The organism is Chitinophaga sp. (assembly GCF_035538455.1).
GTDB lineage: Bacteria > Bacteroidota > Bacteroidia > Chitinophagales > Chitinophagaceae > Chitinophaga.
In genome coordinates this window covers 57672-100323 of the sequence record NZ_DATLKJ010000088.1, presented here as the reverse complement: position 1 = coordinate 100323, position 42652 = coordinate 57672, and the positions used below count along the sequence as shown (strand labels likewise).

Annotated in this window: 31 protein-coding genes and 1 riboswitch (1 of these 32 running past the window's edge); of the genes, 8 read left to right on the top strand and 23 right to left on the bottom strand. The window is 50.0% G+C overall.

From position 1 onward, the window contains the following. The 16 genes from VM802_RS10495 to VM802_RS10420 all read right to left on the bottom strand — a co-directional run. The coding region (locus tag VM802_RS10495) for a HupE/UreJ family protein (protein ID WP_325530092.1) at positions 1–535 on the bottom strand (535 nt) is incomplete at its 3' end. Positions 536–565: 30 nt separating this feature from the next. After that, entirely contained in the window at positions 566–1273 is a 708-nt protein-coding gene (locus VM802_RS10490; RefSeq protein ID WP_325530090.1) for a HoxN/HupN/NixA family nickel/cobalt transporter, read from the bottom strand. 11 nt (positions 1274–1284) lie between these two features. Then, on the bottom strand, positions 1285–2373 hold the full coding sequence (locus tag VM802_RS10485; RefSeq protein ID WP_325530088.1) for a cobalt-precorrin-5B (C(1))-methyltransferase: 1089 nt from the start codon (positions 2371–2373) through the stop codon (positions 1285–1287). Next, positions 2370–3128 (bottom strand): precorrin-6A reductase, encoded by a 759-nt coding sequence (cobK, locus tag VM802_RS10480; protein ID WP_325530086.1) that lies wholly within the window; start codon positions 3126–3128, stop codon positions 2370–2372. The genes VM802_RS10485 and cobK overlap by 4 nt, the downstream gene beginning before the upstream one ends. A 39-nt stretch (positions 3129–3167) precedes the next feature. Continuing rightward, positions 3168–5012, bottom strand: coding sequence for a precorrin-4 C(11)-methyltransferase (cobM, locus tag VM802_RS10475; protein WP_325530084.1), 1845 nt, complete (start codon positions 5010–5012; stop codon positions 3168–3170). Beyond that, positions 5009–6208 (bottom strand): precorrin-6y C5,15-methyltransferase (decarboxylating) subunit CbiE, encoded by a 1200-nt coding sequence (cbiE, locus tag VM802_RS10470; RefSeq protein ID WP_325530082.1) that lies wholly within the window; start codon positions 6206–6208, stop codon positions 5009–5011. Before cbiE ends, cobM begins: the two co-directional genes overlap by 4 nt. Next, complete coding sequence (gene cobJ / locus VM802_RS10465) at positions 6205–7578, bottom strand: precorrin-3B C(17)-methyltransferase (protein ID WP_325530080.1); 1374 nt, start codon at positions 7576–7578, stop codon at positions 6205–6207. Before cobJ ends, cbiE begins: the two co-directional genes overlap by 4 nt. Continuing rightward, positions 7569–8282 (bottom strand): precorrin-2 C(20)-methyltransferase, encoded by a 714-nt coding sequence (cobI, locus tag VM802_RS10460; RefSeq protein ID WP_325530078.1) that lies wholly within the window; start codon positions 8280–8282, stop codon positions 7569–7571. Before cobI ends, cobJ begins: the two co-directional genes overlap by 10 nt. After that, positions 8279–9211, bottom strand: coding sequence for a sirohydrochlorin chelatase (locus VM802_RS10455; RefSeq protein ID WP_325530076.1), 933 nt, complete (start codon positions 9209–9211; stop codon positions 8279–8281). Before VM802_RS10455 ends, cobI begins: the two co-directional genes overlap by 4 nt. A 42-nt stretch (positions 9212–9253) precedes the next feature. Next, positions 9254–9985 (bottom strand): uroporphyrinogen-III C-methyltransferase, encoded by a 732-nt coding sequence (cobA, locus tag VM802_RS10450; RefSeq protein WP_325530074.1) that lies wholly within the window; start codon positions 9983–9985, stop codon positions 9254–9256. A 4-nt stretch (positions 9986–9989) separates the two neighbouring features. Continuing rightward, positions 9990–10829 (bottom strand): NAD(P)H-binding protein, encoded by an 840-nt coding sequence (locus VM802_RS10445; protein WP_325530072.1) that lies wholly within the window; start codon positions 10827–10829, stop codon positions 9990–9992. A gap of 1 nt (position 10830) precedes the next feature. Then, a complete protein-coding gene (locus VM802_RS10440; RefSeq protein WP_325530069.1) occupies positions 10831–12870 on the bottom strand; it encodes a TonB-dependent receptor in 2040 nt (679 codons plus the stop codon). Positions 12871–12936: 66 nt separating this feature from the next. Then, complete coding sequence (locus VM802_RS10435) at positions 12937–13242, bottom strand: (2Fe-2S) ferredoxin domain-containing protein (RefSeq protein WP_325530067.1); 306 nt, start codon at positions 13240–13242, stop codon at positions 12937–12939. A 129-nt stretch (positions 13243–13371) separates the two neighbouring features. Next, positions 13372–13563, bottom strand: a riboswitch (cobalamin riboswitch). Positions 13564–13737: 174 nt separating this feature from the next. After that, the gene (gene cbiB, locus VM802_RS10430) at positions 13738–14679 is read right to left on the bottom strand and encodes an adenosylcobinamide-phosphate synthase CbiB (RefSeq protein ID WP_325530065.1); all 942 of its coding nucleotides are present in this window, start codon (positions 14677–14679) and stop codon (positions 13738–13740) included. Further along, a complete protein-coding gene (locus VM802_RS10425) occupies positions 14664–15686 on the bottom strand; it encodes a pyridoxal phosphate-dependent aminotransferase (protein WP_325530063.1) in 1023 nt (340 codons plus the stop codon). Before VM802_RS10425 ends, cbiB begins: the two co-directional genes overlap by 16 nt. 18 nt (positions 15687–15704) lie before the next feature. Then, the gene (locus VM802_RS10420; RefSeq protein WP_325530061.1) at positions 15705–17174 is read right to left on the bottom strand and encodes a cobyric acid synthase; all 1470 of its coding nucleotides are present in this window, start codon (positions 17172–17174) and stop codon (positions 15705–15707) included. Positions 17175–17249: 75 nt separating this feature from the next. On the opposite strand from VM802_RS10420, the gene VM802_RS10415 reads away from it, so the two are divergent. Next, positions 17250–18542, top strand: a complete 1293-nt coding sequence (locus tag VM802_RS10415) for a cobyrinic acid a,c-diamide synthase CobB (protein WP_325530059.1) — start codon at positions 17250–17252, stop codon at positions 18540–18542. Positions 18543–18549: 7 nt separating this feature from the next. On the opposite strand, the gene VM802_RS10410 is transcribed toward VM802_RS10415, so the two are convergent. Continuing rightward, positions 18550–19419 (bottom strand): alpha/beta fold hydrolase, encoded by an 870-nt coding sequence (locus VM802_RS10410; RefSeq protein WP_325530057.1) that lies wholly within the window; start codon positions 19417–19419, stop codon positions 18550–18552. Positions 19420–19828: 409 nt separating this feature from the next. Between VM802_RS10410 and VM802_RS10405 the strand changes: the two genes are divergently transcribed. From VM802_RS10405 to VM802_RS10390, 4 genes are read left to right on the top strand one after another with little or no spacing between them, the layout of a single operon-like run. Continuing rightward, the gene (locus VM802_RS10405; RefSeq protein WP_325530055.1) at positions 19829–22642 is read left to right on the top strand and encodes a SusC/RagA family TonB-linked outer membrane protein; all 2814 of its coding nucleotides are present in this window, start codon (positions 19829–19831) and stop codon (positions 22640–22642) included. A gap of 30 nt (positions 22643–22672) precedes the next feature. Next, a complete protein-coding gene (locus VM802_RS10400) occupies positions 22673–24310 on the top strand; it encodes a RagB/SusD family nutrient uptake outer membrane protein (protein ID WP_325530053.1) in 1638 nt (545 codons plus the stop codon). Positions 24311–24334: 24 nt separating this feature from the next. Then, positions 24335–27406: a SusC/RagA family TonB-linked outer membrane protein gene (locus VM802_RS10395; protein WP_325530051.1), complete on the top strand. Its 3072-nt coding sequence runs from the start codon at positions 24335–24337 to the stop codon at positions 27404–27406. A gap of 15 nt (positions 27407–27421) precedes the next feature. Beyond that, complete coding sequence (locus VM802_RS10390) at positions 27422–29161, top strand: RagB/SusD family nutrient uptake outer membrane protein (protein WP_325530049.1); 1740 nt, start codon at positions 27422–27424, stop codon at positions 29159–29161. A gap of 147 nt (positions 29162–29308) precedes the next feature. On the opposite strand, the gene VM802_RS10385 is transcribed toward VM802_RS10390, so the two are convergent. From VM802_RS10385 to VM802_RS10370, 4 genes are all read right to left on the bottom strand, one after another. Next, positions 29309–31888, bottom strand: coding sequence for a M1 family metallopeptidase (locus VM802_RS10385; protein WP_325530047.1), 2580 nt, complete (start codon positions 31886–31888; stop codon positions 29309–29311). A 258-nt stretch (positions 31889–32146) separates the two neighbouring features. Continuing rightward, complete coding sequence (locus VM802_RS10380) at positions 32147–33598, bottom strand: SusD/RagB family nutrient-binding outer membrane lipoprotein (protein ID WP_325530045.1); 1452 nt, start codon at positions 33596–33598, stop codon at positions 32147–32149. An 18-nt stretch (positions 33599–33616) separates the two neighbouring features. Continuing rightward, positions 33617–37060, bottom strand: coding sequence for a SusC/RagA family TonB-linked outer membrane protein (locus tag VM802_RS10375; protein WP_325530042.1), 3444 nt, complete (start codon positions 37058–37060; stop codon positions 33617–33619). A gap of 86 nt (positions 37061–37146) precedes the next feature. Beyond that, the gene (locus tag VM802_RS10370) at positions 37147–38085 is read right to left on the bottom strand and encodes a FecR family protein (RefSeq protein ID WP_325530040.1); all 939 of its coding nucleotides are present in this window, start codon (positions 38083–38085) and stop codon (positions 37147–37149) included. Between the two features lie 151 nt (positions 38086–38236). On the opposite strand from VM802_RS10370, the gene VM802_RS10365 reads away from it, so the two are divergent. Next, positions 38237–38734 (top strand): RNA polymerase sigma factor, encoded by a 498-nt coding sequence (locus VM802_RS10365; protein WP_325530038.1) that lies wholly within the window; start codon positions 38237–38239, stop codon positions 38732–38734. On the opposite strand, the gene VM802_RS10360 is transcribed toward VM802_RS10365, so the two are convergent. After that, positions 38723–39310 (bottom strand): HdeD family acid-resistance protein, encoded by a 588-nt coding sequence (locus VM802_RS10360; protein ID WP_325530037.1) that lies wholly within the window; start codon positions 39308–39310, stop codon positions 38723–38725. The genes VM802_RS10365 and VM802_RS10360 overlap by 12 nt on opposite strands. A gap of 216 nt (positions 39311–39526) precedes the next feature. Here VM802_RS10360 and VM802_RS10355 point away from each other — a divergent pair, with 216 nt between their 5' ends. Beyond that, the gene (locus tag VM802_RS10355) at positions 39527–40438 is read left to right on the top strand and encodes an acyl-CoA desaturase (protein ID WP_325530035.1); all 912 of its coding nucleotides are present in this window, start codon (positions 39527–39529) and stop codon (positions 40436–40438) included. A 109-nt stretch (positions 40439–40547) separates the two neighbouring features. Continuing rightward, entirely contained in the window at positions 40548–41540 is a 993-nt protein-coding gene (mgrA, locus tag VM802_RS10350; protein ID WP_325530033.1) for an L-glyceraldehyde 3-phosphate reductase, read from the top strand. A 59-nt stretch (positions 41541–41599) separates the two neighbouring features. Here the strand turns inward: mgrA and VM802_RS10345 are convergent, their stop codons facing one another. Beyond that, positions 41600–42652, bottom strand: the 3' portion of a protein-coding gene (locus VM802_RS10345) for an NADH:flavin oxidoreductase/NADH oxidase (protein ID WP_325530031.1). Its footprint extends 18 nt past the window's final position; 1053 of the gene's 1071 nt are visible here — the last part of the coding sequence; its start codon lies beyond the right edge, outside the window; it ends in the stop codon at positions 41600–41602.

The following is a 42652-nucleotide window of genomic DNA, read 5'->3' as shown; positions in this document are numbered from 1 at the left end:
AGCGGCGTACCGATAATGCGAACAGGCAGCTGTAGCCTGTCATGGCGATGATGATACCCACGCTTTGCAGCACCAGGATGCCCACGGCAGTATAGGCATCCCGTGAAGCCAGCATCAGTGCAGCAGCGCAGGCGCCGCCTGTACCGGCAAGGCCATGGATCATTCCGATCCAGAAAGAACGGGAGAGCATATTACCGGAGGGGGTATGTACATGAGTATGGGAAGCTCCGTCCCGCGGGAAATTGCGCATGATGGCAGTGACGCCCAGCCATATCATAATCGGACCTATCAGGAACTCTACGTAGCCGGCCACATTCTCCGAAAGCGCAGACTTAACGATCAATATCAGGATTCCGAACAAGATCAATGTCAGCGAATGCCCCAGTGCCCATTGGGAAGAGCGCCATACGAGCCTGCGCAGGCGGTATTTTTTGTTTTCTTCCGTAGCCAGTACGGACACTGCGGCTACATGATCCGGCTCAAATGAGTGCTGGATACCCAGCAAGAAAGAATCCAAAAATAAAGGAACGATCATAATAAGGGGATTACAAGTGAATGTTTAATGTCAGCCAGCTATTGTATCCATCACTGCGTTATAAATCCAGACGATGCCGATGATAATAGAGAACACACCTACAGTGGCGTTGATCACTTTAAAGGCGACCTGGTTATGCTCGATGAAACGTGATACAGAAAAAGCGAGCACGCAGCTGTAGGTGGTCATTGCCAGGATAATACCCAGGCTCTGCACCACGATGATCCACACAGCAGTGCGCGTATCTGTGGAAGCCAGTATCAGTGCGGCCGCACAGGCGCCGCCTGTACCCGCGAGGCCATGCAGCATGCCTACCCAGAAGGAGCGGGACAACGGATTCATGGCAATCTCTTCGCCTTGTTTTCCATGCAGATGTAATGCATTGGTGAGGTGTTCATGTTCTGCAAACTGTTTATGTTCGTCCATCATTTCTTTCAGCTGATGGTTTCTGCGGATGGCGGACCATCCCAGCCAGATCATGATGGGGCCCACTGCTATCTCCGCCCAGGCAGAGAGGTTGAATGGTACGGCTGATTTAAGCAGCAATGCGAGCGCGCTGAATAATATCAGTGTAACTGAGTGTCCCAATGCCCATTGCGAGGAGCGCCATACCAGTTTTCCTATGCCGGTATTATTCTTCTTTCTTTCAGAAGCCAGCACGGATACAGCGGCCATATGGTCCGGTTCAAACGAGTGTTGTACACCAAGCAGTAATGAATCTAACAGTAACGGATACATGAATATTTCTTTTAGTTCACAAACAACAGGCGATGATCTGTTGCGTCTATCAATACGATTTCGAATGTTACGGGTTTGAGCGCGGCCTGTATCACTTGTCTGCACCGAGCTGCCAGTGCGATGTAGAAAGGTTCCGTTTCTCTGAAAGGGAACAGTTCTGTGAGGCCACGTGCCATGTTAAGTACGCGGATGCTATCGCATTGTTCCGGCGGATATCCTGCCTTTGCCGCCAGCGAGGCTACAAATTCCTTATCCCACGACGACTGGTTACTGTGCGTGTTCAGTGCGCCGCCGGCGAGCTTCACCGCTTTGCCCAGCATCATGCCGATAGTGAATGACTGTAACGGGGAACTGTTGATTTTTGCCAGTGTTTCCCCGATCCAGTTGCCATACTGCACAAAGGCAAGGGCCGGCAGTAGCGGGTACAGGTTGCGTAACAGCTTTTCGCTGCGGCCGCCGGAGTTGACGACGATGTGTGATTGTCCATTTGCCAATGCTACATCAATGCCTTGTTCGATGCTGGCGATGTAGGCCGCTGCAGAAAAGGGTTTCACTTTGCCTGTGGTGCCCAGTATGGAAATGCCATTGACGATTCCCAGCCTGGCATTGAGCGTTTTCGCTGCCAGTGTGGCGCCATTGGCCACGCTGACGCTGACGCATACACGCCTGTCTATATTATGCGCTGACAGCATTTCCCGCACTACATCCGTCATCATCTGTCTGGGAACAGGATTGATGGCGGGCTCTCCTACCGGTACAGGCAATCCGGGTAGCGTCACCATTCCTACGCCTTCACCGGGGAGAAATGTGATAGCCTGTTCTCCGCCGAAGGTGATGGTGCTGGTTATTTCTGCGCCATTGGTAACGTCCGGGTCATCGCCGCTGTCTTTGTAAGTAGCGCAGGTGGCGCTGTCTGCCGAGAAGTGGCAATGATGTATTTTAAAGAGCACCTCTTCGCCGCCGGGCAGTGTGATTGTAACGGTTGCCACTTCCTCCTGCTCCAGCAGCGCCAGCAGGGCAGCTTTGGTGCAGGCAGTGGCACATGCGCCTGTACTGTATCCCCAGCGGAGATCTCCTGTGGGTACCGGTTGCAGGCTCATGACAGCAGTTTATCCAGGTGAGCTAATAATCCGTTCTTATTATCCGTCCGGATGAAATGCGGTGGCAGAGCAGGCCGCCGGATAATATACAGCGGTACACCACTTGTTATAGCAGCATCTGCTTTTACAGAGAGGAAACCACTTTCACCGCTTTCCTTCGTCACGATGGCCTGAGCACCTGTTTGCCGGATGACATCTATTTCTTCTTCCACTGTTTTTCCGGGGAAGGACAACAGCAGGTTTTGTTCGGGGAATCCGGCAGCAGCGGCTACTACCAGTGATGTGTCACGCGGCAGGATGCGGCAGTACATTTTCCGGTGTTGCCAGAATGGTTTCCACTTTTCGATGGTCTGCACACCGGTGAGAGAAAGCACGGGTTCAAAGCCTTGCGCTATCAGCTCCGGTAACAGTGTCTCATAGCTATCGGCATAACGTATCAACGGGTGTTCCGGTAATGCAGGATACTGTCTTTCATACCGGATAACCGGAATACCCAAACGCTCACTTACTTCCCTTACGGTTTCATGTAATACCACTGCGAAGGGGTGGCTTGCATGAACGATCGCCCTGATTTCTTCCTGGCGGCAGAATGCTTCCAGCGACTGCGGCGTAAAGGCGCCGTAGCGGTAACGTGCATTGGCAGGCAACTCCACCTCAATCTTTATTTTGGAGGAATACCAGCAGGGCAGCATCTTTTCTGCCAATGCCGATAAAACCAGTTTGCCTTCTGTTGTGCCGCCAAATACGAGAACCATGTTATTTTTTTATGTTGCTATTTTTTTATGTTGTTATTTTTATTTGTGCGATGTTTTTTGATTTCTGAAGATGTGCTTCCATTCGGGATTATACAGATGTGATCTGTTTTTCCTTGCACCGATGGCAGTGCCTACGATGATGAGCACTGTGCGGGTAAGTTTGTTACTGCGTATGATGGCTGCCAGCTCGTGTAACTGGCCGGTGAAGATTTTTTCATCTTTCCAGGTAACGCGGTACAGTACCGCTACAGGGGTATCTTCCGGATAATGTTCCAGCAGCTGCGCCTGCACATTTCTGGCGATGGTGGCGCTGAGGAAAATACACATGGTGGCACGGTGTTTAGCCATCTCGTTGAGCTTCTCCCGTTCCGGCAAGGGTGTATTTCCTTCGCCCCTGGTGAGAATGATGGACTGTACTACTTCCGGAATGGTAAATTCAGATCTGAGCACCGCAGCTGCAGCCTGAAACGAAGAGATGCCCGGTACGATGAAGTAATCCATCCCTTTCTCATCGAAGATGGTCATCTGCTCCTGGATAGCGCCGTAGATGGATGGATCGCCGGACTGCAGACGCACGATCAAATGACCTTTCGCATAATGTTGTTCCATCAGTGTGATTTGTTCCTCCAACGTCATGCCGGCGGAATTCTGCACCACTGCACCTTCTTTAGCATAATGCGTCAGCTCTTCCGGCACGAGGCTGCCTGCATATAGTATCAGGTCTGCTGTTTCCAGCAGCTCCTTCCCTTTCACCGCCACCAGGGACCCATCTCCGGGACCGGCGCCAACAATGGCTATCTGTGCACGTCTTTCCAATGCGGCATCCAGGGATACAGCTATCGTATGTTTCTTGCCGGAGCTTACACTGATCTTTATTTTTTCGATGAGCAGGCTGTTATTGCGGGATGACAGCAACGCGCCCGCCTCCGAAACACTGTATACATCCAGCTTGCTCTTCACCACATCAGAAGGGTTGGGTACTTTACAGGCATTCAGTTCATCGGCTGTATAGGTATGAAACGGGATCTTCCATTTTTCCGACAGGGCGATAAATGCCTGCTCATCCTGTTTTATATCGATAGAAACGATACACTTCAGTGACTCCGTTGCCAATCCATTTTCATTGAAATGCTCGGTTACGGAGGCTTCCAACAGTTCTGGCTCAATATCACGGCTACAGCCCATACCCAGGTGCAGTGCGGCGGGATGGTAGTAGATAACGGGAACGGCTGTATGATATTTCCGGTAGGTGACTGCAATCAATAGCTCGTATTGTTCCTGTGGTATATCATCGAAGCGATAGTATACGTCCACGAAATCAGGTTTTGTTTGCAGCAGTCTTTCCGTTCCTTCATCCTTCACATCGAGTAACAATGCTGTTGGCCGGTTGTTGACAAATAAAGCAATGATAGTGTTCATGGATGCGGTGGAAGCGGTTTTCCAGCTATACCTGCGGGCAAGTGTATCCAGCGCCCATATGTCCTGCAGATCACTGGAAGTGGTGATAACTGCCTGTGCCCCTAATATCCGTGCGATGTTGCGGGCCAGCTCATTAGCGCCACCCTGGTGACCGGAAAGCACGGGCTGCACAAAATGTCCATGATCATCCAGGTTGATCACAGCAGGGTCGGTAGTCTTATCACCGATATGAGTGGCGATGCTGCGTACGCAAATACCCAATGCGCCAATGAACACAAATGCGTTATAGTGATGAAAATGCGTTGAGAGGAAATCAGCGATAGATATGATCTGTTCTGTATTGCCGTTATCTTCTGTGCGCGTAGTAAATATCTTTGTTTCCGCCAGGTTCCTGCTGATAGTGGCAGCCAGCGCCAGCGCGCGATCTGTACTTGCAATGATGGCGATATGATGTTGTTGTTTCATGATGTTTTGATAGCGGTTAAAACGGTGATGGGGTTATGCTGGCCCACCTGCAATACTTCGGGTGTCAGCAGTTCCCAGCCAAGGCTTGCGGCGGTGTCGCAGAACTGCGTGATGCTGCTTTCCAGCACAGCGTTCATCACTATGCGGCCACGGGGACGCATATATGTATCTGTCAGCTGCATCAGCTCCGGCAACCTGTTGCCGTGGCCACCGATGAAAACGGCGTCGGGAGCGGGCAAAGCGGCGAGGTTCTGTTCAAAGAAATCACCCGACAGGTATTCAATGCCGGGCGCCGACAAGTGCCGCATATTCCTTTCGATGATACCGGCACATTCCGGTCGCTTCTCAAAGCCAACAACCTGCAAATGCGGATACAACCGTCTTGCTTCAATGGCCACTGCGCCGGTACAGAAACCGATGTCCCAGCATACCTGCGCACGATGTAAATCCAGCTGCGACAAGCTATAGAGCCGCACGGCCTTTTTGGTAATCATATTGGGCCGGCCCGGCAATCCTTCAAACAGGTGATCGGCTATTCCTATTCCCGGTTGTTCCGGAGCTACCACCTGCCTGAGCAGTGCACAGTTGAGCGGATGAAAATAACGTATAGACATCTCCGTTAGCTCTCCGCGGGAAATGTGTTCCTGTATACCATCCAGGTCTTCTCCCACCAGCATTTCATAGTGTGTGAAGCCATAATCGAGCATTCGTTGTGCGATGGCGCGCGGAGAACGGGTAGCATCTGTCAGCACAGCAATCAGCGGTTCACCTTGGATCAGGGCAGCATCCAGCTCCTGCCAGCCGCGGCCGTGTACGGATGTGTGCTTCACACTTTCATAAGGCTGGCCTACCCTGGTACAGAGACGTTGTATGCTGTTGAACTGCGGATATACTTTTATGTCAGCCGCCGGATCGTACTTAAGAATTGTTTGTACCATTCCGTAAAAGAGCGGGTCACCACTGGCGAATACAGCGATGGCGCCTTCCGTGGCAGCGTATTTTTCAAATAAGGCACTCATACCTCCTTTGATTGGTATCCAGGTATGTGCTTCCGGCAGCAGGTGTTTTACCAGCTGGTAATGCCGGTCGCCGCCGGAGAAAGCTGCGCACGTGTACAGCAACGGCAGCGCTTCTGCTGCGCAGCAATCGGCGGTGGTGTTAGCCACGCCTATTACTATGTATTCCTTTGCCTTCATCGTATACCCACCGCTGTTATAGTGTCCAGCGTGAAGGCCGCATTGACGATAGCTGCCGCGACATTGCTACCTCCCTTACGTCCTTCTATGATGACCACAGGCGAAGTAGCCCCATAACGCAGCTTCAGTTTGGATTCCAATACATTCACAAAACCCACCGGCGCGGCTATGATACCGGCGGGTGTACAGGCGCCCTGTCTGCATTGATCGCATAGCTCCAGTAAAGCGGTGGGCGCATTGCCCACCACGAAGAGCGCATCAGGGTGTTCTTCCACAGCCAGCCGTATACCGGCCTGACTGCGGGTAATATTTTCAGCGGCGGCCAGGGCAGGCACGCGTTCATCATTCAGATAACATTTCACATCTACACCATAGCGCTGCGTAAAGGCCCTGGTGATACCGGATTGCACCATCGTTACGTCTGTGATTACCGTACCGCCATTTATGAGATAATGATGCCATTGCTCCAAAGCATTGTCTGTACTATAATACAGCTGTTCGTATTCAACGTCTGCCGTACTGTGGATACAGCGTATAACAGCCCATTGATCAGCCGGCGACAGTTCATCACGCTTCAGCAGCGTCCTGATCTGGCGGAAGCTCTCTTCCTGGATTTCCTCACCGGTGACGGGTTTGCGGGCGAGGTAACCGCGGGGGGTGATCAGGAAATTGCGGAAGCGGAAGGTCTGGGAATTGCCGATCATCACCAGGCTGAACATGTCTACCAGTGAAACGTCCAGTTCCTTCAGCGTAGTAAGATGAATGGATTCTTCCTCACGTGTTACTTGCCGTACAATGGCTACCGGCGTATCACCACTGCGATATTGCAGGTAGATATCTTTCAATCTTGACAACTGCCAGCTGCGTTGTTTGCTGCGCGGGTTATAGAGGGAGGTTACAAAGTCTCCCATAGCGGCGCCGGTGATACGCTGTTCGATGGTACTCCAGGGTGTCATCAGATCTGACAGGGAAATGCAGCAGAAGTCGTGTCCGATAGGCGCTCCCAGCCGCGCGGCCGCAGCCTGAAATGCACTGATGCCGGGAATGGTTTGCAGGTGAATATCGTCGCGTTGATGTTTTGCAGCATATTCATATACCAGCGAAGCCATTGCATATACGCCTGCATCGCCGGAACTGATGACCGCTACGTGTATCCCCGGCGCACAGCTCTCCACTGCCAGCTGTGCCCTCGCCTCTTCTTCTGACAGTTCCCTACCCAGACACTCGCAACCGGGCTTCAGCAGGTGAGATACGAACTGAAAATAGTAATGATAACCTATTACCACATCTGCACCGGCCAGCGCCTGTTGCGCCGCGGGCAGCAGCCAGGCTGCATCACCGGGACCAATACCTATCACACTCAGTTGCATATATTACTTTTAAGGATGATCAATGAAAAATAGGGCAGCGTGCGCGCGCCCACAGCAACCGGATCGGCACTGATATACTGATCTGTTGTTCCCAATTTTTCGCTGTACAGCATTGCCGCATCGCCCGCATCCAGAGCAGGTGTAATGAACTCCCAGGCGCCATGTACTTTTATCAATACCACTGTTTCAAAATGAGTCAGATAATGGCGTAGCGCACCGGCGCTTTCCAGGAATGGTATAATTGCTATCTTATCCCGCAGCAGTGCCAGCGGCTCCTGATGCATGGCTGTTGCCAGCAGGAAAGAAGGTACGCCGGCAATGATTTCCAGCGGCAGATCATATTCCCGTATATGTTTCAGGAGATAGATGAAAGTGCTGTAGAAGGAAATATCGCCTTCACTTACAAAGGCCACCTGCAAGCCGTTCTCTACATCAGCTTTCATCCGGCGGGAGATTTCCGCATAAGCGCTGAGATTATGCGTCCTGTTATGGGACATCTCCAATATCAGCGGCTGCCATATCTTTCCGGAGAGGTTGTACTGCTTCATAATGGTTTGTGCAAAGCTCCGCACACCGCCATCCTTTCGGGATGCGGGATAATATATCTTATCCGCACATTGCAATGCTTTCCAGCCTTTCAGTGTTATCAGCTCCGGGTCTCCCGGCCCAAGTGATACCGCATAAATTTTTCCTTTCTTACTCAAATGCCCAGTACTTTCTTAACTGTTGATAATATATTTTTCTTTCGCCCCGGCTTCTCTTCTTCTTCAAATAAAATTCCTTTTACCTGTAAATGATGCCCGATCTGGTCCTGCCCCTGGTCTGCCTCAAAGCCCACGATCTGCTTACGGTATTTGCATAGCTGGCAATTCATATTGCCGCTGCCTTCCAGCGCTTCCTGTATGCGTTCATCGAAGGCCTGTAACAGCCATTCATGGCTTCCATACGACTGGGTGCAGCGATATTGTTTTGATGATAGTTGCTGATGTGCAGCCACATTTTCGTATATCCGTTTCAGCAATACGCCTGTGAAGAGGAATACGGGCAGGACTACAATCCTTTTATAGGGAAGGTGTTCCAGTACCGGTAAAGCGTCTGTCAGCAAAGGCCTGGCAACACCGATATAAGCGGTGGTGGCAAAGGCGAAGCCCATGCCTTCCCAGAGCATGCGTGTGAGCTTGGCTACGTCGGAGTTGGCATCAGGATCATTGGTACCTCTCCCGATGAGCAGTAGGCAGGCTTCTTCGCGTGGCAGCGGAGTGGCCTGGCTTTCCGCTTCTTCTATGAGCAGCTTCGATAGTTGCAGCAGCGATGCTGTAATGCCCAGGTGCCTCGCCATGGTGATGGTGAGATCGGGATATTGCTGCTGCAGTGAGTTCATCTCATAGGGAATATCGTTCTTGGCATGTCCGCCGGCAAACAGGATGGCGGGCAAAGCGATGATGTGCCGCACGCCGGCCTGGTACATTCTTTCTACTGCCGCGGCATATACCGGATGTGCGAATTCCAGGAAACCGTAATCCACGATATAATCCGGGTAGCGCTGTTGCAGCTTTTCCACCAGCACCCTGAAATGTGCCACTCCCTCTTTGTCACGGCTGCCGTGGCCGCATATCAGAATACCTTGTTTCATTTTCCAGTATGGTTTCCTCTAACAGCTAATAGCTGTCAGCCGTTATAAAACATCCGCATGCCGGCCGATGATAAATACTACCGGCATGGGTAGCGGTGTTGCCGCCAGTCTGTTTTCAATTTCATTCAGTGTAGCCGTTACCGTTTGCTGGGTGGCGCCTGATACCTGTGAGACGGCTGTCACATATACCGTTTCCTCTCCTGCTGCCAGCTTCAGTTTTTCCAACACGCCGGGCAGGTTACTGAGTCCCATGTACATCACAAGGGATGTGCCTGTGCGCAGCATATTCGCCAGCGCATCCAGCTGTTCGTGATCATAGTTGGCGGTATGTCCCGTACAGAACAGCACCGCATTGCTGCGGTTACGTTCTGTGAGCGGTATATGGCAAAGACTGGCAGCTGCAATGCCGGCAGTCAGTCCTGGTATTACTTCGAAGGGAATGTTTTGTTCCCGGAGGTAGCGTACTTCCTCAGCGGCGCGACCGTATATAAAAGGGTCGCCTGATTTCAGGCGCACTACTTTTTTTCCTTCGCGGGCATATAGTTCCATCTGGCGGTTGATATGCACCTGGCGGGCGACAGGATCGCCCTGGTCGCCGTACTTCTTACCGGCATAGATCATCTCTGTTCCGGGGCGGCAAAGCGCCAGTATTTCAGCTGATACTAGGTTGTCGTATAACACCACGTCCGCGTGCTCAATGCTGCGCAGGGCCCTTACCGTCAGCAAATCCGCTGCGCCTGGTCCGGCTCCTGTAATACAGACAGGGTGCAGCATTTGATTATTTTTCTCCTGCATGATCTTTGAATATCAATAACGGATCGTCGTAAATAAATTCGTATTCCAGCATCTTCTTCAGTCTGGAAGAGCTTACTATTTTGTAAGGCAGTTCCCTTGGCTGCAGTTTTTTCGGCATCACGAGATTAAGCGCTGCGGCGGCGGCTTTATAGTAGTGGTACCGAATGGGATGCGCGCTGGCACAGGCGTTGAATATTTCATTCCACACATCTTTCTCAATTACACGGGCGATGACGCCGATACAATCATCCCGGTGGATGGAGTTCATTGGCACATCATTCACGCGTCTGCCGGTAGCCAGTGTTTCAGCAGTGGGTACCCGGTCATAGCCAATCAACCCGCCGAAGCGCAGGACGGTGGTCTTAAACTCCGGCGATTGCAACAGCAGTTGTTCGGCCTCCCGTAATGCTTGTCCGTTAGATGTTTCCGGCTTCTCCATATTGGCTTCCGTCACCAGGTCGTTGATATCGGCATACACTGAAGTGGAGCTGACGAATATCACTTTCCCGATGCGGGATGTTTTTAGCTTATCACGGAGCAGCGTGACTTCTTTCACGTGTGCATCCGGTTCCCGGTCTTTGCTGCGGGGCGGGATATTGATGATCAGTATATCCGCGTCCCAGAAAGCGTCTGGCGCTTCCAGTGTTTCCGGTGTCAGTGTTACGGCGTAGCCATCGATACCGGCGGCGCACAATTCCTTTGCGCCGTTTTCTGTTGTCCTGGCGCCTTTGACCTGATAGCCTGCATTGGCCAGGTGGTGTGCCAGCGGCCTACCTAACCAGCCACAAGCCAGGATACTGATAGTTGTGACGTTTTGATCCATATTAAAATTTAACCGTTATACTTCCTCTCAGGCAGAAAGGAGTACCTGGCGTAATATGAAAATCCATGACGGGCGCTTTTTCTTCTTTCAGTTGTGTTTCATCATAGAACTGCGCTTCCGCCCATTTCACATTAGAGATGTTTTCCGCAGACAGCCCAAACTCATAGCGTTTCAGCCGGTATTTTACTACGGCGTCTGTCAGGAAATAGGATGCTGATTGTACTGAGTTATCTTCCAACGCTGGTCTTTTACCCATATAACGGTAACGGATATTCGCATTCCAGCCATTTCTGGTCTGGTAAGTGAGTCCGCCGGTGCTGGTGAATACGGGGGCAAAGGGCACGTAGTTTTCCTTCGGAGCCGCGTCCATCAGCCGTGGACGGGCGTAGTTGAGGTTAACGTCTGCCCAAAGCGGAGTGAATACATGATAACGCAGGGCAACATCTACGCCGGTGCGTGTAGCGCGGCCTATGTTTTCATAGCTCCCATCATCAGCGATAAAGCGGTATTCCGCATCACTCTGCAGCCACCACCAGGTTGCGGTAATCAACATTCTGCCTGTGAGCTTAAAGTTAACACCAATATCTGAACCATAAGAACGTGGCACTGCATTATCCTGTCCGTTGCGTACTGCAATGTTGGCATAGTTGGAATGGAAACCCATACCGGCCTTTGCAAAGAGGGCCAGGGCGGGCGATACGTCGTAGTATACATTGAGTTTCGGGCTGAGGCGGTAAGCAGTAGCATGACCATTGTTACCTGGCTGCATTCTGTCGCGCAGACCGAAGGTGAAGAGATCGTTGCGCAGGCCCAGGTTAAAGCTCCACCCGTTATTCAGCCGTAATGTTTCGCTGAGGTAGAGCGAATAATTGGCTACGGTGGCCTTGCTGGAATCTTCGTTGGATAAGAGTTCCCGTTCCTTTACATGATCACGGCCCAGGTTTACCACATCCACGCGGGCGCCCAATCCGATTTCTGATTCGAGGGTAGCTGTTCCGAGGTGGCTTCTGTTGCGGAAAGTATTGCGATATCCGAAGAGATGGCGGCGCTCCCACTGCCGTATTTCATCGCCATTGTCGTGATCATCTTTATAAAAGGTAAAGTTGGACCAGAGGTCGAAAATATTGCGCACGTAGTAGAACTGCTGCTGCATGGAAGAGCGTTCGCTGATCGTAGTATTCCATTGCAGATTGGTATTGATGCGGGTGGTCTTACCTCCTTCTGTTGGATCGACAGAACCGAAACGGCGTAGAGAACCGTCATCTATGGCACGCAGCGGCACCTGCCCTGAAGCATTCCAGCTGCTGGTAAAGCCCGATGCAATAAATGACAGGGTGTTCCTGCTGTTAAGGGTGACATTATATCTACCGAAAAGATTAAAACGATTGAAGTGTTGCAGATTGTCGAAATAGCTATCGGTATAAGTATAATCAGCGGCTACATAAGCGTTCTGATCACGGCCATTCCCATTCACGGGCTGACGATCGAACAGTTTCACGAGTCCTGCGGCCCTGGCGGTGTTGAACTGACCATATTCCAGTTTCACAAACTGGTCCTGCGGGCGGAAGAGCGAGCTGTATACAGCAGCGCCGGCATTGGTGAAGTCGCCCTGTGAAGCTTCATAAGGGCCTTTGTAATAAGCAGCATCGCCAATCACTTCGGGGATGAGAAAATGCATATCGGCATATCCTTGTCCGTGTGCATGATTAGGCAAGTTTACCGGGATACCGTCAACGAATATACCGAAGTCGGTACCGTGATCATTATCGATGCCACGCACGAGGATCTGTTCGGCTTTACCGCCGCCGGCATGCTGCGCAATGAAAAGCCCCGGCACTGTGCGAAGCAGGTCCTGCGCCGATTTCAACGGTTGTAATTGTATGTCTATCCTTGATAGCATATGGGCGCTTTTGTCGGTACTTCCTGCAACATCTACTGCTTTCAGGTTTAAGGTTTTCAGTCGCAGCGAGTCGTTATTTTTCTGCTGTGCTGCGGCAGTCATCGTATAGCAACAAATGAGTGATATGTAAAACGTTCGCATGGGTTCTGGCGGGCAATAGTTATCAGCTTTTAGCGGTATGCTAAAAGTCCAATGCCTATAATTTTATTAAGGATGAAAGAAGATGTTATCCTCTACTGGATTGTTTTCCAACAGATGGTTCTTAACGAGGCCGGCTGTTAATTCCGGCAGCATGCCTTTGTACCAGGTACCATCGGGGTGAATAAAAACGACAGGGCCATGTTCGCACTGGCCGGTGCAACGTGTGCGGATGGTATGCACTTCATCATGCAGTTCGTTGGCCGCGATGGCCGCTCTTAGTTGTACGGTGGTGTCTTCCGCTCCCTTGTTCAGGCAGGAGTTTCCATTGCAGATAAACGCGATGCGTTTAACTTTTTGCAGATCTTTACCCATGAAGTAATCCAGTTAATAAGCCCGTTAACGGTTTTAAAAAATGCGGAAAGCGGTAAGGGGGAAGATATGAGGAAGGGATACCACGGCGGGCGTGGTACAACCGACCATGCTTCTATCCCGGAAGCTGTCCGTGTATCGTGTTGTCTGGCAGGTCTTCTGGCTCGTTCCGTCAGCTGACGTCTTCCCATTTCATGCGAAACAGTGACTATATATCAGCAGCGCTTTTATGAACTTACAGCAGCGGGTACTGCTCCGGATTTGCACCGGATTCCCTATTAAGTCTTTGTTTGAAACAAAAACACCAGTTAACGCGGGCGAAGATACAACAATGATTAATATGATTGTTATGATTTTCCTGATGAGCGAAGAATGTCTGAACTGTGATTAATGATGATTTATTTGATTTTCCTGATGAGCGAAGATTATGTAGAAGATTATTAAGTTTAACAGATGATAAACTTCGCTCATCAGGAAAATCAAAAAAATCATCATTAATCACAGTTCAGACAGTAATAATAAAGTCAAAGAAACTAAACCTATCATCACCGCGGTGACGGCGTGGTTTACGTACTTTGCCTTGTTGAATTCCTGATGTTGAATATCGCGGTCATGCTCACCGATGTAGGGCTTTTCCACCACTTTACCGTGGTAGGTATTGGGTCCGCCGAACCGGCAGTTAAGGATACCAGCCATAGCGGCTTCGGGGTATCCTGAATTGGGGCTGGCATGTGCGCGGCCGTATTTCAGTATGTACTGCCATGCCCTGCCGCTACCTGTTACCAATACCATCAGCAGAGCCGTGAGGCGTGCGGGAATAAAGTTGGCGACATCATCGAGGCGTGCTGCAAATCTACCGAAGTACAGATACTGTTCATTCTTATAGCCTATCATGGAATCCAGTGTATTGATCATTTTGTAAAGCATCATACCTGGCAATCCCAGTACTGCGTAAAAGAAGAGCGGTGCAATAACACCATCACTGAGGTTTTCAGACATTGACTCCATCACTGCGATACGGATCCGGGAGGGCGACAACTGCGAGGTATCACGCCCCACGATCCACGACAGGCGGCTGCGTCCTGCTTCCAGTCCGCCGTGCTCCAATGCATCGAACACTTCTTTTCCTTCCTGGAGCAGGCTTCTATTGGCCAGGCCGAAAAACACGAAGACAGCCGTAAAGAGTACCCAGGCCACAGGCCATTGCCAGAGCCATTGCTGTATGCAGAAGAAAAAAGCAAATGCAGCAGCGCATAGTGTTATTGTGAGCGCCGTTCCTCTCATGAAACGGGCTTTCCCGCGGTTCATCCACTGCGTACCATATTGTATAAGGCGGCCGAAAAGCTTAACCGGGTGTGGCCATGAGCGGGGATCTCCCAGCAGGAGGTCTGCCAGGTATCCCAACAGTAACGGGAGTACGAATTTTACAGTAACCTCCATTTTTCCAGCGCAGTGATGAGCAATTGATTGTCTGTTTGATTACGGCAGGCTACCCGGCAATGCCCGGAGCCAAGGCCATAGAAGTTGGAGGCGTCGCGGATCAGTATACCGTATTCCTCCACCAGCCGGGATTTGAGCGCAGCAGCCGTGCTGGTGAGGGTTTCTAACAGCAAGTAATGCGTATGGGTAGGATATACTTTGAACTCCGGCAGTTGCCTGATCTGGTCGTACAGCTGGAAAGTGTCTGCCAGCAGGTTATCGAGCGGGATGGTAAATTCTTTCGGATGCGACAATATATAATACCCGGCTTCCAGCGCCAGTGAATTTACGGACCAGGGCATCCGGTACGACCGGACTCTATCCAGCAACGGTTTCCGGGCGGCGAGGTATCCCAGTCGCAAGCCAGGGATACAGCAGGTTTTAGTCAGTGAGCGCAGCACCAATACATTCGGCAACCGGTGTAAATGCGGCAGCAGGCTGGTAGTGGCGCGGGTGAATTGTATATAGGCTTCATCGATTACAAACAGCGTATGCTTATTGTGCTGTACCAGTTGTAACAATGCCTGTTCTTCCAGTGCCTGACCGGTTGGATTGTTGGGATTACATAGAAAAACCAGATCTGAGCTGAAACTTGTTTCTGGTGTAAGTTTCTCCCAAAGCAGGTATTGTACCTGATGACGATACAGTTTACTGGCATCGGCGTATTCCGCGAATGTGGGTGCTATCACTGTTGTAGTAGCTGCTGCAAATGCCTGCGCCACCATATATATTGCTTCTGTGCCGCCATTAGTAACCACCACCGTTCCGGGTTGCAGCCCGTGATGTGCTTCCAGCGTAGCTTGCAACTTAGCGGCGGCAGCATCGGGGTAATGATCGATACTGCTGATAGCGGCAACAAGGTGTTGTTTCAATCCTTCCTGTAAACCACCGTACCATACATTTGAGCTGAAGTTGGCCGTAACCGGCCGGTTGTAGAGGTATGCATCATCTCCATGACCTATAAGCATATGAACAGGGTTTTTCGGTTAGCTGTTGAGTGCATTGTATATTGCCGTCATATCCAGGTGCCGGCGGATGTGCTCTGCCAGTTTATCGTATTGCTGTTCCCGGAAACCGCGGTAGTCAAAGTCTTTCACGATGGCATCCTTTCCACAGTTTGCCAGCAGATCGTTGATAACAGTATCGTTGTCGAGTATGCCGTGCAGATAGGTGCCCCAGCATTTTTCATTCAGGAAGTAACCGTCCGGCAGGCCGTTATCCAGCTGATTAAGCGGCGAGGGCTGCTCACTAGCGGTAACGCCCATATGAATTTCATATCCTTCACAGGGCTTGCTGCTATTACGATAGCGAAAGCTCCGCTGCTCGGTTACTTTCTCTTTGGTCAGTTCGGTGGCCACCGGTAATATGCCCAGGCCTGGCATGCTGGCCAGCTCCCCTTCTACCCCATGCGGGTCAGTGATCACGGCGCCCATCATCTGAAAGCCGCCACAGATACCTATTACCGTTTTATTGCGCTTATGCGCCTCTGTTACTGCGCGGGCCGTACCGTTGTTACGGATTGCAATGAGATCAGCCATAGTATTTTTACTACCGGGGAGGATCACAATGTCTGCCGTAACAATATCTGCGGGATTATCGGTATAGAAAATATTCACCCGTTCGTCTTTCTCCAGCGCATTGAAGTCGGTGAAGTTAGACATGTGCCGCAGCAGCACTACGGCCATATTGATTCTTCCTGTTGTATGTTTTTTATGTTTGAGTGATAATGCCACTGAGTCTTCCTCTTCGATATAAATATCGTGATAATAAGGCAGCACGCCGGTTACGGGCACACCGGTAAGGGATTCCAGCTGTTTCTTCCCATCTTCAAACAATCGTATGTCTCCTCTGAACTTATTAATGATAACACCTTTCAATAATGCCCGTTCTTCCGGTGGCAGCAATGCCACTGTACCATACACGCTGCCGAAAATACCACCACGATCGATGTCGCCCACGAGATAGACGGCGGCGCCGGCATGCAATGCGATGCGCATATTGGTGATATCCCGATGGCGCAGGTTGATTTCGGAAATACTGCCGGCCCCTTCCATGACTACCGGGTTGTGCTTTGCAGAAAGTCTGTCGAACGCCTGCTTTACTTCTTCAAAGAGTGCATGCTTGTCGTTCTGCATAAAGTATTCCCAGGCTGATTGATTACCGGCGGGCTTTCCATGTAATACGAGCTGGGAGGTTTTGTCGTTGGTAGGTTTCAGTAGTACCGGGTTCATATCTGTACTGCAGGCCACTCCCGCGGCCTCTGCCTGTACCGCCTGCGCGCGGCCGATCTCAAGTCCGTCCGGCGTTGCATAGCTGTTGAGCGACATATTCTGCGCTTTGAATGGCGCAGGCGAATAACCATCCTGTTTGAAGATTCTGCAAAACCCGGCGGTGATGACACTCTTGCCCACATCGGAAGCGGTGCCTACAAACATAACCGGCCGGAGTTGTTTCATATATTTCAGCTTTAGGTGAGGCGAAGATATTAACTTTCTTAAAAGAAAAGCCCGCACCCTTATCTTTGTCGTAGTATGAAGCCACAATTCCTCATAGCGGCGCCACACAGTGGCGCAGGCAAGACAACGGTTACGCTGGGGTTGCTGAGATCCTTGCAGCGCAAGGGTTTGAAGGTACAGCCTTTTAAATGCGGGCCGGATTATATCGATCCTATGCATCACACTATAGCGGCGGGTAGGCCCGGTATCAACCTGGACCGCTTCATGATGAGTGATGCACATGTACAGGAATTGTACAAGCGGAATATAGCGGATGCAGGCGCCGGTATTATTGAAGGCGTCATGGGATTATTTGATGGGTCGGTAAAGATGGAGGGCAGCAGCGCTGCGCTGGCAGCCTTTCTTGACGTACCTGTGATACTGGTGGTAAACGCGAAGGCGATGGCTTATTCTGCCGCCGCCCTGTTGTATGGATATAAGCATTTTTTTAAGGAGATAACGATTGCCGGTGTTATATTCAATTTTGTGAACACCCCATCTCATTACCGCATTCTCCGGGAAGCCGCTGCGGATATAGGTATTACAGCACTCGGATACCTGCCGGTGCAGGATGATATACATATTCCCTCCCGTCACCTTGGCCTTCATATGCCGGAAGACAGCGGGTATGAAGCTGTTATCGACCGTGCAGCCGATCACCTGGAGAAGCATATTGACCTTGATCTGTTATTGCAACTAACGTTGCGGCCTGTTCGTGAAGTATCGACATCGTTACCCCAAACACATCGTGGAAAACTTCGTGTAGGCGTGGCTTATGATGCTGCTTTCAATTTTATTTATCCGGAGAATGTCCGTGCGATTGCATCAGAAGTAAAGTATTTTAGTCCGCTGAAAGATACGGTGCTGCCGGATGTGGATCTTCTTTATTTTCCCGGAGGTTATCCGGAACTCCATCTGCCTGCCCTATCGGCTAATACGGCTATGCTACAGCAACTACAACAGTACAGCGGTAAGATACTTGCCGAATGTGGCGGTATGATGTACCTCGGCGAAGCGATCACAGATGAAAGCGGACAAACATTTACGATGGCAGGCTTATTGCCGGTGCGTACCAGCATGCAACACAAAAAGCTTTCACTTGGTTACCGGCAGGTGTATATCGATAATATTTTACTGAAGGGCCATGAATTTCATTATTCGCGTTATGAAAAGGCCCCGGTTATAGCGTCAGCGGATATACGGGTGTTGAATGCGCGTGGAGAAACGCTGGATAGTCCTGTGTTCAGAACAAACAACATACTTGCAGGATACATGCATTTTTACTTTGGTGATAATGCGGATAGCCTGTTAGATTGTCTGTTTGTCTGATGACGGATCAATACAGGGTATTGATGTCGTTGTGGGTGAGGAAGTCTTCCAGGATGGGTAGCAGTGCATTCAATTTGAACATTACCCCCATGTGTGTGGTGCCGGGCAATACAGCCAGTCGTTTGTTAGGTAATGGTCCCAGGTCGCCCATTTCTCCACCGCCGAGGAGGCGTAGCATTTCCACTGCATGTTCCAGTGTAATGGCGTCTGCATCACCGAAGATCAGCATGGTTTGTGAGCGGATACCTTTAACAGCTGATGCGGGCCAGTTCTGCGGCGCTTCATCGAGTGCTTTCAGTTTGTCTACCAATACCGGGAAATTCCCGGGCTGTGGTGCGAGGCTGTCGTACATTGTTTTGAAAGGAGAACCGTCAAACATCTCCGGTTTGATAGTTGGCACCAGCTTCAGCAATGCTGGCTGGATGCCTGCGCTTTTGTAGGAGGCGGAAGCCACCATGAGTTTCTTCACCAATTCGGGATGACGTATGGCCAGTTGCAGCGCAGTGCCGCCTCCCATGCTGTAACCGAATACATCGGCGCTGTCTATTTTCAGGTACTTCAGGAGGGCGGCAGCATCATCGGCCATGTTTTCATAGGTGATGGGCCGGTTGACATCGCCGGTGCGGCCATGCCCTTGTGATTCCATTACAATTACTTTCCTGTTGCGTGAGAGCTGGTTCATCATATCACGCATGGGACCCTCAATAACCATATAGGCGCCGTGTAGCAGTAATATGGGTGCACCCTCTCCTTGTACTTCATAATAGATCTTTAACCCGTTTACCGGTGCGTACCCTTTGGGCGCAGGTTGTTGTGCATAAGTGGTCTGCAATAACAGTGCAGCGAACATCAGGATAAGAATTGCTGTTTTTTTCATCGTGTTTTGTTTTTGTTGTTTGTTGACACAAAGCTATTTTCTGTGGCGTTAAAAAGATGGGGGAAGATCGGACTATATAGGGGGGCATTTACGTCTTTCCAAATAATATACATTTCTATCATCAGCAATTATTATCATAGCTTCTATCAAATAAATCGTTGTCATTTTTTGGATCGGAATAATTTATTCTTATTTTTATGCAAACGATTACATATTTCCGTGTAATTTTTGGGATGCAAATAGGATGGGATCAGTATACCTATAATATCAACCAGTGAACACAGCGCATAGTTATGAAATTCAACACTTTTTAATTCACCACTACTAAACAGTAGCATTTTTTTAGTCGATTGCTGCAAACGTTTGCAGCAATTCAATCTTTTTTGTCTGGCTCAATCAAAATCAGATTATGGCAAATCACGTCAATCGTGTCGCGGGGATGCTATGCTCCGTGATGATGCCCTTGCTATTACCTTATACGGGTCTTGCACAGGGCAGCTCCACACCTTCCAAACCGGCGAAAGACAGTACCAGGCAACAGGAACGGCCATACGGAGAGGAAATTCTGTACCGTAAAAACTATAACCTGTTGTATGGCCAGCAACCCGTAGCGAAAACTTTGCAATCCGTGGCGCAGATAGGTACCAGCGACCTCGTAAAATCGCCGGTGGCCACTATTTCCAACGCGCTCACCGGCAGACTGCCGGGGTTGTATTCTATACAGGGCAATGGCTTACCCGGACAAGACGGCGTTAATATGTACCTGCGGGGCGTTGCTCCGGTGATTATTGTAGATGGTGTAGTACGGCCGGTACTCTCCATCGCGCCGGAGGAAGTAGCTTCTGTAACCGTACTGAAAGATGCGCTGGCTACTGCAATGCTCGGACAACGCGCCTCTAACGGCGCAGTCCTCATCACCACACGCAAGGGTGACCGTGGTACACACCGCATTTCTTTTACGGCGCAGACAGGCATCCAAAAACTGGCGTCCTTGCCAAAACCACTGGGAGCATATGATTATGCGAGGTTGTACAATGAAGCGCTTGCCAACGACGGTAAAGCACCCGTTTATACACCAACAGACCTTGATCTTTATAAAAGCGGCAAAGACCCTTATGGTCATCCTGACGTTCGCTGGTACGATGAAATATTGCGCAAGCAATCTACTTTCAGTCGCTACAACCTCAACGCATCCGGCGGCGGTGAACTGGCACGTTACTTTGTTTCGCTGGATTACCTTAACCAGCAGGGGCCTTTCAATACGGCATCCTTCAACACTTATAATACTAACTCAGATTACAAGCGTTATATCATCCGCTCTAACATTGACGTGAATGTATCGCCCAGGTTGAATGTATCCCTTAACCTGTCTGGCCGCATACAGAACACCAATGATCCGGGTGGATATACGATGAACTTGTATACGGGTATGCTTATGACTCCTTCCAACGCCTATCCGAAATTAAATCCTAACGGCTCGCTGGGAGGTAACCAGGACTTCCAGAGCAACCTATACGGGCAAAGCGTGAAATCGGGCTACCGCCCCGGTTATAGCAGGGATGTAATGGCCGATGTGGCTATCAAGCGTCAATTGGATGATGTCGTGAAAGGGTTATATATAAAAGGGCTGGTATCCTTCAACACCTCTTATACGGAAAGTACCAACCGCTCTAAATCCTTTGCTGTATATAAAATGAACATAGGCCCTGCGGGCGACACCACCTACCAGCAGTTCGGCACCGACGGCGATCAGGCCAACAGCGTTGGGGTGACGGAGCAGGCTAAAAATTTCTACACAGAAGTATCGCTCGGCTTCGACCGCAAAACAGGCAACAACAATATCAGTGCGCTGGTTATGGCCAATCGTCAGAACATGGTGTATGGTTCTGAGCTGCCGATGAATTTCACCAATCTCTCTGCGCATGTATCTTATGATTACAAAGGCAAGTACCTGCTTGAAGCGGCAGCTTCTTACAGCGGTCTTAACAGATATGTGCCAGGTAAACGAAATGGCTTCTTTCCTTCCATAGGTATTGGCTGGAACATGACCGATGAACCGTTTGTACGCAGCGCCCTTCCCTGGATTACGCTGCTGAAACTACGTGCCACTTATGGTGCAGGTGGCAATGCACGGGCAGGATACTTCGTGTATAACCAGTATTATGGCGACAGCGACGGTTATTATCTGGGGTCCGCCGCCACTTTCTTTTATACAACTACAGAAAGAGTATTGGCTAATCCGGGTATCACGTGGGAGAAATCCAGGAAGTTCAATATCGGGCTGGATGCCGCCATGCTGGCCGACAAGCTGGGATTCAGCATTGAATATTACAACAACCGTTATTCAGATCTGATACAACAACGCGGCCGCAACTCCACTATCATCGGTAATACGTACCCCGATGAAAATATTGGTATCAACCGATATACGGGCGTTGACCTGCAACTGAGATACAACGGGCGTGTGCGCCAGTTCAACTGGTTTGCTTCCGCCAATGTGTCTTTCAACAAAGGCACTGTTATTTACCAGGATGAGGTGTACCGGAAGTATCCATGGATGCAGCGCACGGGTCAGAATACTGACCAGGTATTCGGTTATGTAGCTGAGGGGCTTTTCCAGAGCAAGGAAGAAATAGCAGGACATGCTACCATCGACGGCTATACGCCGGTACCAGGCGATATCAAATACAAAGACCTCAACGGCGATGGCGTGATCAACCAGTTTGATCAACAGGCATTGGCACCTAACAAGCCGCTGTTGTTCTATGGTCTCAACTTCGGCTTCAACTGGCGTGGCTTTGATTTCAGTGCACTATTGCAGGGCGTGCAGAACAGGCGCTTCTATCTCACGGGGCCAATCGAATGGGAGTTCCAGAACAATGGAAAAGGGCAGGCGTTTGAGCATCACCTGGACCGCTGGACACCGGCAACTGCCGCTACAGCCACCTATCCGCGCCTCAGCATTGGCACTAATCCCAATAATCATGTCATCTCTTCCTTCTGGATACAGAACGGCGATTATTTCAGGCTGAAGAATGTGGAACTGGGATATTCTCTGCCTTCCTCGCTGGTAAAGAGAGCGCACATCAACGGCGTGCGCGTATTCGTAAACGGTATGAACCTGCTGACCTCCAAACGTGCGGAGCGCACCGATCCTGAAACGGTGGGCGGCGTATTTCCGTTGCAGAAAGTGTACAACGCGGGCATCAATATCAAACTATAATATTCCTGTCAAACAAAAATAACAATGAACATGAAACGCACTGTATACCTCGGTTTGCTGGCAGGATGCCTGTTGCTGTTATCCTGCAGGAAGAACAGTATCGAGGATGAGCCGCTGAACCAGTGGCAGGAAGACCAGATATTTGACGTAACGGATTCACTGGGCTTATATGCCCGCAACTATTCGCTGGACATCTATGCACGCCTGCCTAATGGCTATAACAGGATAGCCAGCAATCTGCTGGATGCCGCTACGGATGATGCGGTGTCATCGCAGATCACGTCCACCATCGAAAACTTTACCAATGGCCGCATAACCGCCTTCAACCTGCCGGACGACTTCTGGGGCAATGCATATACGGCTATACGAAAATGCAACATCTTTATGTCGAGCATCGACCGTGTGCCGATGATCGCTAAAGACGAAAAGAAATACTGGAAAGCAGAAGTAAGGCTGCTGCGCTCCTTCTTTTACTTTGAACTGATGAAGCGCCATGGCGGTATACCATTGGTAGGCAACAAGATCTTCACCCTGGAAGATGACCTCAATATACCACGCAGTTCCTGGGATGCCTGTGTACAATATGTTGCCAGCGAATGCGACGCCGTGAAAGACAGTCTGCGTACAGACCCTGTGGCGGATCAGGACATCGGCCGTGTAAGCCGTGCTGTGGCGATGTCGCTGAAAGCGCGTGTGCTGCTGTATGCAGCCAGCCCGCTGAACAATTCCGGCAATGACCTTTCCAAATGGCAGGCTGCCGCTGCGGCAGCCAAAGCTGTCATGGACCTCAACGCCTTCTCGCTGGCAGCCTCCTTCCCTACAGTGTTTACCACCAGGAAGAATACAGAAGTGATATTCGCCAGGCAACGTGCCAACACAACCGATGTTGAGAAAAACAACGGTCCTGTAGGGTATACCGGCAACGGTATTGGCAGCGGCTTTACCAGTCCTACGCAGGAACTGGCAGACGCCTTTGAGATGAAGAATGGCCTTCCAATCACTGATCCGGCTTCTGGTTACAATCCTGCCAAACCTTATGACAACAGAGATCCTCGCTTTGCCTGGACCATTATGTATAATGGTATGAAGTGGCTTGGCAGACCGGTGGAGACCTACGAAGGCGGGCGCGACAAACCCGGCGGTGTAGTTACACAAACCCGTACCGGTTACTACATGCGTAAGTTCATGGCTGATTATACCAATAGCACCGCCTACGCCAACCAGACGCACAACTTCGTCATCTTCCGGTATGCAGAGACCCTGCTCAACTTCGCGGAAGCGCAGAACGAAGCCAGTGGACCCGATGCACAGGTATATGCGGCGGTGGAGAGTATCCGTAAGCGCGCCGGCCTGGCGCCCTTTACCTTGAAGCCCGGTCTTACGAAGGAGCAGATGCGGGAAGTGATACGCCACGAAAGGCGTGTGGAACTTGCCTTTGAAGAGCATCGCTTCTGGGATATGCGGCGATGGAAAATTGCCGGGAAGGTTATGAACGGTATGCTGCACGGCATGCGCATCACGCTGAATCCCGACAACAGCTTCTCCTACCAGGTAACCGAAGTGAACAAAGTGGCGTTCCCATCGAAGCTGTACCTCTATCCGATCCCTTATGCGGAGATCATCAAAAATGATAAACTGGAACAGAATGACGGCTGGGAATCCCGCTGATTATTAACATCTAATATAACTGAGATGCGTATACGTTTTTTACGGCTGCTACTGACAGTACTCCTGCTACCTGCATTGTTGCAGGCGCAAGTACGTGCAGTGAAAGGAACTGTTATGGAGGGCAGCAACCCTTTACCCGGCGCTACTATCATGGAAAAAGGGTTGCCCTCCAATGGCGCCATCGCTAATGAGGCCGGCGTTTTTGAAGTGAAGCTGAAAGGCCACTCCAATGTACTTATCATCAATATGATGGGCTTTTTGTCGCAAGAGATCAATGTAGCCGGTAAGTCAGAAATAAAGGTATCCCTGAAAGCTGATGCGAAAGGGCTGGAAGATGTGGTGGTAGTAGGTTTTGGTAAACAGAAGAAGATCACCAACACTGGTTCCGTGAGTGTGGTAAGCGGCAAAGAAGTGAGACAAAGCCCTACCGCCAGTGTACAGAACACCCTGATGGGGAGGCTGCCTGGCTTCTTTTCCCAGCAACGTGGTGGTCAGCCTGGCGCAGACGCCGCCACCTTCTTTATCCGCGGGCAAAGTTCCTTTGCTTCTTCCAACAAACCGTTGGTGATCATGGATGATATTGAGGTAAGCTACGACGATGTGGCCGCACTCGATCCCAACGAAATAGAGAGCATCTCGATCCTGAAGGATGCTTCTACTACGGCGATCTACGGTATCAAAGGTGCCAATGGCGTATTGGTAGTGACCACCCGCCGCGGTAAGAACGGCCCGCCGTCCATCAACGTGAAATCGGAGTTAGGCCGTCAGAGCTGGGCATACAAGCCGAAGTTCCTCAATGCCTATGAATCCGCATTGCTCACCAATGAGGCGCTGGTGAATGGTAAACAGGCTCCCCGCTTTACGCAGGAAGACCTCGACCTCTTCAAAAGCGGCGCCGATCCCTATGGTCATCCGGATGTGAGCTGGTTTGAAACACTCACCAATAACTATTCCCTGCAATCCCGCAACAACCTTGACATTTCAGGCGGTACGGAAAAAGTAAAGTACTTCGTTTCCATGGGGTATCTCTGGCAGAATGGCTTTATCAAAAACTTCTCGCAGAAAGCGGATGTCAACAACAACTATTATTATAAACGCTACAACTTCCGCTCCAACCTGGATATCGAAGCCACTAAAACGCTAAGTATACGTACAGACATCACCGGCCGTTTCGGGGAGCAGAACTCACCGATCACCAACAGCCCCAATAGTAACGGGCTTATCGGGGAGATCTACAGTTATAACTTCCTGCCGCCGTTTGCCTATCCTGTGTACAATCCGGATGACTCTTATGGTCATAATATCAGTATGCCCGGCACGATGAATATTGTAGGAAGACTGGCGCTGCTCGGCTATTCCCGCAAATTCGAAAACGACCTCAATGTGGCTGTTGGCGCTACGCAGAAGCTGGATGTTATTACAGAGGGCTTATCCGTAAAAGGTACTATTGCCTATGCTAACTCCAACTCCTATTCAAGAGGTCTGTCGAGGACAACGGCCGCTTTCCCCGCCTATTACTACAATCCTAAAGACGGTTCTTACACACCACGTGATCCCACACTATACCGTGTTCCGGGCTGGAAGCTGGATTACAGTAACAGTCCGGGCGACAAGGTGCTGACCATTCAGGGAATGGTGAACTACGACCATACCTTCAACAAGGATCACCGCTTCTACGGGCTGGTGTTATTCAACCGGAATACCGCCACCAGAGATAACCCAGAGCTGGTGCCCAACTTTATCCCGTCTAACTTCCTGGGATATTCATCGAGGCTGGGTTACGACTATAAACAGAAATATCTCATAGAGTTGAATGCCGGATATAACGGAACAGACAGGTTCGTTTCCAGTAAGCGCTTCGGGCTTTTCCCGGCTGTTTCCGTCGGATGGAATATTGCGGAAGAAAATTTTGTCAGGAAGAATTTCCCGGCTATTGATCTGCTGAAGTTGCGCGGCTCATACGGCCTGGTAGGTTCTGATGATGTGGGCGGCTACCGTTACCTATATGAGCAGGTATATAACCGTGAAGGCAGTTATTCTTTCGGGGAACTGCACACTCCCACCACCGGCATCCGGGAAGGCACGTTGGGTAACGACGAAGTGACCTGGGAGAAAGAAAAGAAGTTTGACGTAGGTATAGACCTCGCCTTGTTTGACGGGAAACTATCTGCGACTATCGACTATTTCAACAACTACCGTTATGATATCCTGGCGCCGCGTGCCAGCATCCCGCAGATGATTGGTGTTGGCCTCCCTCCTGTGAATCTCGGCCGTGTGCGTAACAAAGGTTTTGACGGAGAAATCACTTACCGCAACAACATCGGTAAGTTCCAGTATTCTGTGAGGGGAACTTTCTCCTTTGCCAAGAACACCATTGTATTCCAGGACGAGCCGGCACAGCGCTATCCATGGCTGGCGCTTACGGGTAGTTCCATCGGCCAGATCAGAGGCTACAAATTCATTGGCTTCTACCAGGACCAGCGTGACATAGACACCAGCGCAGTACCACCTACACCGGTGATCCCCGGAGATCTGAAATACGCGGATCTCAATGGAGATAAAGTGATCAATAAACTGGACCAGCGCGTAATGGGCTATCCGAACCTGCCGAACACAGTACTGGGGCTCACACTGGGCTTCAACTGGAGAGGCATCAGTTTCAGTGCATTGATTCAATCCGCGTTCAACTATAGTCTGCGCCTCACTTCAGAAAGCATCGACGTATTCTTCACCAACTTCCAGCCCATACACCAGGAACGCTGGACGCCAGAGAATAAAGAAAATGCCAGGTTCCCGGTATTACAGACACCATCGTCAGAGATCAGCCGTGGCTTCATCAATCCATCTGATTTCTGGTTCATTAACGCCAAATACATCAGGCTGAAGAATGTGGAGCTGGGTTATGAGTTACCGGCGTCATGGCTGAAGCCTACCAGGTTACGTGGCGTCCGCGTATATGCCAATGCATATAACATTCTCACCTGGACCAATGTCACCAAGATGTACCAGGCAGACCCTGAAGTCAGCTCTGGCGGCGTATTATCGACTTATCCCAATCAGAAGATCATGAACTTCGGTGTTAATGTCACCTTTTAAGCAAATACGATGCACATGAAAAAACTAACGATACCAACCGGTTTGCTACTGGCTTTTGTATGGCTGGGCGCCTGTAAAAAATCCGGCGACTTCCTTGATAAAAAAACATCCACCAACCTGAATGAGGCCAGCACTTTTTCAGACAGTGCCAAAACCATGGACTTCCTTACGGGTATCTATGCGGATATAGGGTTTTCATTTAACCCTGACCGTTGGGAAGCCGGTGGTCATGCCGTGGTGAGTAATGAGTCGGAGCCGCTGCGCTATGTTGGTCCGCAGAATGACGTAGTAATCATGGTAGGCGGCGCTATCTCACCGCAGACAACGGATGCATCCAAGAACGTGCAGATCCTCAACAACTGGCTGACACCTTACCGTAATATCCGCAGGGTGAACCTGTTTCTCAGCAAAGTAGATGCGTCACCGTTATCTCCTGCCCTGCGCTCGCGTGTAAAGGGAGAAGCGCGCTTCCTGCGTGCCTGGTATTATTCCATCCTGCTGAAATACTATGGCGGCGTGCCTTTGATCGGCGACAAGGTATATGAGCCTGCCGATAACATTGTTCTCTCCAGGGCCACTTATGCAGATTGTGTGAACTATGTTACCAAAGAATGTGACGAAGCGGCTGCACTACTACCTGGCAAAGGAGAATACCCTCCCGGCGATTACGGCCGTATTACCAGTGGGGCTTGTCTTGCACTCAAAGCCAGGGTACTGCTGTACGCTGCCAGTCCGCTATTCAACGGCGGACGTCCTGGTGTAGAAGGCGATCTGAAAAGTATAGTCAGCTATCCGGACTATTCACCCGAACGATGGAACAAAGCTGCTGAAGCGGCACAGCGTATTATCTCCCTGGGGTGGTACAATCTTTTTGAAGATAATACTACCCGCGCTGGCTACGGTTTCTACAAAGTATTCCATATGCGTGCGGGCAATGATGAATACATTCTCCCTGCCATGCGTGCACCTGGCCGTGATATGGAAGGATACTGGCTACCTCCCACGAGAGGCGGCAACTACTCCAGCGTGCCAACACAAGCCACGGTGGATATGTTTGACATGAAGAACGGGCTGCCGATCACAGATCCTGCATCCGGTTATAGTCCGGCCCAGCCTTATAAGAACCGTGATCCCCGCTTCGACAACTCTATCTTATACAATGGCGCTCCCTGGTTCTTTTCTTCCACCAACAAAAAAGATCCTATCAATGCGACGGTGAATGCCACTGATGGATGGAGTACGAGCCGCCCGGCCACTACCAGCTATTACATCCGTAAAATGCTGTACGAAGATGGTGGCGGCAACACAGAGCGCTGCTGGCCGCTGATCCGCTACGTTGAAATACTCCTCGGCTATGCCGAAGCCAGGAATGAGTACAGCGGCCCTTCGGCGGAGGTATATGGTATGCTCACCACCGTCCGCAAACGTGCTGGTATCACGCCTGGCGCCGATAATCTTTATGGATTAAAAGCTAGTATGTCTAAGGAAGAAATGCGCAAAGCCATCCATCACGAGAGGATGATAGAGCTGATGTTTGAAGAGCACAAACTCTGGGATGCCCGCCGCTGGCTCAGAGGCGAAGAACTGTTGCAGGGCATGGCACAGGGCGTAAAGGTAACTGCCAAAACAGGCGGCTTCAACTATGAACTGTTTGATATACGCATGCATGTATTCCGCCCTAATTTCTATTTATTCCCTATACCTGAAGGAGAGATTGCCAGATCTCCGACACTGAAGCAGAACCCAGGCTGGTGACTGTGGTTCGTGTGATTATTTTGATTTTCCTGATGAGCGAATTAAAATTTAACCTAAAAGAAAGAACCCGATCCAGGTACCTGGATCGGGTTCTTTAGTAATTATAAAATTCAATCTCCCTTCATCAAAAGAATCACAAAAATCAAATCATTCACAGTCAACTTTGGTGACCTTCAGTGACGTATTATATCCGTCTGCTGCGGTTTTCAGCTTGAAGGGAATCTTTATGCCTTTTACATCTGTATAGTCGCTGTAGTCAACAGCTATGTTACTGCCGGGAGCGCCCTCTTGTCCGGTAAGACTGATAACGCGGGTTTTGAGGCCGGTCTTCACATCATAATAATTTTTGAAGACGGAGCCGTTGGGAGTTGCCAGCGTAACTACGTATTGTTCGGCATCGTTGACAAGCTCTGTGAGTGGCGCCAATTCCAGTTTGACATTGTTACCGGTCAGCCAGGATTCAGGGAAGGGGATGCTTCTTTCTCTTATGATAATCTTGTCGGCAGCCGTCAGCGGGTCTGGTCTGCCCATACGTACAGATTGCACAGAGTCGCCGTTAATATTCAGCTTGATAGCGTATGCGTTGATGGCAGGAACAAAAACCTCCTGCGATACCTCTGCGGGAGCTTTGTATTTAAACTTCAGGAGCACCTGTGTACCTCGTGTATCTCCTTCTGCTTCGTAAGCATACTCCTTTATTTTCTTAATCTTATCCGCACCTCCAATCGCATCGAGGTAACGGCTGATAACAGTGGCAGCTGTAACACCTGCCGGTACCGGTTTTCCGCTCTCCGCTCTCCATACGTTGTTGGATTGTTTAATGTCAGGATAAGCGCCGTTCGGGTCTATCTCTACCTTTGCCAGTTTTGATGTGGAAGGGTAACGCACTGTCCAGGTGTTGCTGCGTTGCCATATTTCTACCGGCAGATGCAGCGTATCGGTATGACCATTCTCTTCTTTAATAGCCAGCGTTACCGGCATAGGCAATTTTTCGAGATTCTCTAACCGGATCAGTGAGCCCTTTGCAGGGTCGCTGTTAATATAGTCTACACTTTTAATACCCTGATCCAGTTTCCAGTCGGTAATAAACCAACCGCGCCAGAACCAGCTCAGGTCCTCTCCTGCAGCATTTTCTATTGTACGGAAGAAATCCCAGGGCGTAGGATGTTTGAATGCCCAGCGTTTGATATACTCACGGAAAGCATAATCGAAACGTTGCTGACCCAGAATTTCATCACGCAGTAGCTTCAGCCCCATAGCAGGTTTGAAGTAAGCTGCCACTCCGTTGTAACCGAGCTGGATTACATCCGGCGTATTCATGATAGGCTCCGAGATAGCGGAGAATAACATGGGTGCAGCATTCTTCGACTGCTGGGAAGAAGCGAATTCGCCTTTATTGAAATCGCTGCTGGAGATTGCATTGATGAAAGTATTGAAGCCTTCATCCATCCAGGCGTATTTGCGTTCATTGGAACCAACGATCATCGGGAACCAGTTGTGTCCGAACTCGTGGTTGGTAACGCCCCAAAGTCCGCCCCTGGTAGATTTCCAGGAACAGAAAACGATACCAGGATATTCCATACCCGTAACAATACCGGCTACATTGGTAGCGACGGGATAAGTATACGGGAACCACTGTTTTGAATAGTGCTCGATACAGCCCTTTACAAATTCAGTAGACCTTGCCCATGCGTAATCGGCAGATGACTCAACAGGATACACTGACTGCGCCAGTGATTTCTTTCCATCGGGCAGATTAATCCGGGCAGCATCCCAGATGAAAGCACGGGAAGCAGCCCAGGCTATATCGCGGCTGTTTTTGCAGACGAAGTGCCAGGTACGGTTGCCTTTTGCCGTAATATTATCTACCTCAGATTTATCGCGGATCATAACGGTCTTGTCGCTGTTGCGCGCTTTGGCGAGCCTAGCAGCTTCTGTTGGAGAGAGCGCCTGCGCTTCATTGACCAGCTCTCCGGAGCCTACTACAACCATATTCGCCGGTGCGGTGATGTTGTAATCGAAGTTACCGTACTCCAGGTAAAATTCGGAAGCGCCGAGATAAGGAATGTTATTCCATCCCAGTACATCATCATATACAGCCATGCGTGGATACCACTGTGCTATTTCGTATATCCATCCCTTTTGTGTGAGTTGACGTCCAGTTCTGTCTGTTCCGTATTCGGGAATGGTGTAGGCGTAGTCAATTTTAAGCTGTAAGGTACCGCCAGCTTTTGCCGCAGTAGCCAGCCGTATCTGCATGCGGGTATCATTCACCAGGTAATCAGCGGGTGCGGATTTGCCATTGGTAACAACACTCACTGATTTCAGTTCGAATCCTTTGGTATAGTTGCGATTGGCAAAGCGGTCGCCGGTAATAGCCACTGTAGTTGTTCCGCGGGAGTCTTCACGAAAAACGTTCTGATCCATCTGCAACCAGAGGAACGGTAATTGATCAGGGCTGTTGTTTTTATAAGTGATTACTACTGATCCGCTCAGCCGGTGCTGCATGGTGTCCAGCGTTACATCAATTTTGTAATCGGCGGTATTCTGCCAGTATTTAGGTCCGGGTGCACCGCCAGCACTGCGGTATTCATTTCCATTAGACGGATAGAACAACGGAGAAAACGCCTCATGTTGATCATATTTGGATACAGACTGAGACATCCCATGCTGTACCATACCGCATAACAAAAGAGCGGCAAGGGAGTAGACTTTACTAAATTTCATCTGGATGCGATATTAGATTTTGATGCCCCCCAATATACTGTGATTTCTTTGATTTAGACTGTGATTTTATGTGATTGGTTTGATTTTCCTGATGAGCGAAGATTGAACTGTGATTTGTGTGAATGTGCTGGTTTTCCCGATGAACGAATTAAAATTTAACCTAAAAGAAAGAACCCGGTCCATTTACCTGGATCGGGTTCTTTGGTAATTATAAAATTCAATCTTCCTTCATCAAAAGAATCGCAAAAATCACAGGAATCATTGTCTCTGCCACCATACTTTCGTACTGATCTCGTCTCCACCCATCGCTCTCACTGCATCCTGGTAATTGGCTGCATTCACCGTTTGCAACATGATCGGGAATTTCAGGCGGGCGGGCATTTCCACACCGGAAACAACACCTTCTCCTCTCGGTATAACGGGGAAGCCGGTACGGCGATATTCAAACCACTGCTGCATATCATTAAAGAACAACGCAAAATATTTCTGGGTAAGCACCTGCTCGAGGCTGGCGTTGTAGGCAATGCCCGGACGGCTGAGGAAGTCAGCAGGCACCTGGCCCCCCCAGAACGCGATGGAGGCTTTCACGCCATTCTCATAAGATGTTTGCGCGTTACCGGGAGCATAACCGCGGAGTGCCGCTTCAGCCTTGATGAACTCTACTTCCGCCCATGTCATGATCGTACCGGTCAGGTTTGATTTCTTCAAGGTGATAGACAAAGTTGCAGCAGGAATAGCCGCGATGCTATCGAACTTCTCCGGTTTGTAACCGCTGGGGATGCCGGTGTAAGTGCCATCAGATGCTTTCTGGCACCAGATAGGCAACCGCGGATCATTCCATGATAACAACTTACCGGTGAAGAACTTCGACATCGCCCTATCTCCGTTGAAGTCGTAGTCACGTGCGCTGAAGAACGGATTCTGGAAAGGCTTCACGTTGGTATACTTCAACACGGCAGATTCGTCATTGCTGATCATCACAGGATATTTATCAGGCGCTGACAGCATCTTACCGATTTCCTGCTTCGCCGCGGAGGATCTGTGCGCAATGCGCATCAGCAAACGGAGGCGAAGGGAGTTGCACAGCTTCTTCCATTTAATCATATTGGCAGGGGTTGCAGCCGTGTTGAACAGCAAATCATCGCCCTGTTCCAGGCCTTTCTTGCCGTCAGTTACAAACAGGGCATTGGCAGTGTCCAGTTTGCTGATCAGATCTTCGTATATGGATTGCTGTGAGTCGAAACGGTTCTGCAGCTGGTTATCGGGAAATCCCCTGAGTGCATCCCGATAGGGGATATCGCCGAAGATGTCTGTCTGATTCTGATACAGCCATGCCCAGAGCGTAAGCGCGATCGCTTCACTGTTCACTTCTCCGGCCAGTTTGGCGGAGGCGCGCATGTCTTTTACGTTGTTGAGGGTGAGGTAATATTCCTCCCAGGGATAGTCCGATTCGGTGGTACGGATAATATACCTGCTGAAGTCGGTGGTGGCGATCTCACTCACGGTCACCTGCATCAGCTCATTGTTGATGCGGTGTGATTCCCGCAGGCCGATGTTCACGCCGTCGAAGAGGATAGCATTCAGGAAATTTCCTGCCGGCACTACTTTGAGTGTTTCCGGGTTATGCCGCATGTCCTCAAAGTTTTTGGTACATGCGGAAGTTGCAGCTATACCAAGTGCAACACTTATATAAACAAAATACTTTTTCATATATGCCTTCCTGTTAGATTAGAAATTGAGTTTTACATTCGCGCCGATGGTGCGGGTAGACGGGAACTGACCTGTTTCGAAACCCGGAACAATGGAGTTGCTGTTGAGTGTAGCAGTTTCCGGATCGAAGGCCGGGAAGTCGGACCACACAAACAGATCACGGCCATACAGACTCACGGCAGCGCCTTTGATGAAGGAGCGGCCAAACAGGCTGGCAGGTATTTTATAGCTCAGTACCACTTCACGCAGTTTCACGTAGGAGGCATCGAATGTATTGGCTTCTACGTTGCTACGGTCGAACATTGCGTTGTAGTAAAGGTCCATGTTGGTTACCAGCACATCATTCGGCACGTATTTACCATTTTCATCCAACTTCACGCCCTGACCAATCAGGCCATTGTCGCGGCCCGGCAGTGTTTCCTTAATCTTGCCCTGTTCAGCCAGGATAGCATGTGTGAGTGAATAGATCTTGCCGCCTTTGCGCATGTCCAGCAGTATGGAGAGCGAGAGATTCTTATACGTGAACTGGTTGTTCAGACCTCCCCTCCAGTCAGGGTTGGCGTTGCCGCGGTAAGTGGCGTCAGACGCCATCTGTGCAAGACCATTCTTGAAAACGATCTGTCCATCAGGGCTGCGCAGGAAACCGATACCATACAGTTCTCCCAGCGGGTGGCCTTCACGCGCTTCGAGTGTACCACGGGGGCCTTCAGCCAGGATGATGGAGCTGCCTACTTTGGGGTCGAGCCGGATCACCTTGTTACGGTTCAGCGCCCAGTTAACGGAGGTCTTCCATTCAAAGTTCTTCTGCTGCACCGGTGTTACATTCAGCACCACTTCTACCCCATTGTTCTCAACTATACCCACGTTGGCGAGCTGGTAGTCGTAACCAGTAGAACGATCAATAGGAATAGACGCAATCTGGTTAATGGTACGCTGCGTATAGTAAGTAACGTCTATGCCTGCACGATTTTTAAACAGGCGCCATTCTGTACCAAATTCAAGCGCATTATTACGTCTGGGTTTCAGATCAGGATTAGGCAATACGTTGCCGTTGGACATACTGCCGGTGATAGAACCGGATACATAATCCTTCTCCAGAGAATAAGTGCCTAAGGCAGCATCATATCCCACGCTGGCATAGGATGCCCGCAGCTTGGCAAACGATACTAATGAAGGCATATTTACCATATCGCTGAGGATGGCGCTGGCCACTACAGACGGATAATAGAAAGTATTGTTATGCTCTGGCAGCGTGCTGGACTGATCTCTGCGGATGGTAAGATCCAGGAAGATCTTGTTTCTCCAGGAGGTGTTCAGGAAAGCATAAAGGCTGTTCACCTGTGCAGCAGGACGCTCAGAGCTGGACTGTACGGGGTCTTTACTGTTGGTCAGGTTATATACGCCTACCGCAGCAAGTTTATCTGCGCGCTGGTTGGTGTAATACCTGCGCTGGTTCCGTACGTTACCACCCAGGCTGGCAATAATGTTGAAGTCGGCATTAATCTGTTTGTTGTATCGCAGCAGGAAGTCGTTGTTGTTCTCATAATTCATCACAGTCTGCTGGCGGTACATACCATCCTGGAACTTCTGTGTGTTCTTCGGACGGCGCTGGTTCCTGAACTCGTAGCCGAAGTCGAGGCCGCTGCGCAGCGACAGTTCCAGGTTGTCAAGTATTTTATATTTAGCCATCACATTACCGGTAAGGTTATGGCGCATGGAGGCGTTGATCATTTCATTTACGATCAGGTAAGGATTGTCGATGAGAGAGCTGAAGGGGTGGTTCTGCTCAATGCCTTCCCTGCCTGGTTTCCAATAGGGTTTGTACCAGTCGAGGTTGACGTTGGGATTCTGGAAGTTGATGAAATAAGCGATAGACTGGTTGTTATACCCTGAGTTGGGCAGGTTACCGGCGTCCTTATTCGTATAGTCGATCTTGGTAGAGAGGGATATTTTTTTGCTCACCTGCGTGTTACCGGCAAATGAGATGGTATAGCGCTTGTAGCCGGTGTTGGGCATGATCCAGTCGTTCTTCATGTGGGTGAAGCTGAGGCGCATATCTCCTTTATCGTTGCTACCGGCGATCGATACTGTGTTAGTAAACGTCATGCCCGTACGGAAAAAGTCTTTCCTGTTATTTTTGTAGGGCACCCACGGTGTACGTTCAGTTCTCACGCCGTTGGCATCTTTGGGCGAGTTATACTGGAAATAAGACTGCCCGTCGAACTTAGGTCCCCAGGAAGAGCTGGTAGAGGATGTATTAGGGCCATCTGCCGTCTGACCGTAGGAATAATATTTGGCATTGTTGGTGCCCTGTCCGTATTCATACTGGTAATCGGGCCAGTGATTAACATTATCAAAGGCGATATTGGAACTAACGGTTACGCCTAAACCCTTTACGTTACGGGAACCGCTTTTAGTGGTGATGATGATGGCACCACCTGCGCCGCGCGAGCCGTAGAGGGCAGCTGCACCGGGGCCTTTCAGCACGTTGATGGTTTCAATATCTTCCGGGTTGATATCTGTTAACGCAGAACCAAAATCGATGGGGCTGTCGTTACCAAGATAGCCCTGGTGGCCTGTTCCGTTGAAGGAGTTGTTAACGATCACCCCGTCTACTACAATGATGGCTTCACCGCCACCGGAGCCAAGGATGCTTTCGCCGCGCAGTACAATACGGCTGCTACCCATCGGACCACCAGCTTTGGTGATATTCAGACCAGCCACTTTACCGGAGAGTGCATTGGCGAAGCCGTTGGTGGGCGCATTGCTCACCGCGCCACCGTCCAGTTTCTGGGTGGCATAACCCAGGCTTTTCTGTTCGCGGGAAATGCCCAACGCTGTTACCACTACACCGTTCAACTCTTTGCTGTTCTGCTTCATGACGATGCTGATTACATTCTCTGCGCCGGCAACGGTATATCTGGATGCAGCAAAACCGAGGTAGGTAAACGTCAGCGTGACACCGCGTTCTGTTTTCACGGCAAATACGCCGGATGCATCAGTGGTACCCAGCATCTTTCCATGCTGATCCATAATGCTCACGCCGGGTAATGCCGCATTGCTTTCGTCTGTTACTTTACCATGAAACAGTTGTTTCTCCTGTGCGCCTGTGGCAGGGGCGTATTTCACAGACACCATGTTGCCTTCCATCAGGAATTGCACGCCATAGTTCTTTTGCAGGTATTCCAGTGCTGCTTTCACACTGGGCTGGTGCAGGTTCATTTTATCGACCTTCACTTTTTCCAGTACCTGCTGCTGGAAGGAAAACTGATATCCGGGCGCCTGCTTTTGCAGGTTAGCCACTACAGCGGCCAGGTTGGAACCGGTGATGTCCATCTTGATGGATTGCGCATTGGCCCGTCCGTTCATGGCAGCTACGATTACCAGCGCTCTTAAACCGGTTTTAAGGCGGTATTTCCATGCTGATGAAGGTTGCAGCCATCGTTGCGGATTCTTTTTCATATTGCTGATTTGAAATTTTCGGTATAAAGATCTCCTGCACACCGCCATAGTGGCGATGCGATACGGTAATGAATGATGTGGTGATTTTATTTTATGTAGATGCTGTCACCCTGCTGCCGGAACTGAAGGTCCCAGATGAAAGCCAGGTGCTGCAATACTTTCGGCAGATCCGCCGCCGGGAATACAGCCGTCACTGTCTGCTGCTGCCGGATGTTGTTATCGTGAACAAAGTGTACACCATAAGTATTTTCGAGTTGTAACAGTACGTCGTGCATAGGCGTGTTCACAAAATTGAGTTGCCCTTTCCGCCAGCTGTCAGCTGTTTCAGGCGCTATTGGCAGGATGTCGGTTTTGTGAGATTGCCTGTTGTACACCAGCAATTGTCCCGGCGTCATCATTTTTTCCCCGGAGAGACTGTCGCAGGTAACGCTGATCTTTCCCTGCTGCAGCGCTACTCTTATTTCACCGGCGCCGGTAACAGCGTTCACGTTGAAAGCGGTGCCGTATACCCGGGTAATGGCATTGCCTGCCTGTACCAGGAATGGCCTGTTGGCGTCAGGTGCAATTTCGAAGAAGGCTTCTCCTTCGAGCAGCACTCTTCTTTCTTTTTTGTTATAGGCAGAAGAATAACGGATCGTGGTATTGCGGTTGAGCGTTACTACCGAAGCATCGGGCAGTTGTATTTTCTTCAGGTCTTTACCGGTGTTGCTGACCAGTTCCCAACGCACCGGTTCCTGCAGGGAAGGGATGAGCAGCCAGCATGCTGCAGCAGCTATAACAGCTACACAGGCGGCAGTGGCTATACGCAGGAAAAACATTCTTTTACGTTTGACCGTGGCCGTTATGATTTGATCAGCCAGCTGTTGCCGTACTTCAGGCGTACTGTGCTGCGGCTGTTGATCCCAGTGCTCCTCCATGAACTTTTCCATCCACTCCTCTCCCTGGTCCTTCAGCCATTGTTTCACCTGCTCCACTTCTGCGGGAGTACATTTTCCTGATAAATATTTCGCTAACAGTTCTTCCATCAATTTTTAAACCCGTGATCGTTTTCCCTAAATCACAATTACTACACGACAGCCATAAAAAAAACCTGTACCTTGAAACCGGGCTTAACAATTTCTTAATCTTGGGGGCCGGAAGCCGCGCTTAATTTTGCATGAAAAAAAACAACAGTCATTGGCACATCAACAGGAAGAAAGGCTGAGAAGGATAATAGACCAGACCTATGACAAGCTTTATGGGGTATTAAATATGTTGTGCAAAGACCATGATCTTTGCGCAGACCTGGTACAGCAGACTTATATCAAGGTATGGAAAAACCTTGATGCAATTGATGACGATGAAAGTATCATGGCGCTGCTGAAAACATATGGCAGGCACCTTTTCCTGGATGAGATCCGTAAACAGACCCGCGAAGAAGCCGCGATGGCAGATTATAAACCGGATGAAGCAACGCCCTCACCTGAAGACATGTTCCTGCAGCGGGAACTGGGCAGACAGATACAGTCCACTATCAGCAAGCTGCCTACCCAGCAGCAAAAAATATTCCGTTTGCATAAGGAACAATCCCTCAGCTACCGGCAGATCTCCTCACAGCTGGACATTTCCACCGGCACTATTGAGAAACAGATGAACAGGGCGCTGAAATTTCTGCGCAAAGAGTTAGGTCGTTAAGTGCTGCTCAATATTTTTGATATCTCCCTTGATGTGCCTCAGCCTGAATGCAAAAATAATGCTGAGTACACCAGTCACCCAAAATGCAGCAGCCAGAAATCCCAATATAGCAGCTACTCCCATAGCAGGATTGTCGAGAATGATCACCGATATAATAATCAGCAGTATGCCACCGAACATGATCCAGCCCCAGTTAGGCACCCGGTAGCTATTGAGCTGTATGGAGAAAACGATCAGGCTGATGCCCTTGAACATAAACCAGAAAGCCAGGAATAACGGGATCACCGTCATAGTGATGGCTGGATGTATCATCAGGATAAAGCCGATCACAACATCGATGATGCCGGAAGCCAGGGACCATCCCCAACCGTGCATATTGCGGTTCCCCACCGCAAAGGCTATCTCAAAGATTCCCGTCACAAAAAGGGTAACGCTGAAGAATATACTAAGTAAGAGGTAACTGCTGAATGGGTTACTGAAAACAATGAAGCCCGCAATCAGAAAAATGATACCGTTGAGCAGGTATAGCCACCAATTTTTTACGGAATCGCGGATAGCGCTGATTAACTGAGACATAATTTTTATTTTAATGTTATAAAAGAATGACAATCTGTATCTTCTTAACATCCTCTCGCTAAAAAAGTTCGGGGAAACCACCTCATCAAATATATGTTGCCAGTTTAATGAAATAGGGTGAACAAAGTAACCCTCAAAAAAAGGGGAAAAGCCATTACCTTTGCCTAAATGATATAAATCATAGATTTAACAATTGAGTGAAATTATCTTTGTGTGATGAATAAGGCGATAAAGCAAGACAGAAAGCCACCTAACTGGTGGCATCAGGTGGACTTCCTGGGAATACATGCTATTCCGTTACTGGCCATCCTTACTGGCACAACAGCGTTTGACTGGATATTATGCGGCGTACTTTATGTTATCCGTATGTTTTTTGTGACGGCCGGGTATCATCGTTACTTCTCGCATCGCGCGTTCAAAACGTCGCGTTTCTTCCAGTTCATCCTGGCGGGCGGCGCACAGAGCAGCCTGCAGAAAGGAGCGCTGTGGTGGTCTGCTAATCACCGTATTCATCACAAGCACAGCGATACGCCTGAAGATCCGCACTCTGCTAATGTTTATGGCTTCTGGTATGCGCACATCGGCTGGATTATGGGCCCTGAATACAAGCCTACCCGCTATGAGCTGATCAAAGACCACAAAGCCAAAGAACTTTTCTGGCTGAACAAATTTCATATGGTGCCTGCTCTCGTGCTGATGGTGGCAGTGTACTTCGTTGGTAATAAGGTAAATGGCACTGGTTGGTTCGACTGGACAGCGGGTCTGTCTACCGTACTGATAGGCTTCTTCCTCAGCACCGTGATACTGTATCATGGTACTTTCACTATCAACTCCCTGATGCACAAGATCGGCAATAAGCGTTACTACACCGGCGATGAATCCCGTAACAGCCTCGTGCTGGCACTGGTGACACTCGGCGAAGGATGGCACAATAACCACCACTACTACCAGAGCGCTGCACGTCAGGGCTTCTACTGGTGGGAGATTGACATCACCTACTATGTAATCAAAACACTCGGCTGGCTGGGCATTGTATGGGAAATCCGTCCGGTACCACAGAAAGTGAAACACAGCAACAAACTGAAAGACATGCAACACGTTGCCGCGATGGAAGAAAATGCAGCATAATCACGATCACGAACGTTATTCATTTATAAAAAGAGACACCATTTAGCGGTGTCTCTTTTTCTTTGTCCCGTTTTTTCTATTATCTTGTTCCACTGAAAAACATCAATCCATGCAATACACACCCGCTACTGACCGATACAGCAGCATGACATATAACCGTTGTGGTAAAAGCGGCCTTCAATTGCCGGCAATATCACTTGGGTTATGGCACAACTTCGGCTCTATCGATAATTATGAGAATGGGCGTAATATCATCCGCCAGGCATTTGATAAAGGCATCACCCACTTCGATCTCGCCAATAACTATGGTCCGTTGCCCGGCAGCGCTGAAGAAAACTTTGGCCGCATCCTCAAACAGGATTTCACCGGTCATCTGCGGGATGAGCTGATCATCTCCACCAAAGCAGGATACACCATGTGGCCCGGCCCCTACGGCGACAAAGGCTCCCGCAAATACCTCGTCTCCAGCCTGGATCAGAGCCTGCGCCGCATGCAGCTCGATTACGTGGATATATTCTATTCCCACCGCCCTGATCCTGACACACCGATAGAAGAAACTATGGGCGCGCTGCACAGCATCGTTCAGCAGGGGAAAGCATTGTACGTAGGTCTTTCCAACTACAACGCAGAACAGACAGCCAAGGCGGTCGAAGTATTGAAATCACTCGGAACACCCTGCCTCATACACCAGCCTAAATACAGTATGTTTGAACGCTGGGTGGAAGGCGGGCTGCTCGCTGTACTGGAAACTAATGGTATCGGCTGTATTCCTTTTTCACCGCTTGCACAAGGCCTGCTGACAGACCGCTACCTGCACGGTATTCCCGAAGGATCACGCGCCAGCAAGCCCAGTGGCTTCCTGCAGGAGAATGACGTGACGCCTGAAAAAATTGAGAAGGTTAAGAAATTGCATGCCCTTGCGCAAAAACGCGGTCAGTCGCTCGCACAGATGGCACTGGCATGGATCCTGAAAGACAAAAGGATTACTACTGTGCTCATCGGCGCCAGCTCCGTGGCACAACTCGATAATAATCTGGAAACATTGAAGAATACAGCTTTTGATAAAGAAGAGCTGGATCAGATCGAGAAGATTCTCGCATAAGCGTTTCCTGTAAAGGAACAAAGGAAACCAGGGCTCTTCCTTTGCTCCTTTACAAGATCCTATCTACGTTTCGCCCTTTCGTATTGTACGGGCCATTTCACATCGTTGTATCCCAACTCATGGGCTGCACGCAACGGGAAATAAGGATCTCTCAACATTTCCCGCGCCAGCAGTACAATATCCGCGCGACCTTCTGTAATAATAGATTCCGCTTCTGCCGGCGTGGTAATCATGCCTACAGCTCCTGTGGCAATGTCCGCCTCTTTGCGGATCTCTTCTGCAAATGGCGTCTGATAAAGCGGTCCTGTTTTAATTTTCTGATGTGCTGCAAGTCCGCCTGAAGAACAATCTATCAGGTCCACACCTTTCATTTTCAGCATAGCGGCCAGCTGAATGGATTCTTCCAGGTTCCAGCCGCCATCAGCCCAATCGGTAGCAGAGATACGCACCAGTAACGGATAATCTTCGGGCCATACGGAACGTACTGTTTCCACAGTTTCTACCAGTAAACGGATGCGGTTCTCAAACGTACCCCCATAGTTGTCTGTGCGCTGATTGCTGAGGGGCGACAGAAAATTATGCAACAGGTAGCCGTGGGCAGCATGGATTTCAATAACATGAAATCCTGCCCTGAATGCACGCTGTGCAGCTGCCTTAAAATCGTCTTTCACTTTACGTATACCCTCTTCCGTTAGTGCATCCGGTAAAGGGTAATGCTCATTGAATACAATAGCGCTCGGGGCAACAGGTATCCACCCTTCCGCTTCCGGCAACACTTTACCGGAGCCTTCCCAGGGCCGTAGTGTGCTGCCTTTTCTGCCGGCGTGCGCCAGCTGCATACCCGGTACTGCTCCCTGCGCCGCAATAAACGATGCGATACGCTGCAACATGGGAATATGCTCGTCTTTCCAGATACCGAGATCCTGCGGGCTAATACGGCCTTCAGGAGATACCGCTGTAGCCTCTGTGAGCACCAGTCCTGCGCCGCCTACAGCCCTGCTACCCAGGTGAACCAGGTGCCAGTCATTAGCAAAACCATCCTGTGAGGAATACTCACACATCGGGGAAACCGCTATGCGGTTGCGTAACGTTACCTTTCTTAATTCCAGCGG

Coding starts and splice junctions, on each gene's coding strand:
- VM802_RS10400 (WP_325530053.1), top strand. CDS start 22,673: ATGAAACGCACTGTATACCTCGGTTTGCTGGCAGGATGCCTGTTGCTG.
- VM802_RS10370 (WP_325530040.1), bottom strand. CDS start 38,085: ATGGAAGAACTGTTAGCGAAATATTTATCAGGAAAATGTACTCCCGCA.
- VM802_RS10380 (WP_325530045.1), bottom strand. CDS start 33,598: ATGAAAAAGTATTTTGTTTATATAAGTGTTGCACTTGGTATAGCTGCA.
- cobJ (WP_325530080.1), bottom strand. CDS start 7,578: ATGCAACTGAGTGTGATAGGTATTGGTCCCGGTGATGCAGCCTGGCTG.
- mgrA (WP_325530033.1), top strand. CDS start 40,548: ATGCAATACACACCCGCTACTGACCGATACAGCAGCATGACATATAAC.
- cobA (WP_325530074.1), bottom strand. CDS start 9,985: ATGCTGCACCCTGTCTGTATTACAGGAGCCGGACCAGGCGCAGCGGAT.
- VM802_RS10445 (WP_325530072.1), bottom strand. CDS start 10,829: ATGGATCAAAACGTCACAACTATCAGTATCCTGGCTTGTGGCTGGTTA.
- VM802_RS10385 (WP_325530047.1), bottom strand. CDS start 31,888: ATGAAATTTAGTAAAGTCTACTCCCTTGCCGCTCTTTTGTTATGCGGT.
- VM802_RS10455 (WP_325530076.1), bottom strand. CDS start 9,211: ATGAAACAAGGTATTCTGATATGCGGCCACGGCAGCCGTGACAAAGAG.
- VM802_RS10425 (WP_325530063.1), bottom strand. CDS start 15,686: ATGCTTATAGGTCATGGAGATGATGCATACCTCTACAACCGGCCGGTT.
- cobK (WP_325530086.1), bottom strand. CDS start 3,128: ATGGTTCTCGTATTTGGCGGCACAACAGAAGGCAAACTGGTTTTATCG.
- VM802_RS10435 (WP_325530067.1), bottom strand. CDS start 13,242: ATGGGTAAAGATCTGCAAAAAGTTAAACGCATCGCGTTTATCTGCAAT.
- VM802_RS10360 (WP_325530037.1), bottom strand. CDS start 39,310: ATGTCTCAGTTAATCAGCGCTATCCGCGATTCCGTAAAAAATTGGTGG.
- VM802_RS10390 (WP_325530049.1), top strand. CDS start 27,422: ATGAAAAAACTAACGATACCAACCGGTTTGCTACTGGCTTTTGTATGG.
- VM802_RS10375 (WP_325530042.1), bottom strand. CDS start 37,060: ATGAAAAAGAATCCGCAACGATGGCTGCAACCTTCATCAGCATGGAAA.
- VM802_RS10355 (WP_325530035.1), top strand. CDS start 39,527: ATGAATAAGGCGATAAAGCAAGACAGAAAGCCACCTAACTGGTGGCAT.
- VM802_RS10440 (WP_325530069.1), bottom strand. CDS start 12,870: ATGCGAACGTTTTACATATCACTCATTTGTTGCTATACGATGACTGCC.
- cobM (WP_325530084.1), bottom strand. CDS start 5,012: ATGAAACAACAACATCATATCGCCATCATTGCAAGTACAGATCGCGCG.
- VM802_RS10415 (WP_325530059.1), top strand. CDS start 17,250: ATGAAGCCACAATTCCTCATAGCGGCGCCACACAGTGGCGCAGGCAAG.
- cbiB (WP_325530065.1), bottom strand. CDS start 14,679: ATGGAGGTTACTGTAAAATTCGTACTCCCGTTACTGTTGGGATACCTG.
- VM802_RS10410 (WP_325530057.1), bottom strand. CDS start 19,419: ATGAAAAAAACAGCAATTCTTATCCTGATGTTCGCTGCACTGTTATTG.
- VM802_RS10490 (WP_325530090.1), bottom strand. CDS start 1,273: ATGTATCCGTTACTGTTAGATTCATTACTGCTTGGTGTACAACACTCG.
- VM802_RS10420 (WP_325530061.1), bottom strand. CDS start 17,174: ATGAAACAACTCCGGCCGGTTATGTTTGTAGGCACCGCTTCCGATGTG.
- VM802_RS10485 (WP_325530088.1), bottom strand. CDS start 2,373: ATGAGCCTGCAACCGGTACCCACAGGAGATCTCCGCTGGGGATACAGT.
- VM802_RS10395 (WP_325530051.1), top strand. CDS start 24,335: ATGCGTATACGTTTTTTACGGCTGCTACTGACAGTACTCCTGCTACCT.
- VM802_RS10405 (WP_325530055.1), top strand. CDS start 19,829: ATGGCAAATCACGTCAATCGTGTCGCGGGGATGCTATGCTCCGTGATG.
- cbiE (WP_325530082.1), bottom strand. CDS start 6,208: ATGAAGGCAAAGGAATACATAGTAATAGGCGTGGCTAACACCACCGCC.